A 44,163-nucleotide genomic window follows, 5' to 3' on the forward strand; every position below is an offset into this window, starting at 1 on the left:
GGAGCTCCGTGTGCAGGGCGATCCCACGCAGCTCGCCAAGCTCGAGCCGCAGATCCTCCAGGCCCTGCGCGAGGTCGAGGCCGGCAACGAACGGCTCGGCAAGCTGATGAGCCGGCTGGTCGATGAAGGCGCGGAATTCGAGGGCCTGATGAATTCGGCCCAAGGTCTGATGAGCTCGCTCGGCGAAAGCTCCGCGGCATTGCCCGCGGTTGCCACGCGCCTCGAGACTGCGAGTGCGGGCGCGCAGCGGCCGCGGCTAGAGGCGCAGGACGGAGCGATGCTCGACGATCTCTTCGCGCGCTACACGATGGAGCGTGAGCGGGACGTCCACCGGGAATTCCTGCAAACGCTCGGGCTGGCATCGATCGCCGCCACGCGCCGGGTCGAGGCGGTCGAGAGCGCCGATGACGGCATAGAATTGTTCTGAGGCCGCCGCCGGCTTCACCCCTAGCGCCGGCAGCAATTTGACGGGTTGGCTTTGCAGGGCGTTAACCGTGGCAGAATGCATGCCGCGTCGGTCATTGTCGCGCCCCAGAGTTGGTTGCAAATACGGCTGAAATTCACGACGGATGTTTTCATGCTCAGAGACGGCAAATACGCGGCGTGGTTCAGAACCGCGAATGCGCAAGGCACCGGCGTCGTGCATCTGGCCGGGGGCCGCATCTCCGGCAGCGACAGCTTCTTCACGTATGGCGGTTCCTACCAGTTCGATGACGAGCAGCGCTTCACGGCCGTTCTGACCACGCGGCGACATGCCGAGGGGCCGCAGACCGTGTTCGGACCCGACGAGGTCGAGGTCAAGCTCTCGGGCGTGTGCAGTGGTGCGATGGCGACCTGCTCGGGAACGGCCAGGGAAGCGCCTGACGTCAAGTTCGAGGCGACGCTGATCTACAGCCAGGAAGATGCGCCGGCCGCTGACGCTCGATGTGCCGTCGTCAAGCTCAATGCCGACAAGATGCCCAGGGGCCTCGACAGCCGTTCACGGCCGCGTCAACCGCTGACGCCGCCCAAATCTCCCGCATCCTAGCCCGCCGGTGTCTTAGCTTTGCATTGACGCTGTTGTCGCGAAAACATGATGAGACCGCACTGCGGCAACCCCGCCTTTAGAGGGTGAAATCTAGCTTGAGGCCCATAACAAGGGACGGACAGGGACATGCCTCAGATCTGGATGACATATGACGAACTGGCGACGCTCGGCGGCTGTAGCGCTGCCGAGGCCAGGATACAGGCGCTGCATCTCTCGCTCGATCGCCGCAAGAGCCGCGACGGGAATACCCGCGTGAAGCTGAATGCGATGTTGATGGACCGATTCTTCGACACCATTCGCGAAGCCGAATTCAACCTCGATGCCGCGATCAGTGCGCTGCGCGATACCCATCGTCAGATGGCGGGAGCTCTTGCGAGTGATCAGGCAGGTTCCCAGCGCGGAGTGGCGTAAGCCCGCGACAGTCGACATCTTTTCGAAGCAGCAGCCGGCGCGGCCCGCGCCGGCCCTATGACGGTGGTCTCGGCAGGAAAGCCAAAATCGTCTGGGCCAGAAGGACGCCGACGGAACCGCCGGCCGCCTTTTGCAACACGTCGATCAACCGGGGATCGCGATCCGGCGTCACCGCCTGAAACACCTCAAGCCCGATTGCGACAGCGACCACGAAGGCGCAAGCGAGCTTCAGCCGTCCTGGGAGCAGGAAGGACAGAAGGAAGCCCAAGAGCCCATAGGCGCTGAAGCGCTCGATCACCACGACCCAGTAGGCTTCCGCATGGCCCATGAGCGCCGGCCTGCCCGCGAGCTTGGCAAGCGTGGCGTAGATGATCAGCGCAAGGCAGATTGCCGCGGCTGCAAAGAGATGGTTGCGACGCATGGCGCCAGCATAGCCGCTCGCAGGTCTCGCTGCTTTCGAAAGCCGAGAACATCGTTAAAGCCCTCGCACCTTTCGAGGGACGCACGTCAGAAATGCCAGGATGACATTTGGAGCCGGTCCCTGCGGTCGCATGAACCGAGGTTCACGGGCTGCCTCGGCGCGGACCGATCTCTTCCCGCGCGCCTTGTCCGGATAATGTCAAACCTGGCCGTGCAGCCGCGATTTCGCGCTGACAGTGCAGAGTTTGTGGAGGCGGATACCCCTCTGCCAATTCTTCGGCCTGGTGACCCACAACCTCAACACCACGAATAGAATGTTGATGCCGAACCAGATTGACATCACGATAAGGAAAGAGTTTGCCATGACGGCTCCGCCTCCCGCATTTCGTGGGGACAATGCCGAGCGCGGCCGAGAGTTCCGCTTTCAGGGAAGCAGGCCGACGATCGCCGCCGCCCATATTCTCGTCACCGACGAACTGATAAACGAGGCAGGCACGGAGCCGCGCGCCTGACGGCATGACCAAGCGTTCGCTGGGTTCGACGTTCAACGCCGATTGTAGGATCTTGATGGGGGCAGTCGCATACGTCCATGAACTGTCGCGCAGGGCGGCGCGCAAGACGCAAGTTCGCGCGCTAGCTTTTCTTGGAGCCCTTCGATTTCAACGACAGGCCAAGGCGCAAGGCCATGCGCTTGACCGCATCGGGCGAGCGCCCGAGAAGTTTCGCTGCCTCTTCCAGTGAAGTCGAAGACTTGGCCAACTCCATCAGCCGGCGGTCTTCCTTGAACGACCAGGGCCTGCGCGCCATAACCGAAATCATCCTCTCGTCGACAGAAAGACAAAGCCGCCAAGCGGACCCATGTTCGCTCGACGGCTTCGCTTGGGTGGGGCCGGGCCTGGGGAAGCCCGGTACGAAGATGGATATGCGATCCTTCGGCATTCGCAACAAACAACGCGGATTAAGCTAACCTCTCAACCTTACCGCGATGAAATCGATGCGTGTTGCTCCGTATAACCACGGACATTCTCATCGGCCGAGATCGATCCGCGCGCATCAGCGATCTCGGTCGAGGATATTCTGCCAACACATCCGGCCTGGAAGGCCGGCCGGAACGCTCGTTGAACCGCGCCGGCCATGTGCCGTCGTGCAGAGTGGGTCCGTTCGGGAATCCGCGGAGATGCTTCGGTGCGCCCGCACGCCAGCAGCGATGGCGGCAAGGATGGATCGCGCCTCATCACCTCTGTCGCCGGCTCCTGTGCGAGAATTGGATTTGTTGCCGCGCATCCCGAGTGGCAAACCCATGACCGTCAACTCGAGCGAATTACGATCGAGCCCACGTGCGTTATCATCTTGACAGCGCGAATCGAAATGTGTCGAGCGCGGCGCGAGCATACAGCGCCGATCTCGACGAGCAGCATTGCGCTGCTCTCAGGCGAGCCGTCACGAGATCGTCCAATTCAACCGGCTATGATCGCGCCAACAGCAACGAACCGTTCAGAAGATCGAGATGCTTCAGAAAGCGCGGGCGGCGTTCCCTTTCACCAAGCTCAGAGAACGGGCATTTGAAGGTGCGTTTTTCAGCGTAGCGCTGATCGCGATGGCAGGCTGGGTCTATTTCATCACGTTATTGCTGGTGAGACTGTTTCTCTGGTCCTTCGGCTGACGCAGACGAAACGATCAGTTGGCGTGCATCGTGCTGCCAAAAAAACATCCCGGTCTGACGATAAAATCAGCGACGCTCATCATGATGTCGACACAACTCGAAGCTGAGAGTGCTGCATCACGAAGACGACATGCGGCAACCGGAAGAATTCAGAATGACTGTAGTTGCGATCCTGCTCTCGATTCTCGCCGGCTTTGGTGGAGGCTATGCGACGCGTGCGTGGCGATCGCGCAGGCGCAGGGTGCGTCATCCGCTCTATCAGCCTTACGATCCGGCCTTATCGCCACAGAGTGCGTCTCCGGCCAGAGGGTGGCGTGCATTCTGAACAAGTGCAACCGTGGGATCTGAGACGCCGACGCCGATCGTGGAGCAATATTTGCTTGGGGACCGGTCAAAGCAGAAGGATCCGATACTGCAGAATTGCGCCCGGATCCTGCAGTGAGCATTCTCGCTCGGGCCATTATGGGTTTCGCCGTAACATTTGATTGAGGACATGATCGATGGTGTGGCTGGTTGCCCTGATCATTCCGCGTGTGAGTATGCAGAACTCTGGCAGCTGCCGCGACCAGGGGAGGCATGATTGGAGGCTGCCATGACTAGGCCGACAAACAACGCTCACCGGCGATATTTTGTCGATGCTGCGGGCCGACGTGTTCTGATCGGTCTGACGTGCGAGGAAACGTTCGAATTCGAGCGGCTTGATAGCAAGCTGGTGCTCGGTCCGGTGGATGGCAAGGCCGAGCCCGACGGCCGCGAAATCTGGCCCGCGGCCGGCGAGCAGCGCTGGCTGGAACTCTACGAGAAGCATGAGGGCGCGTGGAAAACATGGATGGTGCAACACGCACCGCGAACAATCCATAATCCGGTCACACGGAGTCGTGCGGTGCTTGATCCCTAGGCGCTCTCGCAGATCGAGATTGGGATCCGGCAGTCCTATCAAACCGGGAAATCAGGTGCAGTCGTCCGGACCGGGTGGCGCCGGGAAAATATTCGCAAGATAATCCACGCCCATTCCGCGTTCCTTCGCATCGAGAACGCGCCGCGCGATGACGTGTCGAAATTTCCACCCAGGTCCCTCAAATTGATCCGCGGCCCAAATCTGCGGCCTCGGACGCCCGTCGAGGCCGCGGATCCACACGAAGTAGTATTCGTTCATTGTCTCGTGGGCTTTCCCATCCAAGGCGGACAATCAGCCAATGTCCTGCACGTCGGCATGAGCCTCCGCAAAGGGACGTCAATGCGGTCAGCCCAGACCGATTCGCTTCTGCTGATAGCCGCGACCGAGAATGTTCTCCCACCACATTCGGTTGTCGACGAACCACTGGACGGTCTTGGCCAGCCCGCTCTCGAAATTCTCGTCCGCGCGCCATCCAAGCTGGTTTTCGAGCTTCGAGGCATCGATCGCGTAACGGCGATCGTGCCCTGGACGATCGGGGACGAACGAAATCAGGCCTCGACGGGAACCTGCCCCGGACGGCGAAATTTCATCCAGCAGATCGCAAATGCCTTCCACGACGTGCAGGTTGCTGCGTTCGTTTCGTCCACCGACATTGTACGTTCCACCGACCACGCCCCGCTCGAGCACCAGCGCAAGCGCCTTGGCATGATCCTCGACGTAGAGCCAGTCCCGAATATTCTGCCCGTCGCCATAAACCGGCAACGCCTCTTCGGCGAGCCCCTTGATGATCATGTGGGGAATGAGCTTTTCGGGGAAGTGATACGGCCCGTAATTGTTCGAGCAGTTCGTTATCATCGTCGGTAGTTCGTAGGTCTCGCGCCAGGCGCGGACCAGATGGTCGGACGAGGCTTTGCTCGCCGAGTAGGGCGAGTTCGGTGCGTAGGCGGTTGTCTCCGTGAAGTAACCGTCCTTGCCCAGCGAACCGAACACCTCGTCGGTTGAGATGTGCAGAAAGCGGAACCGCGAACGGCGATCCGGAGACAGGCCCTTCCAGTACCGCAAGGCTTCTTGCAGTAGCGTGAACGTGCCCACGATGTTGGTCTGAATGAATTCTCCGGGCCCATCGATCGAGCGATCGACGTGGCTTTCGGCTGCCAAATTCATGACCGCGACGGGCTGGTACCGTTCGAACAGCTTCCTCAGCGATGGCGCTTCGCAAATGCACTGCTTCTCGAACGCATAGCGCGGATTGCCCGCGGCGTTGGGGATCGACTCGAGATTTGCCGCGTAAGTTAGCTTGTCGATGTTGACGACGCGCGCGTGCGTATCGCGAAGAAGATGACGGACGACTGCCGAGCCGATGAACCCTGCACCGCCGGTGACGAAAATCGTGGAGCCTTCAAAACGCATGAGTCGTCTTGCCTCAATTCAGACCGTGAGCGGCGAAGGAACGCGCCACCGATTGCAGATACTGGCCATAGCTGCTCTTGGCGGTCTTCTCGGCAACCTTCGTGAAGGATTCCAGGGAAATGTAGCCGCGCCGCAGAGCGATTTCTTCCGGGCAGGCGATGCGCAATCCCTGTCGCTGTTCCAGGATCTGCACGAAGTGACTGGCTTCGACCAGGGAGGCGTGCGTTCCGGTGTCGAGCCAGGCAAACCCGCGCCCAAGCACCTCGACGAACAGGTCGCCGCTGTCGAGATATGCGTTGTTCACGTCGGTGATCTCGATCTCTCCGCGCGCTGAAGGCTTGATCTTCGCGGCGATGTCGAGCACGCGATTGTCATAGAAATAAAGACCGGTCACGGCCACATTCGACTTCGGCCGCGCGGGCTTCTCTTCGATCGAGCGTGCGCGCCCATCGGCGCCGAATTCGACCACGCCATATTGCTCGGGCGTGTTGACGACGTAGCCAAAGATCGTGGCGCCGCCCGTGCGTGCCGCGGCCTTGGCGAGCAGTTCGGGAAGCCCGTGTCCGTAGAAGATATTGTCTCCAAGAACAAGAGCGACTGAGTCCTGTCCTACAAACTCGCGGCCTACGATGAAAGCGTCGGCGAGCCCGCGCGGGGTTTCCTGCGAGGCATACGAAAACTTGACGCCGATTTCTGTTCCGTCGCCAAGCAGCCGCTGAAACAGCGGCATATCCTGCGGCGTAGAGATGATGAGAATGTCGCGGATTCCAGCGAGCATCAGGGCCGACAGCGGGTAGTAGATCATCGGTTTGTCAAAAACCGGAAGCAGTTGTTTCGACACCACGGTCGTGACGGGATAAAGGCGCGAACCTGTTCCGCCAGCGAGTATTATTCCCTTCATCGGACCTCTCTGGTTTGCTAGCGAGAAAATATCAGATAGAGTGCGCTGCACAAGATTATTGTCGATGTCGAAGCTGAAGTCCTGCGAATGCACGTTCTCACAACAAATCTACCCGAAGTTCTGATCGTCGAGCCGAAGCTGTTCGGCGATCAACGCGGCTTCTTCCTGGAGTCCTATCAATTCGAGCGATACGTGCAGAACGGCATTACGCGGCCGTTCGTCCAGGACAATCTTTCGCGCTCGCGTTTCGGTGTGCTGCGTGGCTTGCATCTGCAAAATCCCGGTGCGCAGGGCAAGCTGGTCACGGTGCTTCGAGGTCGAGTTCTCGATGTTGCAGTCGATGTCCGCATAGGCAGCCCAAACTTTGGGCGGCATGTTGCCGTTGAACTGAACGAAGACAATCGCAGGCAATTGTGGGTTCCTCGTGGCTTCGCCCACGGTTTTGCCGTTCTCTCCGAGACGGCCGATTTCTTCTACAAATGCGACGAGTTCTACAGTCCGAAGGATGAAATCTCCGTGCGCTGGAACGATCCGGCCATCGGCATCGATTGGGGTGTCGCAGATCCGTCACTTTCGCCCAAGGATGCCGAGGCGCCGCTGTTGGCGGATGTGAAGGGGCTCCCCCGCTACGGCGAGGTCTGACATGAAGATTCTTCTGACTGGCGCCGGAGGGCAGGTTGGTGGCGCGCTGCTGCGATTGCTTCAGGACCGCGCGAACATCGTTGCGCCGACGCGCGAGGCGTTCGACCTGTCGCAACCGGCGGGCCTCGCTGAAAAGCTGGACTCGATTGCGCCGGATCTGATCATCAATCCAGCGGCTTACACGGCGGTCGATCGCGCAGAAGACGAGCGCGAGGCGGCATTTCGGGTCAACGCTGAATCGCCTGGGGTCATCGCCCAATGGGCTGCGCGCCGCCGCGTCCCTCTGGTGCACTTCTCGACCGACTACGTCTTCGACGGCTCCGGCGACCGTCCGTGGCGCGAGGACAGCGCTCCGCGTCCTCTCTCGGTGTATGGCGAAAGCAAACTCGCTGGCGATCAGGCAATTGCCGGGGCGGGCGGACCTCATCTGATCGCGCGCACATCGTGGGTCTATGCCGCGACGGGAGCGAATTTTCTCAAGACGATCGTGCGGCTGGCAGGAGAGCGGGAAGAACTGCGGATTGTCGCCGATCAGATTGGTGCGCCCACAACTGCGGATGCGATCGCGCGCGCGATGATTGCGATGCTGCAACCAGCAGGCGAGGATGTTGCCGCAATGTTCGGCAGGCGGGGTGGGCTCGTCAATCTGGTTTGCGCCGGCGAGACCAGTTGGCACGGTTTTGCGACCGCGATCGTTTCCGGGCTGAAGTCTCGCGGGTCCGCATTCGCCGTGAAGCAGATCGTTCCGATCGCTTCGAGTGAATTTCCCGTCAAGGCGAAGCGCCCCTCCAATTCGCGTCTGGACCTGTCGCGTCTGCGGGAACGGTTCGACATTGTGATGCCGACCTGGCAGGAGGCGCTCGATCGCGAACTGGACGCTCTCAAGGCAAAAATGTGATTGCTTTGTCTCCGCCGCCTTCCCGCGACGGGGGCGGAACGATCCGGGACTTTAATGTTTGTTAACCATCCCGGAGCCATTTTCTGGTTTGGCGCTTTCAAACCGGAAATGCACGCATGTTCCAGCTCTTCCTGCGGGCCCGCACCCATAACTTCCTGAAAGACCGTTTCGGGGGAGAGCAGACCTTCCGGGCGCGCTCGCCCGAGCGGGACGCCGAAACCGATCGCACGCGCATCGAAGCCATCATGAGCGCGATCGAGGATGCGCTCCACGCGGCGGAGCGGGAACAGTCGGGCTTGAACCGCCGGGTGGAAGACGTGCTGGCCCGTGCGGCGGTGACCATCGGCAACGGCGACGACGAATATCTCGAGCGCGAGGCGCTCGACAACCATCACCAGGATCTTTTCGACAAGGAAATCCTGAACGGCCAGCGCCGGCTCAAGGAGCTTGGCGCTTCGATCGCTCATTTCAAGTTCCTGAAGGCGGCGATGCTGAGCCGCTTTCCGGAATACAAGCCTCCGGCAAGCTCCACCAATTAGAGTCTCGGGCGTAGGCCGCTAGATCGCGAGCATGCTGTTGCCCTGGATGGACAGCAGCGTCAGATTTCCGGTGGCATACGCGCCGGTATCGATGTTGGCGCGGTTCTCCAGCAGCTCGGCCTGTCGCACCGGCGTGTGACCGTGCACGACGTACTTGCCGAACCGTCTCTTGCTCTGGAGGAATTCGTCCCTGATCCACAGCAGATCCGACTCGCGCTGCTCAGAGAGCGGAATGCCCGGGCGCACCCCGGCATGGACGAAGAAGAAATCGCCGCATGTGAATGTCGGCCGCAGCTGGCGCAGGAATGCGATATGCTCCGGCGGCATCGCGGATGTGAGCTCGCGCACGAGATCGGACTGTTCGTCCTTGCTGAGGCCGGGCGCCGCCGACACGCCGTACGACATCATGGTCTGGAGCCCGCCGAACTGAAGCCATTCGGTGGTGCGTGAGGGGTCCTCCAGCACCGAGGTGAAATAGGCCTCGTGATTGCCCTTGAGAAACACCGTGTTGCGGCGGCGGCTGCGCCTGATCAGGAGGTCGAGGGTGTGGCGCGAATCCGGCCCGCGGTCGATGTAGTCGCCCAGGAAGACCTCGATGGCGCGATAGGGCCGGCTGTTCGCCATGTCCGCGTCGATGACGGCAAACATCTGTTCGAGCAGATGCGCGCAGCCGTGGATGTCGCTCATCGCATAGATGCGCACGCCGTTCGGTAGCTTCGGCCGGGGCGAATTTCGGGGCGCGGTCGTGGGCATGGGGTCCCACTCTTTCAGAGAGCTTCGCCAGAGATGTCAATACGCTATCGACGAAATCGGGGCGCCACGAATGGCTTTTTTCTCTACCCAGCCGGTGAAGGCTCATGGTGCGCCGGCCGATCATCCGCGTGCTTCGCGAATCATCGGCCCTGCAGCCGGCTAACCGAAGCCGCGGCTGTCGAACGACGGAGCAGCCTTGCGGCGATAGACCGCCGCTCGCGCGCGGACCAGAGCCGCGCCGCAGAAATAGCCAAGCTGGAGCACCGCCGCAAAGACGAGAACCGCGACGACGATGTGCGCTGAATCATGTCCTTGCCAGGCCAAGCCCGCACCGAGGATGGCCGCACCGAGAACGATGGCGGGCGGCAAGATGAAGATTCGGAATCGGCCTCCCAGCAGCGATCCGATCAACAGGCTGAAAACGGCTACGGTACTCACGACACAACTCCCAGAATTGGTCACGAGTGTTAATGGCCGCGGCCTAATAACGGCTTAAGCGGTATGGTTGAACAGCGGTTCAAATGCGCGCGAGAACCTGCGCGAATATGACGCGATTTGATAACAAACGTGGCGCAATGCCCGCATATTTGTCACGTGTGTGACAGTAGTTTGAGCATCCTCTTGCAGCGACGCTGCGTTGCAGAAAAATCGGTTTGATTTTTTCGGTGCACTGCCGCAATGTCGCTTTGTTTAGTTAAGATATACTTCGGCGCACGTCGAAAAATTTGGATCGAATTGCTCGCAATCTCGATTGCGAGTGCGTGACGAGGCAGCGAGGTTCGGATGGCTGTAGCAACTTACGGTTCGGAAAACTATTATTCGGTCTTATCGAATCGACGCGGTGCCCTTCAAAGACCTCTCCAGATCGCCCTGATCGCGGGCGACTTCGCAGCAGTCCTGCTCAGTTACTTTGTGGCAAGCGGACTTTATCGCGTGCTCGTGTCGGAGCAGGATTCGTCCGTCGGCGCCGGTCTCGTCGTCGGGGCGGTGTTCGTGACCATCGCTTATTTCCAAGGCGTCTACGATCACCACCGCTTGCTCAGCACCGTCTGGCAGCTGCGCAAGGCGCTGGCGGTCTGGCTGATCTCGCTGACCATTCTGGCGGTAGAGGCGTTTCTGCTCAAATCCTCTGCGGAGCTGTCGCGCGGGACCACGCTGTTGTTCGCCGCAACCGGCGGTGTTGCCCTGGGCGGGCTTCGCGTGTTGTGGCGCGTGGCGCTGACGTCGAGCTATGCCAGGGGCCGCCTGGTCGACCGCAAGGTTGTGCTGCTCAGCCTGAAGCCGCTCGACTTCACCTCGACCCGCTTCAAGGATCTGCGCAAGCACGGCTTCAACGTGGTGCGGCATTTCGTGCTCGAGCCCTCCGAAGAGGGCGCAGGCTGGGATCACGAGATTCGCGATATCGTCCGTCAGGCGCGGACGGCTGACGTAGAAGAATATCTCCTGGTCGTCGACTGGGACGAGATGCCGCTTCTGCGGAAGCTGAGCCAGCATCTGCGCGTCGTTCCGCAACCGATCCGCCTTCTGCCGGATTTCCCGATCGCCGATCTGGTCTCGCGTCCGTTCCAGCCGGTCAGCGGCACGGTCGCGATCGAGATCCAGCGTGCGCCGCTCAGTGTGTTCGAGCAGGCGCAGAAGCGCTGCCTCGACATCGGCATTGCCTCGTTCGCCCTGCTGTTGCTGGCGCCGATACTGGTGACGGCCGCGGTCATGATCAAGCTCGATTCCAAGGGCAAGGTGATCTTCAAGCAGTTCCGGCGCGGCTTCAATGGCAAGCAGTTCGAGATCTGGAAGTTCCGCTCGATGACGGTGGCGGAGAACGGCCATGTCGTCACGCAGGCGACGAAAAGAGACGCGCGGGTGACCCGTGTCGGCCGCGTGCTGCGGCGCACCAGCATCGACGAGCTGCCGCAACTCTGGAACGTTCTTCGCGGCGAGATGTCCCTGGTCGGGCCGCGGCCGCATGCGCTCGCGCATGACAATTATTACGATCCGATGATCAGCAACTACGTCTACCGCCACCATATGAAGCCGGGCCTGACGGGTTGGGCCCAGGTCAACGGATTCCGCGGTGAAACGCCGACGATCGATCTGATGGAAAAGCGCGTTGAATACGATGTCTGGTACGTCAGCAACTGGAGCATCTGGCTCGACATCAAGATCATCTTCAAGACGGCGCTGGCCTTGATCCATCAGGAAGCGTATTGACGGCACGCTGTATGTCGCCGGGCCGGTGAAGGGCAACCGCTGCCCGCGACAAGTGGGATCGTGCCGCCGATGGCATTCATGCCGTCGCAATCAGCTGGCTTCGCCTCCGACGTAGCTTGCCGTGGGGCCTGCATCTCGCTTCGTTATCTTCGTGTAGAACCATTTTCTCCCCGGCGTGCCGCGGTTGCGCGGCACGACAGGGGTGGTGGGGAATCTGCCGACCGGGATCAGCGATCCAATGTGGCCTTGAGCTCGAATGGGGCTTTCGTCGGCAAATTGATGACGACGGGGGTGGGGCCCAGCCGTATCGTATTCGACTTTGCTCCTTGTTGGCACAATGGCGCGAATTCCGCTTCTGTGCCGCCAGGAAGTTCGAACGTCGCCGAGGAGTTGTCTTGCGAGGTCCAGGCGATCAGCTGTTTTCCTGCCGACGTCGTTGTCTCGATCACGAATAGCCCGGGGAAGGGTTGCTCAAGCCTCATCGGGCCCGCGCTCTTGATGACGCGAATGGCCTCGCGGGTCGCGCATGCAGCAGGTTTTGGCGCAAACGCGTAGTCGTACAGGCCGAAATTGTCTTCGAGCGCCGCGGGATCCTGACCTTGATCCTTCATTTCGTAGATCCAGGCCCCCTTTATCCACGGCGTCGCCGCCGTCCAAAGCAGGAATTGCGCGATGTTGTTCGCGGCCGTTTGCGTGGAAATGGGGCACATCTTCGACGTCGTCGGCCATCCGACCTCCGTGACGAAGATGGGGAGGTTCGATCCGGCCGCGTCCAGCAATTTCCGCAGGGTGCTGACTTGACGTATCGCAGCCTCGGCAGTCCGGTTGGACACCTCGCGCTCGCAATGATTGTAGAGGTGAACGGACAAGCCGCTGGCACCTTCCAGTGCTCCGGACCGAACGAGCGCCATGGTCCATTGCCAGTCCGGGTCCATTCCGACCGCCCCGACCAGCACCTGCGCCTGAGGCGCCACGCTGCGTATTTTGGCGACCGCTTCCTTCGCGAGGACGGAGTAATTGGCCGCCGCGCGCGGATCGCTCGGATCGCCTTCACCGACCAGGAAAGGGCGCCCCAGCACGGCGTTCATATTCCATTCGTTCCAGATCTCGTAAATCGGGTTGCGCTTGGCGGTCGCCAGAACGGCTTTCGCCGCAAAGTCGCCGAAGCTCTTTCGGCCCACGTCGGTCAGCGGAGGCTGGCCGTCAGGAACGAGCGGATTTGGGTGACCCAGGATGAGCAATGGCCTTGCCTGGGTCTGGTCGAGAAAATCAAACAGCTTGGCTGGCTCTCGGGCAACTTGCGTTGTGGCACCGCCGGCCGCCGGCGCGGCCCGAAACAGGCTCCAGGCAAGATCGTCCCGGACCGAATCGAAGGCATCGGAACGCAACACCTGCGCAGACTTTTGAGGAGAATAGCCATATTCTCCCCCTATCCCGAAGTGCACGCCAAGACCGATGATCGGCCGCTCGGCCCGTTCGGGCAACGGTTGCTTGCCAACCCAGAAGGATGTCGTTTGATTGGCAGCATAGATTTTGCTGAAGAGCAGACCTGCTGCGATGAATGCAACCGCCAACCCAATTTTCGCAGCTCGGACCATCTTCGCCTCTATTGTGTCAGGTAACGAACGTACATGCGGATTCTCTTCGTCTCAGCCTTCTTTCCGCCCTTTGTCCAAGGCGGAGCCGAAATCTCCGCGCGCAATCTGGCGACGTGGCTCCATGCGAACGGCCATGAGGTTGCCGTTCTGACCACAGCACCGACGCCCGCGGACGAGGTGAGGGGGGCGATCGTTGACGGTCTCAAAGTCTGGCGCTTTCATATGCCTCGGCCGTACACCGTGTTTGAAGCGGCTCAGAAATCCGGTTTACAGAAGTCGGTCTGGCACCTTCAAGACCATTTTGATCCTCGTAACGAACGGATCATGCGTCAGGTGCTCGATGAGTTTAGTCCCGATCTGGTCAATATCCACGTTCTGCAAGGCGTCGGTTGGAATGCCCTTCGTGCGATCGGTGCGAGGAACATCCCCGTCGTCGTCACGCTGCACGATCTCAGCCTCGCTTGTGTGAGGATGGCGATGTTCAAGACGGGCCGGGAATGCGAACGTCTATGCGCACCTTGCGCGTTTTCGTCCAGAGCGAAACTCGCGTTTCTCCGCTCCGTTCCACGATTGGGATTCGTGTCGCCTTCGCTCGCCATTCTTCGCCGTTTGTCGGCGCTGCAGCCGCTCCAGGGCTGGGCCCAGGCCCATATCCTCAATCCCAACAAACCGCCGAGCCCGACGGTCGAGAGAAGCGCGTCCAGGACCGTCCGCTTCCTGTATGTCGGGCGCCTGCATGAATCGAAGGGGCTGTATGTTCTGCTCCAGGCCATCGAGCCGCTGGCGGCGCGCCATGAGTTCAAGCTGACCCTGGTGGGGACCGGTCCCAGCGAAGACGATCTCAAGCGGCGCTTTGGCCATCATCGCTGGGTCGAATTCACCGGGCATGTCTCGGTGCAGGAAGTCACCAACCGGATGACGCAAAGCGACCTCCTTCTCGTGCCGTCCGTATGGTTCGAAAACTCGCCCGGCGTGATCATCGAGGCTCTCGGGCGCGGCCTTCCCGTCATGGGAAGCAATGCGGGCGGAATACCGGAGCTCGTGACACACGAGAAAAACGGTGTCCTTGTGGAGGCCGGCGATGTAAGAGCCTGGAACGCGGCGATAGAGGAAATACTTGATCATCCGGAGCGTCTCGACGCGTACAAGGACAGCGCCGACGCAGCCATGCAAGAATTCAATCAGGACACTTTGGGGCGGCGAGTTGTTGCCTTCTACGAAAAAGTGAGGACGCAACCGGCATGAATTCCACCTCGACTGAGCAGCCGGTGGCCGGCGCAACAAGCAGGTACAGGCAGGACGACTACGCGGTCGACAATCCAGCATGGCACGAGGAAGACGCGCCGTGGAAGGCTGCGCATATCCGGACGATCCTGGAGCGTAACCACATCCAGTGGAGGACGCTTGCCGACATAGGCTGCGGGACGGGTGCGATTGTTGGGGTTCTCTCCAAGCACTACCCGCAATCGAGAATGGAAGGATTTGAGGTCTCGCCCTATGCTCACGACCTGTCGCGCAAACGGGCGTCGGAAAACCTGAGCTTCAGCATGGAGAATGCTTTCCAATGTGGGAAGCAGTTCGACGTGACCATGGCGATTGACGTGGTGGAGCACGTGGAAAATCCCTTTGAATTCCTCAGGGCGATGCGGACGATGTCGCGTTGGCAGGTCATCCATATCCCGCTCGACATGAATGCTCTTGCGGTCGGGCGCGGCTGGGTGTTGCCCGAAGCCCGCCGCACGCTGGGGCATATCCATTATTTCTCCCGGGACAGCGCGTTGTCGATGATCGCGGAATCCGGCCTGGAGACAATCGACAGCTTCTATACGGCCTGGGCCATCGACCAATCGTACAAGACCTGGAAGAAGCGGTTGGCCGCGTGGCCACGGCGATTGGCGTTTCGTGCCGCTCCCGACGCCACGGTTCGACTTGTGGGCGGATGGTCCCTCATGGTTCTCAGCCGTTCGCCCCTGGCGTAAGCCCGTGAAGTCATTGAAACATGGCTAATGTCTTCCTGAACGGACGGTTCCTCTCACAATCGCTGAGTGGTGTTCAGCGATTTGCCGCGGAAATCGTCAGGGCAATCGATCAATTGATCGATCGGCAGCAACTGCCTGCTCGGCTGGGCGATGCAAGCTGGACCCTCCTGGTGCCTTCGAATGCCGAGGAACGTCTGGCGCTGAAGCACATCCGCATCGAAAGGGTCGGAACGCGAACCGGACATGCCTGGGACCAGATCGATCTCGCAATGGCGGCGCGTAACGGTACGCTCATCAGCCTCGCCAATTCCGGGCCCGTGCTCCATCGTCGGCATCATATCGTGGTTCACGATGCGCAGGTCTTTCGCCATCCCGAGTTTTTCAGCCGCAGCTATGCGTCCTTCCATCGCGGCCTTGGACGGCTCTACGCGAGGACCGCGAACCTCGTCACCGTATCAAGGTTCTCCCGGAGCGAGCTCTCGGCTGTCCTCGGTATCCCGTCCGATGCCATCACGGTCTGCTCGAACAGTGCGGAACATCTGGCCGGGGTCAAACCGGACCCTTCGATACTCGAGCGTTTCGGGCTCGGGCCGGGCAAGTATTTCCTGGCGATCGGGTCGACGAAAAAGAACAAAAATATCCGGCTCGCAACCGACGCGATCAAGTCGATCCCGGTATCCCATCGGCTCGTGATCGTCGGTGCGGAGGATGAGCGCGTATTCCGGCACTCCGACCAGATCGCCGATGAACGAATGGTGCGTGTCGGGCACGTCTCCGATGAGGCGATCGCCGCACTGTATCAGCACGCGGCGGCATTGATCTTTCCGAGCTTCTATGAAGGCTTCGGCGTGCCCCCGCTCGAGGCGATGCTATTCGGCTGCCCGGTGATCGCTTCGGACATCGCCGTGCTACGAGAAATCTGCGGTGACGCGGCCGAATATTGCAGCCCGACCGATGCAGGCCAGTTGTCGCGTCTGATGCTCGAGCGGATCGAGAAGGGACCGCTGTCTGGGGTCGAGCGACAACGTCAGGCCGGCCGGTTGGCACAATATACCTGGACCACCTCGGCTCTTGCGTTGCTGAATTCGATATAATCGCGTTTCATGCCACGGGCGCGGGGCGAACAGCCTGACGCAGCAATCGCGATCTGAGCTGCGCCAAGGTAAATGGCAGCGACGACTAGTCAGAAGACGGTGCCGGAGCTCGTCCCTGGTAGTTCGAGGCGACCGTCGCGGTCCTGGTGGGGGCAAACAGGTTCTGCATCGAGCGGGCATTCAGCAGGGGCGCTTCGATCAGGCGATGGAACGCAAAGGCCGCCAGCTGGCAGATGACCAGGATCGCCACAAAATACACGGCGTGCGGTATCGCGATCGTTTGGTCGATTTTGACCGCGATCTTCACGAGCAGCGAGATCAGTGGATAATGGATGAGATAGAGCGCATATGACGCCGCTCCTGCCTCCTCCAGCGGGGCAATTCGCCGGTTCAGGTATGGCATCGAGCACACGCCGTAGATGATTCCCGCCGCGCCAAGCCCGAACAGCAGAAGCTCGGCCTTTGCGGGAATCTGTTTCGAGATCCCGAAGTAGAACGTGACGGTGAAGACGATCAGGCCGGCGAAGAGGAAATACGGGCCGCCAGCGGAATGCCCGCGAACATAGAGCCACGCAATGCCGACCCCTGCCAGGAAGAGCAGGTGGTTGTTGTTGAAGATGAAATCGATCAACCAGCCTTTTCCGTCGATCAGGGCGAGCGGCAGGCCGGCAAGGCCCCAGGCGATCAGAAGGGCGAATCCGATTTTTCGGTTCCATAGGAAGACGGCGAACATAGCGTAGAAGAGAATTTCGTGGCGAAGTGTCCACTCCGTAGCCAGGATGACCTCTTCCTTCACGGGCAGGATCAGCAGCGACAGGATGACGTCGCTGCCGCTCGGCAGTTTCGTGGAAAAGCCGAGGAATGACAGGATGATCAGGGGAACGAGCACGATCCAAAGCGACGGATAGAGGCGGCGAAAGCGCTTTGCCGCGAACCGGGCGATGGCGCTGCCGTTACCCTCGAGATCGCGACGATGCGCCAGGTAAATGACGAATCCGCTCAGGACGAAAAACAGCTGAACGCCCGAATGGCCCGCCTTGAACAATGGAAACGTGCCGACGCCGAAATACTTCGGCATCAGCATCGTCACCTCGCAGTGATAGGCCACGACGAGCAGTGCCGCGATGCCACGGATCCAGTTCAACTGCAGCAGTTGTCCTTGCCGTGGCACCTTAGTTTCTCTCGGAAGTTCGGGCTTCATGAAAGATGACTTCCCTCGTCAAGTCGCAGCGTGAGGATGCCGATGCCTGAAGCTCAGCCCGTGCGCTTGGTGATCCTGTCCACGCCAGGGGGCCGGAACAGCGGCACGGCAAAGCGCGACTTGAACAGAAGGAGGCTGCGAATGTGCGTCCTTCCTGCGAATGTGAGAGGACCGGCGGCGCTCGACCGCTGATGGTCGTGAACGAGCTTCGCTCCGGGGATGCCTTTGATCGTGTGTCCCGCCCGCCAGAGACGAGCGCAGAGATCGACGTCCTCCATGTACAGGAAATAGCTCTCGTCCATTCCCTGGATCTGCTCATATGCGGTACGCCGGACGACAAAGCCCGTCCCCATCACCCATTCCGCATCGAACGGCTTTCCGGTCTCCCAGGCGTCCTTCATCATGTGCTTTTCGGTGCGCCCGGGCACCATGGCTCCGATCCAGTCCACGCGCCGGGCAAGAACGTCGAACACCGAGTAGAAGCGCCGGGCCGAGTATTGCCGGCTACCGTCGGGATTGACGAGGTCGAGCCCGACCAGGGCTGTTTCGGGATTCTGCTCCATGAAGTCAACAACGGGAGCGACGCTGTTGAACTCGAAATAGGTGTCGGGATTCAGGATGAGAAGATAATCGGCGGTGGTTTTCGCAACGCCCAGATTCACGCCGGCTCCAAAACCGCCGTTGTGGTCGGCGACGACCGTTCGAATGTCGGGCAGGGCCTTGCGGACTTCGTCGATCGAGTTGTCGCCCGAACAGTTGTCCACGACCAGCACGCCGTCCGAATCCACCACGCCATGCTCCAGCATCGACTTTACGCAGCGAATGGTCAGTCGAGCGGTTCTGAAGTTGACGATGACCGCCTGGAGTTTTCCAGAACTGCTCATCGGGCGAGATTCCTGCAGAAATGAAGGCTTAGTCATGCAAAAACGTGCTCGCTATGACAAGCCGCGTCCATAGCGGGATTCCCGCCTCCGTGTGACGCCACAACTGCTGCTGATCCTATGCATGGGCTCCGATTTTCCTGGATGTGCTCGGCGGCTCTTGTCGGTCTTGATGCGGTCATATCATAACTTTCCGAATGCCCCCCGTCGCAAACTCAGCCGGAGAGCCTCTATTTTCAGCGAGAAGCTGCACGAGTAACGTGCACTAACCCAGATTTTGGAGAAGCGACTGCGCAACTCTGTGAGGTGCGAACGCCTCTCGGACTTCGGCGACGGTCTCCGTGGACAGACGTTCGCCGAAATTCAAACATGCGGTCATCTGTTCCGCCCATGCGTCGACATTCGTCGGATCGGCGACGTATTCCGCCTTGCCCAGGGTTGCTTCGGGAAGCGATGTCACGCCGCTGACGAGCGTCGGGACCCCGAAGCCCATCGCCTCCGCCGCCGGCATGCCGAAGCCCTCGTAGAGGGAGGGCAAGACGAAGAGCCTTGCGTTTCGGTAGAGTTCGCCGAGATCCGCATCCGACAATATACCCGTCATCACGATGCGAGCCGCGGTCTTCTCACTCGCATTCTCGCGTATCAGACGCATCTTCTCGTCCGAGGCCTTGCCGGCGAGATACAGCTCGATCTCGGGATTCGATTGAGCCACCCGATCGAAAGCCTTGATGAGGACTCCCAGGTTCTTGTGCGGGAAGGGGTGGCTGACGGTGAGGATGTAGGGCCGGCTCGCAAGCTTGCGGGTTGCCTCGCCGACTTCGCCCTGTTCGAGCCTGGCCCACTCGATGGCGTTGTAGATGACCTTGCATTTGTCGGCCGCCGCGTCTCCGAAATGGCGTCGAACGTACTCCTTCTCGGAATTGGAGATCAGGAATACGAGGTCCGCCGTCTGGAACATGCGGGGAAGATAGAAGTCGAGCCAGGCCTTCCTCTTGCTGGAATGGTACTGCGGCAGCACCTTGTACTGAATGTCGTGGAGGATCACGGCCGACCTCGCCCGGCTGCCGGGGCGCCGCGGCGGAAGGAAATAGTTCGGATAGACCGCCCAGCCGTTCCCGGACCTTCGCCATTCGAACAGAAGTTCCTCGGCGAAGCGGCTGTTCTTGCCGGGAAGCGGGTATTGCCGCTGCTGCGCGATCCCTGGGGTTTTCGCCATCCATCGCAGGAATTCGGGCGACAGGCGGCCCGGATCGGAAAACGCGAGCGTCAATGCGGCCTTCGCCTTGTCGAGCCCGTGAATGAGGTTGTAGATCGCCGATTCAGTGCCGCCGATCTTGTGGTGATGTATTGCGAACAGGGGAATGATGAGTTCACTGGGCATTGCTTCGCTTGACTTTGATCGTGCCAAGAATGAGCTGAGGTCGCTTTCGGGAGCGGTTTCGCGGCAACATCAGTTGAGCACCCGAATGGTGACCGGTGCGGACGCATCGACGTCGTAGACGATCGGATTCGGCTCCACGTCGCCTTGAGCGCCCGCGGCCGGCGCGGCTTCGTCGCACATCCGCCGCCCCGATGCGTCGGGCAAGTTCAGCGCGTACCGCCCTCTGACGGTCGAGCCCGAGGACCAGAGAACGATGCTTTGCCGCGCACCGCGTCGAGCCCTGAAAACGAAGATGTCCGGGAGCGGTTCCTGGATGTCGACGTGATCGGCCGAGCGAACGAGATCCGTTGCTTCGCGCACAAAGCAGGCGGCCGGCTTCGGCTCATCGTTGAAGGTGAATAGCCCGAAGTTGTTTTCTCTGTCCGTCGGACTGGGACCGATGTTCTTCAATTCATGCACCCAAATGCCCTTGATCCAGGGTATGGCGGCGCTCTGCATGATGAATTGAGCGAAATTGTTGCCGGCAACCAGTGGCATGACCCCACACGGTTCATTGGATGTCGGCCAGCTGAATTCGGTCACGTAGATCGGCGTGACGACTCCGCCACGGTCCTGCATCAGTTCCTGTTGCAAACGCTTGACCCGGCCGATCAGTTCGGTGGCGGTTCTGTTTTGCGGCTTCAGGCAATGATTGTAGAGATGAACGGATAAGCCATCGGCGCCGTTCAGAACGCCGTCGCGGACGATCGCCCTGGTCCATTTCCAGTCGATATCGTCCCCCACCGCTCCGACGATCACATGAGCATGCGCATTTGCGCTCTTGATGGCTCGAACTCCGGAATTCGCAACGCGCACATAGTTGACAGCCGATCGGGGGTCACCGGTCGGTCCTTCGCCGACCAGTCTCGGCAGACGCGTCCCTGTGCCGATGTCGATGTTCCATTCGTTCCAGATCTCATAGATCGGATCGTATGGCCGTGTCAGCTCGACGACTTTCTTGAGGTAAGCATCGAATATGCCGAGCGCATCATCGGAGATCGGCGGGACACCTCCCGGCACGGACGAGTTTGCGGCCCCGACATTCAGGACGGGCTTCAATTTCGATTGGGGCAGGAAATTCATCAGCCGCTGCGACTTGACGAGCGCCGGCCCTTGCGGCGGAAAGCTGAAGGACTGCCAGGGCAGGTAGTCGCGATACGACGCAGCCCCGATCTGCGCCAGCTCGTGCAGCGCCGTGGTTGCGGACTCGTATCCGAGCGTGCGTACGAGGCCGAAATGGATGTTTGATCCTATCAGCAACGGGGTTGCCGCATTGGTACGAGCGACCGGCGGCAGAGTGACGATTTTCTCCGCGGCCGCGGCGGGATCGGCGCCGAAGATCGTGATGCCGCACAGCAGGCACCATGGAATGGCACGACGCAACACCGCAGAGACCGGCGCGCCGGTGCGCGTCGGACGCGATGCTGCAGGCTTAAGGCCAGGCTTGCCGGTCAAGGATCTCGTCAAGGATCTCGTCAAAGGTCTCTTGGGCCTCATTGGCTCGCATGCCCGCGGAAGTTGCGAATCTCGTCGATGAACTTGAGGTATTTCGCGCCCAGAAAGTCCTGATCGAACTCGCGGGCGCGGCCCATCGCATTGGCCTGGTAGCGGTGAAGCGTATCGCGATCAGACAAGACCTTTTCGAGGCCGGCGCGCCACGCCTGGACGTCTCCCGGGGGCAGAAGGAGTCCCGTTTCATCGTGCTCGACCAGTTCGGGGATTCCACCGAAGTTGCTGCCGATCACCGGAACGCCCACGCCGAGGGCCTGAATGACGACGCCCGGCGAATTCTCCAGCCAAATCGACGGGATGCAAAGCACGTCACTCGTTGCGATATGATTGATGGCCTCCTGCAGCGGAACGTGGCCCGTGAAACGGATCCACGAATGATGACCAAACCGCTTTCGCAAGGCTGGCTCATGTCCGCCGCCACCGACGATCGTGAAGGTGAACGGCCATCGATCAACGAGCCCCTCGGCGGCCTCCAGTAGAACATCGATGCCTTTGGCCTCATGCAGCCGCCCGGCGTAGACGAAGCGGACTGCGGTCGACTCGGCACGCTGGACCGTCGGCGACGGGTACTTGTTCGCGTTGAGAATGTGCGCGGTCGGAAATCGCTTCAGCGGCTGAAACTCGGCATTCCGCTCGAGATTGGCGCGGGACGGCGAGCAGAAGCCGATTCTGCGCATCGACAGAATTCCGCGCCGCTTGACGCCCGCCGACAGCTTGCACACGCCGCACTGCGTTTCGCAGGTCTTTCCGTCGACGAACATCGTCAGCCGCAGGCAGGACAGCGCCAGGTCCGGCATCACGTACATCATCGGGAGATCGCGCTTGGCGAACTCCTGCAAGACGTTGTGTCCGATGCCAGTCAGATAATGCACATTGCAGAAGTCGGGTTTGAAATCGTCGAGCACGCGGCCGACGATGCGCGAATTTCTCGGGTCCAGGTGATCTTGCAGATGCCACAACGGTTTCAGGTAGGTCTCGTCGACGCGCCCCTGTTTGTAGATCGGGTATGGGCGCGGCATATAGATGCTCCAGATTCTCATGCCATCGACCAGCTCGCCGAACTTCTCCTCTTCGCGAGACTTTGCAGCCGTGAGTACGCCGATTTCATGTCCCTGCTTCAGGAGCCAGGAAGAGAGGTTGAAAGCAGAGATTTCAGCACCACCGAGCACATTCGGGGGAAACATGGCCGAGACGACCAGAATGCGCATACGTTCAAGCTCCAAAAGATCAGCGGATCCGGGTTCGTTTAGCTGCAGACCCAGCGCCTTTTTATGACGTGCTCGGGCCATCCTGCAGTATCCAGGCCAAATGCGGGTTCACCGCTCACTCACGATGAAATGAGGCAGCAGGACCGCGCACAACCAGGAGTACTGGAAGCAAACGCGGCGCTGCATGATTGCAGCGCCGCGTTCCCGTGATCACCAGTTTGTGTCTGTTATCTCGTCAGCGTTTGAATGTTAACGGCCGTGTCCGTTCCGGCGAGCATGAGCGAGAAGAACTTGATCAGCTCTGTGCTCGGCGATTCAGACACCACGATTGCGTCGTGATCTCGGATCTGGAAGGAGTCGGCGAAGAACAACCCGTCCGGCTTGCTCCAGTCGAAGTTGTAGACTGTCGGAACCAGCTCGCCGGGGAAGCGCTCGACGTCGATCCCGGCCGACTTGAGCAGATTGCGCGGCTCAAGACGAAGGACATAGACCGCAGGTGAATTGGCGCGCGCGCCGTCCAGGCCGCCGGCCTTCGCGATCGCTTCAGCCAGCGTCATCCGGTCGTTTTCGAACGTGAACCTGCGATTGTTGGTGCCGCCGATCGAGCCAGGCGAGGGCGTCGATCCGAAGACCATGAACACCCGCGGTTCCCGTGACAGATAGACGACATCGCCCGGCGCGAGGAACGCATCCTCGTCGGGATGGCGCACGATCGAGCTCATCGTCTCGGTATACGTCTTGCTGCCCCGCTTGATCTTGACCTTGGTTTCCCACGACGGATTCTTCGGACCGCCCGCGCGCGCGATCGCGCCCATCACGCGAATTCCGCCCGGATCGACCGGGAATCGGAGCGGCGCATTGACCTCACCGAGCACGCTGATCTGATTGCCGCGCTGTTCGACGACGGAAACGACGGCCTGCGGATCGATCGCGCGGTTCTTGATCCGCTCGCGAACGATGTCGGCCACCGCACGGGCGGTCAGCCCGGCGGCCTTGATGGTGCCGGCATAAGGCACGGTGATGTTGCCGGATTGGTCGACCTGCTGGCGAGGTATGTCAACGAAGTTGCCCGGTCGGACGCTGGCCTCTCGCGGAATGAAGAGGCCGCCGGACTGGGCTTCGAACACGGTTACGGTGACGATATCGCCGACGCCGATGGTGATATCCTTGTAGTTTCCGCCAGGCAGATTGCGGAAATTGCCGCTGACATGGTCGCTGATCGAATTTGCCGACTTCAGAATATTCGGATCCACCGCGAGAAGCGCGTAAGGCACCGGCGGGCTGGGCGCGACCGTCAGCGCCGCATTTGAGACGACCGAAGCTCCGTTCGGGGCATCTTGCGGCGTAAACCCAGCGCAGCCGGCCAGGCAAATGGCAGAGACGGCAAGCGCAGGAGAAATTTTGAAAATCGATGCCAACAAAACGCGCTTCCTATCTCACTCTTACGATGCTTGAAGTTCTTAGCAGCCGCACCATGTGAGACCAAGTCTGGATGAGGTTGCAGCGGACCATTGAAAGTCACTGTTGCATTCGAGCCACGTCGTTGCGCTAGAAGGCAAATTTCGAGAGATGCTTGGGCGACGTCGTGATCACCGCTGCGTAAACTTTGAGCAGCTCTTGGTGTGTCCCGTCGATGCTGAACACTGACACGAACCGCTCGTAGCCAGCCTCTCCCAGAGCTCGCAAATCAAAACGTGATGCTCGCCTTAGTCCCGCCACAAGTGCCTTCGTTCCGGCGGGATCGCAGATCAAGCCGGTCACTCCGTCCTCGATGATTTCTGGCAGTGCGCCTGCGCGAAATGCCAGGATCGGCTTGTGCGCGCGCATTGCCTCCAGCGCGACGAAGCCGAAGGCCTCCCACCGCGATGGGATCACGCAGAGATCTGCCTGGTCGAGCTGGGCCTCGATGTCCGTTCGCGCGAGCCAGCCCAGAAGGGTGACATTCGAAGGCATGGTGTGGTCGCCTTCTTCGCTGACGATCGCGGAGCCGATCATTCGGACGTCAATAGACGCCTCGAGCTGTCTCGCAGCCTCGATCAGGAAGTCGTATCCCTTTTGACGATCGAGGCGCCCGATGAACAGGACCTTCAGCTTCGACGTGCTCCAACTGGCGTCATCGTGGCGGATATTTGGGCGCTCGTTCCGCATGCCGCTCAAGACGAGGCTGAGCTGCTTTTCCGGGATGCCGGCGTCCCGCGCGGCGGAGTACTCGTTTTGCGAGATACAGATGATTCTGTCGGTGACCTTGGCGAGCAGCCGCTCCGCGATTTTGGCGACGGCGTTGCTGAAGCGCGACGTCTCGCGGGAGAAGGCCCAGCCATGCGCGCAGTAAACGATGGCAGGTCGTTTGCGCATGAAAACGAACGCCGTGCGCACGATCAGGCCGGCGAGGGTGGAGTGAACGTGCACGATGTCCGGCTTGGCAATCTGCACTTGCCGCATCGTCTCGAGCGCCAGTCTCAGCAGGCTGGGCAAGTTCCGGCCTGAGCGGTCAAAGGCGACGATATTGGAATCTGCAATCCCGATCAGGTCGGCCCGGTGCTCCGACGGAACGATGTAGCACAGGTTTTCCTTGCCAAAAGTCTGGCACTGAAGCGCGTGCAATTCGGTAAAATAGGTCGCGATCCCACCGCGAATAGTCTCGGCAACGTGGATGATCTTCAGCCGAGGGGAATCAGACGTCATTCGGAAATTGACTTGATGGAGACATATGCAACCCACACAACAAACACCCAGTCTTCAACGGTATTCCTGCTTCCGCCCTGGGCAGGCCCGGTGCGGGCCGAGCATCTTCGCCGACGGACTTAACCAAAACGAGCTTTGTGGCAATTCAGCGCCCCCGCTGAATTTTGCGGGATGCGGCTTCCTGGTCCACCCTCAGCTGATCTCTGGATTGTATACGTAGACACCGACTTGGCCTCGAATGGCCACGCCATCCGATCTGCCGTTCACCGCCAATGTCTATATTTCCGCTCGCATGATTGCAACGCGAATATAACGGCTCCCCCGCGCGCCTGCTGGCGCGCGAAGTGACGAAAGAACGACAAGTGCCGGATCGCGAGGCAGTCTACGCGATCCGTGCAGCCTACACGAGCAGGAAATTTTGCTGCGTAAGATCGGTCGAACTGACATGCGCGAGTAGAATCGAGTTGCCCTCGTCGAGATGAACGATGGCGTCCGCTCCCGCCTGGGCGATGTTCAAGTGAGCGAAGTCTGGTGCGAACGATTTTGATATCTGAATGACGTCGTGGTTCGCAGCTGCGCCCGCGTGGAAACCGGAGATCTGATCGTTGCCGCCCTTGAAGGCAAAGGTCGTCGAAGTGGCCGCCGTGAACAGGTCGTTTCCGTTGCCGCCCGTCAGCGTTACGCCGGCTGCGTTCGCCGTCTCGACATGCGTGCCATCGGCCTTGAGCAGATCCGTCTTCTGCAGGACGCCGGAGGCATTGTAGGTCTTGTCCTGCACGCCGGACGGCAGGAAGGTATAGACGTCCTTCGCGCCACTGCTCTGGGTTACGACTTTGGACGCCAGCAAGCTCTTCTCGTCGTAGTAGGTCGCGGTCGAGCTGCCGTCCGCGCCGGCCTTGAAAGTATAGTCGAGGGTGCCGTCGGCATGGGTGCGCGTCGCCGACGTCAGCTTGCCGGCGTCGTCGACATGCTGAACGATGTTGACGTAGGACTGACCGACGACGCCGTAGGCATAATTGTCCTGGCTGTGGTCCGCGTGCAGTACGTACATCCTGGTCTTCACACTGTCCGTGAAGAGAGACGTCAAGGTGGATCCGTCCGCGTTCGTGAGGCTCTCCTGGGTGATCGATCCCGTGGCATTGAACAGGTCGTGGAGCGACGATCCATCCGTATGGTGCACCGTCTGGGCCAGCTTGGTGCCGTGACCGTCGTATTGCGTGCCGGTCTTCGTGCCCTGTGGGTCGATGACCTCGGTGTATTCCAGGGTGCCATCGCCGTGCGTGCGGACGATCGATGTCAATTGTCCTGATGCGCTGATGTGCTGGACGATGTTCTCGTAAGGCTGGCCTTTGATGTCGAACGCGTAATTGTCCTGACTGTGATCGGCGTTCGTGACGTACATTTTCGTCTTGATGCCGCCGCTGAAGAGTGAGAGTGAAGTCGTGCTGGTGCCGCTCGCGGCGGCCACAACTTCGCTCGAGAGCGCGCCGGCCGGGTCGAAATTGTGGGTGGTCGTGATGTCGCCTGTAATCGTGACCTTCTGTGCGTAGCTGCCATCTGCATGCAGGCGCTCGAACAGCACAAGGCGACCCGCCGCGTCGAACCCGCTGTGCTCCGTCACATAGGCCTTCTGCTTGATGTTCAGCGCATAGATGTCCTTCGTCCCGTCGAGATGCGTGATCGCCTGAGCGATCTTTCCGCCCTTGGCGTCGAAGCTGGTCGACGTCGTCGTCCCGTCGGAGTTGCGCGCCTCGGTGTAGTCCAGGGTTCCGTCCGCGTGCGTTCTGACGACCGATGTGACAACGCCACTGGCGTTAACGTGTTGGACCTCCGCGACATAGCTCTTCCCGGTGATGTGGTAGAGGAAATTGTCGTTCGAATGGTCGGTATTGGTGACGAACATTGCCGTCTTGACGCCCGAAGTGAAGAGCGTGCTGCTCGATGAGCCGTCAGCGTTCGTCTTGACTTCCGACACGAGCGAGCCTGACGAGTCGTAATAATCGTCGGTCGAGCTTCCGTCCGCGCCGATATAGGTCTTTCCGGTGACGGCGCCCGAGGCGGATTTGTGCGTCACCTCGGTGACATACGACTTGTCCGTGATTCCATAGACGAATATGTCCTTCGACTTGTCGCTATGGGTGACCGTCATCGTCGTCTTGACCCCATTTGCATAGGAGGAGGCGGCGGTCGATCCGTCGGCGTAGGTCACCAGCTGGTAAACCGGGAGGCCGGATTGATAGGCCGTCTCCTCGGTCGACGTGAGCGCGCCGGTCGAATCGTAATTCTCGGTGAGGCTCCACGTTGATGCCGTGGTGGTTACCGCGAACGAATAGCCGCCCTTGATCGTCGAAAGCACGCTGCCATAGTGCGAGATCATGTAGTCCATCGTCGCTTTCGTCGACACGGCAAGGACATGGGTGTCGGTCAGCGTGATGGATTGGACGGTGCCGGCGGCATTGAGGTCGGACAAGTCGGCCACGATTTCGGCTGCGGTGCCAGTGATTTCGGTCACGGGAGGCGGCGGCGCCGGGGTCGCGGGGGCGTCGATCTCGATGATGAGCGGATGGTCGCTCACCGGGACGGTGAAATCCTGGACGTTGGTGTAGGTCGCGATCGGCTTCGCGGTGTTCAGTGGGTCATAGACCGTGACGGTTTTGTGGACGCTGTTCAGGTGAACCTGAGCCTGCTTCGTCGGGTTCGCGATCTCGACGTCCTTGGCGTCATTCCAGAGCTGCGGCTCGGCCCAAACCACCAGCTCGTAGGCTCCATTGCTCTTGCCGAGGACCATGCTGGTGCCTGTCGCGGGCAGGTTATCGATCGTATAGCCGAGCGCAGTGGTGGGCGTGCGGCCGCCCTCACCATCGTCGGCAAGGAGCGTCGTCAGATTGTGGATCGCAGTCGCGGCCAGCTTCGGCGTGCCATCCGCATTGAAAAGGCCGAACTTGCCTTCAGGGTCGGAGCTGCTGCCGTGGTCGAGCAGCTGGTACAGATAGGTCGTGGTGACGCCATTCTTGAAGGCATCGACGAGCGAATTCAGAATGGACTTTGCCTGCACCAGCTGGTCGACGCCGAGGCCCGTATAGCTCGCCAGCGTGGTGTAGCCCGTCTCGGTGATGACGGAAGGGTTGTTCGGTGAGCTGGTGGCAGCGAGGTCGCCGGCGTACTTGATGCCGTAGTTCTCCGGCGTCGTCGTCGCGACGTAGGCATGGGAGGTGGAAAAGTCGGAATATTTCGAGAGATCACCGAGCTTGGCGTAGCCGCTCGCGTCGTTCAGTCCCAGTGTCAGATTATAGACCGCGACGTCGCTGAGATGTGCGTCGGCCCTGATGGCCGTGTAAAGGTCCTTCTGAAATTGCGCGGCAGCCTGGATGGAGGAACTGCCGTGGTAGGTGAATGCCTGGATGTTGGCCTCGTTGAGACCTTCGATTGCGATGACGCTGTTCGGATAGGCTGCGATGAAGCCGTCGAGGGAAGCGAGGAACTGGGCAATTCCTGCCGCACCCGAGGCCGGCAGATTGGATGCCACGACGAAGTCGAACGTCACGCCGGACGCTGCAAGCGCGTCGATCACCGGGATTGACGACGGGTCCACCGAGAGGGAATCCCGGATCGTCGTGACGCCGAGATAGCGCAGGTCGTCGATGATCAGACTCGAGTTGGCGTAAGTTCCCCAGGAGGAGGCGGCTGAATAGGCTGCATGCGTGTTGACCGCGATTGAATCGACGAACGCATGCGCGGAGAGGACAGCGGATGAAGTGCTGGTCGTCGTCATGAGGCGACTCCAAGTTTTGAAGACTTTCGCTCATCTCTTCCACGCAACTTGGAGCTTTTCATGTTTGAAGAAGACAAAGTCATCTTCGTTGTGCTGTTTAAATGAGCTCGACGATCGCGCGCCGCAGCAGCAAATGTGTGCGCGATGGTTCCGCAAGGCGCGTGCTCACGGTTCCGCAATGCGTGTCTGATCGTTCTCGATGACGCCGATGCGGAACCCGAGATCCTTTCGGTGTTCTCACGGACAACAGCGATGTCGGTTGCGATGAAAAGGTTGGCAGATGCTTCGTTCGTGGTCAGCTGCGCTGCATCTGCTTGCGTGAATCGAGCGCACGATCCAGGCCGCGACTTCAATTGTTGGCCGGATGTCTATTGCGCGTTTCGTGTGGCCGTTGCCGTGAAGCGCAAGATTGATCAGTTTGCGGGTGGATTTGCCTGGCGCATTTGAAGTTCCAATACGGGCTGGCTCTGATTTGCTCGGCGGCGCGCCGGGCGGTTCGGGGCGCGATACGATGCTTGCGGCGTCGGACTTCAATGGCCGGGCGCAGCTGCACGCGAACTCGGCGTCGGACAATGGGTGCTTGGAAAGCGTGTGGAACTTGGTACATCATCGTCGCAGGCCGGTCGCTAGATCGGCGGGAATCGTCCAGCAGAGTGATGAAAGAGCATGTGGAGACAGGATCTCGAGCGAAACGCCGGACGCAGCGGTCTGACCGGCGCTTTGATCGCCTACGTCACGTCGCCAGGCTTCGCCCTCGTGTCACGGGCAAGGCTCGCGTCCTGGCTGAACGTCCGGGGCAAAGCGGGCAGGTTGCTGTCGCGGCTGGTCTGGCGATCGACCGTCAGGAACTACGGATGCTATGTGGCCCCTGCCGCACGACTCGGAGCCGGTCTAAGCCTGCCGCATCCGGTCGGCATCGTGATCGGCGAAGGTAGCGTGATCGGAAAAGATGTGACGATCTACCAAGGCGTCACGCTCGGCCGGGCTTCGCATGACGTCGACGCCTACCCGTCGATCGATGATGGTGCGGTGATCTACGCTGGCGCAACGTTGCTGGGCCCGATCAGGATCGGGCGCAATGCGATCGTTGCGGCACATTCGGTGGTGCTATCCGACGTGCCGGACTCTGCCACGGTCGTGGGTGCGCCTGCGCGCATCGTAGGCACGGCCAGAACGGAAGACCGGTTGCAGGCCGCGGACGTCAACCGGTCGGCGTCACGCTAGGCGACTTCCGACGCCAGACCTTGCAGCTCGTCCTGCGACGTCGGTGAAATGTCGGAGCGCGGCAGGATCTTGGCAGGGGCGCCCACCGCAATGGAATTGGGTGGCACGTCCTTGAGCACGACCGCGTTTGCACCGATCATTGAATTGCTGCCCACGGTGATGCTGCCGAGGACGACGCATCCGGCCATCAGGGAAGCTCCATCCTCGATCCGCGGCCTGCCCCGATCGGAGTGGTCCTTCCGACCGATCGTAATGTGCTGCAGGAGTGTCACGCGTTTTCCGATATCGCTGGCACCGACGACGATTCCGTACGGATGCGGGATATAAAGACCGCCATCGACGCTCGCTGCCAGGGCGATTTCCGAGCCAAACAGCAGACAGGAGAACCACCAGACGATGCGGCGAAGAATCCTGCCGACGAGCGGTACCCGGAAGAGCGCCTCCTGGATGCGCCAGGCGAACACGAACTGGAATCCCGGCGTCAACAACAGCATGCGCGCAACAAATGCAAAGCTGACCGGGGTGTGCTCGCGCGAGGCGTAGTGGGCAAGATCCTCTTTGATCTTGTCGACGATCTTCGTCTTCTGGGTCATGAACGTGAGCTCCGCAACGCCGGCTGGGCGCTGGCTAGATCCAAATGGCCTCGGCCGGTCGGCAAGGCGGTCTTCGTTTCCACTCATCCGCCGTCGTGGGGGGAGGGCGATGCACCGGTCGAGCGAAACACCCCTGCCAGGAACCAGGCGCGCATGAGCAACAGGATAACCGCGGTCAGGAAAATTGCAATTCCCGCACCCGAGAGGCCGAAAGTTACGATGCCGACGCAGGTCATCGCAGTCGAAAGACAGACCCCGATGGTGTTGATGGCGGCGTAGGACGCGTCTTTTTTCGTGCTCAGAAGGCCAACATTGCCCAGATCCGAGCACGAGCGCAGCACGGCCGCCGCAAGCAGCAGCAGGAACAGGCCCCGATGCTCGCTCAGTCCTTTCATGGCCATGTAGCGCAGTGCCACTTCGCTTGCCGCGAAAATGGCCACGGCCGCTCCCGTGGAAATCGAGATGACCTTGTAGAATTCCACGCGAAGAGCCTCGCGCCATGCCTCGCGATTGCCGCTCGCATAGGTCGAGACGAGAATGGGCAGGGCAGCTTGAACGACGGCAGTCGATACCAGCGTCTGCAGCGAATTGGCGAGCGACCAGAAGAACGTATAGATCCCCGTTGCCGACAGTCCGAGGAAGAAGCTCACGATGTACCGGTCGAGATACATGAGCCCGACAAGGCTGACGTCGCTCACATAGATGTGCCAGGATCTCTTGAGGCGGTTGCTGATCCAGTCGAAATCGACCTCCCGCGAGAGCACGCCGCTGAGCTTCCACTTCCTCGCCATGACGCTGAGCACGACAAGAGCAAAAACGTTCGAGATGATCCAGGCGCACAGCACCGTTTCGATCGAGCGGAATTGCGGAAACAACAGGCCGAGGCCGATGACAAAGGGAATCCACACGGCGGAACGCAGCAGAACGAGCACATTGGCTTCGAGCGCCTTGTTGAGGCCGATCAGCGGCAGATGCAGATCGAGCCCGATGGTTTCGAGCCACACCAGCACGGCGATCAGCGCGTAAAGCAGGGTGATCGTCCGGTGCAGGTAGAACGACAGCAACACCGCCAGGACCGTAGCGAGACTCAGCGAAACGATTGTGACGAACAGGCGATTCCGGACTCGAATTGCCGCCTCAGCCGGCGACAATCCGACGACCTCGCGCGCCACGAAATAGTTCAGGCCCCATCCGATCACCGCCGGCGCGAGGCCGGTCACGCCGACCGTCAGCCCATAAACACCGGCCGCGTCGTAGCCCAGATATTTGATGACGTAGAAGGACAGCAGGAATCGAAGCCCGAGCGTCGCCAATCGAATGAGCACATTCGCGAAGGCAACCAGCTTCTGGGGGACTTGCATTGTCAGGGCACCGATGATCCGTGATAGCGCAGGGCAAGCACATCATCCGACCGGTGTCAAAGGCGAAGCGTCATCGCGCGGAATGACGTTCACTCGTTATGCGCGAAAACATTCGACGACCGCTGGTTCGCCGAAGTTTTAGCCGCCGTGCCTCATCACAGGCAGGGATGTTGTCAGAACCGAGTGCGCAAGACAGCTTTCAGGTCACGTCGCAGCACGTGGTTGCGAGGATTGAGGCGCGCGCGGCGATCCAGAACGATCGGAAGGTTAATATCGAGAGCGGCCGCAATGCAGGGAGGCATCCCGAGCCGACGTGCATATCCCGCTTGTCATTTGCCTGTGCATCGAGGCGATCGGTCAGCCGGCTCCCATCGCGACTGCCCTCGCGAAGGCGCAGCCCGGGAGTTGGCGAGGCTGGCGGTGGGAGCCCGCGTGCCGTCCGTCGAAAGTCTAGCTGAACGGCCAAGTTTCGATCTGTACGGTTCCCGCTCGAGCATCGGGCGCCAGGCTGGTCGTCGCAGGCGATGGCCGGTTGCGGTGTTCATTCGATCTTAGCCTTCGCGGCCCGATTGCCGGATTCCGGGCATATTGGTCAACGCACCTTTTACCGTTCCGGGCCTAGGCTAATCGAAAGGCGAGAATAAAGAAGGTATGGGTTAACCAAGGGGAGGGTGGAATGAAGGCGAAACTCACGCGCGATAGCGCGAGGGCGCTTGTCGACGCAGGCTACATGCCTCTGGCTCATTATATAGAGATGTTCGGTGAAGACGCTCCGCCAGAGACGATCTCACCCAGCATCGTGCCGAAAAAGCGGCGTAGCGCACCGGTCAAGAAGCTGCCGGCCGAGGCCGTTCAGGTGAAGCTCGACCGTCACTCACGCCGGCGCCCCTGATGATCGAACCTGGCGTGGTCGCGTAGATCGTCTCGCAAGAGCGGGCTGGCGACCGCGCTCTGGACTTCGACCGAGGTCTTCCGCTCGTGAGTGCCAAGGAGGGCCGCGATGACGTTCCGCAGCCGGACCTCGATCAGCTCATATGTGATCGTCGAGGCAACGAACGAAGACAGCAGCCCGAGAACGACGAACATGGGCCAAACCACCCAGGGTGAGTAGCCTTGGGAGACCAGTCGTGCCCCGATCACCTGCAACGGGTAGAGCGCGAACGGGTGAACGAGATACAGGCTGTAGCTGATCTTGCCCACGAATTGCGGTGAGGCCTTCGACAACTGCTGCGCAATGGTCGAAGCCGGGTTCAGGACCGTCGAAAACAGGATGAGGCCCGGAAGAAGCCCCACGAACGGATGTACATATTCCAGCAGCATGTACATCAGTGCCAGGCACGCGACGCTGAGCAGCAGCCCCGATATGCCTCGCGCTCCGATGCGCAGTTCGACCGCCCTCAGCGCGAATCCGACCGCGAAATAGGCCGAAATCGGAAAGTAGAGAACGGCGATGACGCCCGCCAGAACGAGCAGGGCGGTCACCGGTCGCGAGCGCGTAGCGAAATAGAAGGCCGCTGCGAACCACAAATAGAACACCCACTCGTAGGTCAGCGTCCATGCGTTCTGCTGCCCAAGCGGCAGGTTCAGGATGTCGGGGAGAAAGAACAGGTTCGCGAGGAATATCTTCACGTAGTCCAGCGCGTCGATGCCCTTGAAGAATTTGTATCCGACCAGCGGCCCGATGACGAAGAGGGCGAGATGAAGGATGACAAATACAGGAAGGATGCGCAGACAGCGGTCGATGAAGAATTTCGAAACCACCTGATGCCGGACGAGGCTGGCCGGGATCAGGTACCCGCTTATCATGAAGAACACTTCGACGCCGCGGCCGAAGGTTCCGATGATTGCATCGAACCACGACGGCATCGGCGGCAGAAAGCCGGCCGTGAGCGGCATGTCATAGAGATGAACGAGCAAGACGCTTAGCGCAGCAAGGCCGCGCAGCCCCTGGATCGACGGCTCAAAGAGCCGGGCTTGGGCCGCGGAGCCGTGCCGCCCAAAGATATTGTGCCTGCTGTCGGATACTCTCTTGGCGAAATCCTTCGCCCTCTCCGCGCCCGATGGTCGTTCGAGAAGAGCCATCACCCGCTTGCAACCTTCAGGAGCTGCGGCGGCTGCCCCATAGCATTGCGGTTCACGCGCGGAAGCGGCGACGGCTTTCCGAAAACTTCACTGAACGCCATGGTGATCACCAACAGACCGCTCGCAGGGCCGTAACCGAGAACGGTTATGGTGTAGAAGTTCATCACAAAGATGGCAGTGAGCTTGTAGATATCGCGGGTTCTGGCCACGGCCATGATCACGAAGATCACGAAGATCACGAAGATCGGACCAAACATCAGGTAGGTTCCGATGTAGAAATTATCCACGGGCACGTAATAGGCGACTTTGTTCGAGAACAGCTGCTGCGGATAGTTGAAGCAGCCCAGTCCGCAACCGGTGAAATATCCCAGCGGCATCAGATCGTTCATGTAGACGAACGGCAGCTGCCAGCTGTTGTTGATGCGATCCTGCAGGCTGTACAGGCTCTTCGCGATTCTGCCCAAATTGGTCCCGCTGAACGCCAGCATCAAAGCCGGCGGGACGAGGAGGCAGGCGAAGGACCAGAGCGCGAGTGAACGAAGCGCAGCGAAACGATGACGTTCGTCGAACGCGCGCACCAGCAGCAGGCCGCCCAGGTAGATCACCAGGACGCCCAGCGCAGTCTTGTTGGTCGAAACCTGAATCGCATAGAGGGCCGGCCCCGCCCAAATCAGGCACCAGAGCACGCTCTTGCGAATGGAGGTGAAGACATAGGTTATCAACACGAAATATGCAGCCATGGTGCTGTCGGCGGCGAACCCGGAGATGCGGCTCTCGCCGCCCGTCCACCAGAGTCGTGCCGCGGTTCGCGTCGCGCCGAAAGATTCGTATGAGAAGGCGACCCACGGCAGCCGCGAATGCGCGGACCAGAAGATCCCGATCATCGAGGCGAAGAAGAGAAAATAGATGACGTTCAGCAGGAGTTTCTGGTCCTTGAACTCGCGGCCGCAAAAGCAAAATCCGACAAAGGCGGGGGCGATCATCTTTATCGAAGAGGCCAGCCCCTTCGTCTCTCCCAGGAATACGTAGCCGAGAAAGAGCGCGAAGACCGTATAGAGAACGAGCAGGATGGCGATGATGCTGCCTTGCTTGAACGCATATCTGTACGTGAACGCCGCCACGCATGCGAATGCAAACAGGTCGGGAACGAACCAGAGGGCGTCCAGATGTGTGAGGCTCGCATAATAGCGGAAGACGCCGGCGAAGGCGTCGCGGCTGAAATAGAGCAGCACCGCGCAGCCTTCGAGCGTGGGCAGGGCCCAGGCCGAAAGTGGGGCAGCCTCGCGATTTTCGGCGAGCGGCGTTGTCGGTTGATCCATCATAGGGCCTTCGGTTAGATCGCGCGTGCTGTCAGAGACCGATAGGCCGGATCGTTAGCGTAGCAAATTGTCTCGATTTTGGTCATTCTACACGTCTGGCTCAATGAAGTGATCGCCGATTCCGCAGCTTGCCGATTGAAATTTAAGTGCATCGTATATCCCGGTTCATCGCGATTGTAGTCTTCGTATTGGCTCCCTTGCCCTTCGGCTCGGTCGATCTGATCTGGATCTGGATCTGGACGACACTCCTGGCCGCGAGCTTGTTGACCGCCAACCTCTCGCGTGTTTGCAGCTCGGACTTCTGGGTTATCGGACCGATGGGGATGGTCCTGCTGCTATTATGTGCACTCTCGGTTTTTCAAATCTCGCCCGGGGTGGGGGATGCGCTTGCCGATCCTTCATGGCGGGCTGCCAGGGATGTCGCGGGGGTGACGGAGCCGAACCGCATCTCCGCTACGGCATCGGTGCCCTGGATCGCGTTCGGGTCTTGCTTGCTCTTTGTCCTCGCGTTGTTGCGGGCCTATCTGCTCGCCACCGACGGGGTGGCGGCGCGGCAGATGTTGAAAGCGATCGCATATGCAGGATTCGCGTATGCGCTATACGGCATCCTCGCGCATCTCCTGGCGCCGACCATGTTGCTCTGGAGGAGCAAGGAATATTATCTTCCCTTTGCGACGGGAACGTTCGTGAACCGCAACACTGCTGCCGTTTTTTGGGGCAGTTGCTCGGTCTTGTTCCTGGGCCGTTTGGCTCCGATCGTGTCGGACGCTCTGATGGCCACGCCGACGCGGCGGCATTATGACTATTCATTCACAGACCATCCCGCCACTCTTGCTGTCGGCTTTCTGACATGTCTTGTCGCAACAGGCATGACAGGCTCTCGCGCCGGAGTTCTGCTGACTCTCTTGAGCCTTGCCTGCCTCGCCAATCTCCATCTCATGCAACTTCGGTTCCAATCGAGGCACTATTGGCTGGGAGCGGGAGCGGTCGCGGCCGCCACCATCGTGGGCTTTCTTGTGATCGGCGGAAGCGTGATCGGCCGGGTCGGTCTGTTCGGCTTAGCAGACGGTCAGCGTGCGGAAGTCTATCGGACCGCACTCGAAATGCTGCGTGGACACGAATTGTTCGGCATCGGCATCGGAAACTTCGAGACTGCATTTCCGCCCTACCGACCGGGAAATCTTGGTAGTCAAGGCATCTGGGACAAGGTGCACAGCACGCCCTTGGAAATGATGATTTCGGTCGGGCTTCCTCTGGGAGCGACAATTTGCGCCATCGCTGCATTCTTTTGGGGGCGGATGCTTTGGGGAGCGTTCTCCCGACTTCGTGATCGCGACATTCCAGCAACGGCCGCTTCGGTGTTTCTGCTCGGAGTGTTGCATTCGTGTATCGACTTCTCGCTACAAATTGCTGGATTTGCGGTTGTGTTCGCGGCAATTTCAGGCTGCGGCCTGGCTCAGTCGATCTCGACGACGCGACGCAAAGAACTTAGGCAGTTTACCATCGGTTAAATATAGTCGAGTGCTTCCTCGAAAATCCTGTATGTCAGACAAATGTCTATTCGTGGAAAGAATTGGGGTTCCCAGATGCGCATGATACCCGGGTTGGTGATTGCATTGCTGCTGGCACCATCGACATCCAACGCTGCAACGGCCGTGGACGTTGCTTGCGTGCCTGCTGCTGCAGACGTGACCGCTGAAAAGGCAACCCAGTTTCTCGACAATCCGGCTGGTCTGTTGAATGGAATCCCCGCGGGTGAGGAAGGCAGGCTTTCCGCGGCGATTCGAGATTTCGCCTCGATGCGTCCTGAGACGGTGGAGGGCATTGGGTCGCTCTCGAGCGCCAGTTCCCCGGCGCAGAACCGGGCGATTGGCGCCGGACTCGGCACTGCTGCATCGACCTGCGTGCTGAATCGTCCGGCGACCGCCATGGCGATCCAGGAAGCTGTGCTGAAGACCGAGAACAGCGACCTGATTCAATCTTTCGTAAGCATCACTGGCGATGTTCCGACGACCGCCGTTCCCGGCTCTGATCCGAACGGCGAATCCATTGCGGGAGGCGGGCGCGCAAGCGCTGCGGCGCAGTCCTCGGGCTCGGTAAGTAGTTCAACGAGCACCACTTTTACCGCGGCCTCGGCTCCCTCGACGACCACGTTCTTCTCGGCAGCCTCGGTCACGTCGATCAATCCGCTCGCTCAGACCAGCCCGACAAACTGAGCGAGGCTACGCCAATTACGCGCAATTTTACGAAATTGCGCAATCGGGTTGAGAACTTTCGAGGCTACCGTCGAGCGATCAAGAGTATCGCGGGAGGCGGTGATGAAGCGTCTGGTTGCAGCCCTGTTCGTTCTGAGTTCTTCGTTGCCGTGCCTTGCGGCTGAACAAGTAATGAGCAAGGGCGTCTTTCTGAAGGAGGCCCAGAACGTTCTGGCTCCATTGCAGTTCGTGAAGTTCTGCATGAACTATTCGCGCGAGTGCGAGAAAAGCTCGCCTGAGGCGCAATTGCCGGCACGGGATGCCGCTTTTTCGACGCTCGAAGAGGTCAATGCCAGCGTGAATCAGGCGATCTCGCCTGTGATGAAATCAACTGATCCGCTGCTGGCGCGCTGGACGCTCTCGCCGTCGTCGGGCGATTGCAACGACTATGCGATCACCAAACGTCATCTGCTTCTCGCCAAGGGCTGGCCTGCGAGCGCCTTGCGTCTTGCGGTCGTCTATGCTCCCGCCGGAGGGCATCTCGTGTTGATCGCGCGGTTGCAGGACGGTGACTATGTTCTGGACAACCTCGTGCCGGACGTTCGCGATTTCCGCGGAGCCAGCTATCAGTGGGTGTCGATGGAATCCGGCGCGGATCCTCGCGTCTGGGTTTCGATCGCCAAGCAGGATCATCGCGATTTTGCCGAACTTGGGAGCAGGTGAGGGCGTCGCGAGGAGTCCCGATCGGTTTTCTTTTGCAATGCACAAAGACTTGCCGTATTTATCCGCTAACCGCGGCTAATCCATTAACTACGGTGAGACCAAGTGCTTCGTAGAGACCGCAATCGCCTGCTGGGCCTTCATTCGCGTGCTCCGATCCTGGCACGATCGATCCTTGCCGTCGCATCCTTGACGCTGGCCGGTGTGTCGTCTGCGACGGCACACTGCTTGCCGTTGCTGTTGAGGACTCCGCCTGTCGAACTTCGCCTCTTTTCGGCCGATCCGGGGCATGTCCTGAAGTACGCGAAGAACGACAAGACCAAGATCGAAAGCAAGGTTACCGAGTATTTGGCCACTGATCCCGATCTGCTCCCGCAGATCGGGAAATTGGTATCGCTGGCTCCGGAGTCGAATCGGTCGGCAATCGGACGTGGCCTGGCTCGGGCCGCGCAGCATTGTGGCCCGATCGAGCCCAAAGTCGTGCAGAGCATTATCGATTTTGTCCGAAGATTGCAGGATTCGTCGGTGAGCGCCGGATATGCGTCGATCGAGAGCGACGCGCCTGTCCAGATTTCGACACAGAGCAAGCCCGCCGCCCAATCCAACTCTTTATTTGAAGGAGAATGGAACATGGATGTCGGCAATCCGTTCGCCCCCGTCCCGCTTCCTCTCGAATTGCCGCGATAGTGACGCATGTATCAGCCGCGAAATACCTTCGACGCCGGACAGTCTTCGTCGTTACCGCTCAATACCGCCGTTTTGACCTTCGAGCGGACGCTCGACATTGTGCGCCGGCAGTGGCCGTTGATCGCTTCTGTCGTCGGTGTCTGTCTGGCCGTGGTGGTGGCGTATGCGCTGACGGCCACTCCTTATTACACGAGCTCGGTCAGCATCCTCGTCGATACCCGTCAGGCGGTTCTGAACAAGTCCACCGACGCGGCGAACAGCACGCTGATCGATCCCGGCTTCGTCGAGAGCCAGGTCGAAATTCTCACGTCCGACGACCTCGTGCGCTCGGTCGTTGATTCGCTGAACCTCACCAGCGATCCCGAATATACGCAAGCCGACATGATCTCCTCGGTCGTCGGCACGATCATCAATCTACTGGGTCTCGCCGAGCCGGAATCCAAGGATTTCGTGAAGCGGATGGTGGTCGCCAGCCTCAAGAAGAATCTGAAGGTGGAGCGGGTCGGCGTCACCTACGTGCTGACGATGTCGTTCCGGTCGACGGTGCCCGAGAAGGCGGCGAAGGTCGCCAACGCCTTGGCGGACGCGTACATGACCAGCGTGCTCGAAGCCAAGTACCAGTCCACCAAACGGGCAAGCGAGTGGCTGCAAAGGCGCAGCGCCGAGCTGCAGCAGCAGGCGATGGAGGCCGACCGGGCCGTCCAGACGTTCAAGGCTGAAAATAACATCGTCGGGACGAGCAAGGGCTTGATGAACGAGCAGCAGCTCTCCGACGTCAACACGCAACTGATCCAGGCTCGCGCCAGCACCGCGGAAGCCAAGGCCAGGCTCGACCGAATCAACGCGATCACGGACCAGGATCTTGCTCAGCCGACCGTGACTGACGCGCTCAGCAACACCGTGATCACGCGACTGCGCGCGCAATATCTCGATCTCGCCGCCCAGTACGCGGATTGGTCGAACAAGTACGGGAAGGACCACCAGGCGTCGGTCAACCTGGCGTCCCGCATGCAGGAACTGCGGCGGGCGATCAAGGACGAGGTCAAGCGTATCGCCGACGCCTACAAGAGCGACTACGAGATCGCGCGCAGCCGTGAAAGTTCGCTGGAAGCGGACCTCAACAAGCTCGTGAGCCAAAACGGCAGCGCGAGTCAGGCCCAAGTGAAGCTGCGCAATCTGGAGAGCGCTGCCGACACCTATCGGACCCTGTACAACAACTTCCTCCAGCAATTGCAGGAAGCGACGCAGAACCAGAGCTTCCCGATCAGCGAAGCCAGAATCATCAGCACCGCGCAGAAGGCGGACAAGAAGAGCTGGCCGAAGACGGGCCTGCTGCTCCTCGGCGGACTGATCGGCGGCCTGTGCTTCGGCCTCGGTGGCGCCGTCGGCAAGGAAATGCTGACCGAAGTCCTGCGCACGCCGTCGGAGGTCGAGGCCGAGACGGCGCTGCAATGCCTCGGCACCCTGCCGGAGCTTCGTCCCGAGGCCGCGGACGGTTCGTCGTCGGACGCACGCGGAGCGATATTGACGCGATACGCTCTCGAACATCCGTTCTCGCGGTTCGCCGAAACGCTGCGCAATATCAAGACCGCCGTCGACCTGTCCCGCCTGACCAGGGAAACGAACGTCATTGCCGTCGTCTCTTCGCTCCCGAAGGAGGGTAAGACGACCGTTGCCGCGAACCTCGCGCATCTGGCGGCCCTCGCCGGGCATCGCACGTTGCTGATCGACGGCGATCTGCACACCCAGTCCCTGACGCGCAAGGTCGCCCCCGGCTCCAAGACCGGTCTCGTCGAGGCCCTCGCCGATCCGTCGCAGTTCGAGCACCACATCCAGGTCGACCGGCAATCCAATCTCAATTTCCTGCCGTCGGTCGTGCGGGCGCGGCTGGTCAATTCGGCCGATTTGCTGTCGTCCCAGTCGATGTCGGATTTTCTCAAGGTGGCGAGAAAGAAATACGACTATATCTTCGTCGACCTCGCCCCCGTGCTTCCGGTGACGGACGCCAAGGCCGTCGGACATCTGGTCGACGCCATCGTTTACGTGGTTGAATGGGGCAAGACCCGCCGTGCGGCGGTGAACGAGGCCATCGTCGACCTCGAGGTGTTCAGAGGCAAGATCGTCGGCATCGTGCTGAATCGTGCCAATCCGAAAACGCTGAAGCGTATCGAGTCGTACAAGGGGCGGCACTATTCCGACTATTACGTCGAGCAGGCCTGAGAACGAGCACGGGTCCCGCCGCCCGTCTGCGGCATATGCGGCCATTGTCAACGTTGTTGTCGCTGCGACGGCGCTGGCTTGGCTGCTGTCGGCCGCGAGCTATACGTTTCGCCCCACGCTGCAGGATCTCGCCGCGCGTCTGAGCCGCGGCGAGAATTACGACAATGAGGTTCTCGAACGCATCGCGTCCCGCTACGAGGATGCCTCGGGCGTATTTTGCGACGCCAGGCAGCGTCGCAACCTGCTTCTGATCAACCTGCGGCTCCTGAGCAATCACCTCGAATCCGGCGGCATCGGTTCGCTCGATGCGAGCCTGCAGAACGTGACGCGCTCTGCGAAACAACTGATCGCGTGTTCGCCCTCGGAATCGATCGCCTGGCTGGCGCTGTACTGGGTTGAGATTCGAGCAGCAGGCTTTGGCCCGACCGCGATTTCCTACCTCACCCAGTCCTATCATTTCGGACCGCACGAGATCTGGGTGCAACTTTTCCGCGCGCCGCTGGCAATGCGTGCCTACGGCTTCTTGCCGGACGACCTCAAGCGACAGACTCGCGCCGATTTCGACGACATCGTTGGCGCTCGTCTCTTTCCGACGGCCGTCCTGATGTATCAAGCCGCATCGCAAGCGACCCAGGCGGTGCTGCTGGAAGGCATGTGCGACGCCCCGATCGAAGTGAGGCTGATCTTCCGTCGCTTTGCCGAAAGTCGCGGGCTGCGCATTGCGCATGCGTGCTTTGCCGAACCCGACAATCCCGTCCGTGGATAGCGTCTCGTCAGCCGGTGGCGGGTCTCCGGTCGCGTATGAAGTGTCGGCGCTTCGATGGTGTCGTGCATGAAACTGCCGCAAATGCGAGCCTTGCTTCGGACGTATCAGTCTGGCATTGCAGTGCGGTAAGGGCGAAGCGACGAGTTGATCATGGCTCCTGTGATTGTTACCGGCGCTGCCGGCTTTATCGGCATGCATGTGTGTGAGCGCCTGCTTGCGCGCGGAGAACAAGTTGTCGGTATCGATGCGTTCACGCCGTACTACGATCCGGCGCTGAAGCGTGCGCGTCTTGCAACGCTCGAGCACCGTCCCGGGTTCAAATTCTACGAGATCGACCTTGCTGATTTCGCCGCGGTGAGCCGCGTTTTCGACGAGGTCTCGCCCGACCGCGTCGTGCATCTGGCGGCGCAGCCCGGCGTGCGCGCGTCGATCGACGATCCCATCACCAGCATCCGCGCCAATTGCGACGGTTTCGTCACCGTGCTCGAAGCCGGGCGGCGCCATGGCGTGGCGCATCTCGTCTACGCCTCGTCGAGCTCCGTCTACGGCGCCAACCGCACCTTGCCGTATTCGACCGAGCATTCGGTGAACCATCCGGTCAGCCTTTATGCGGCGAGCAAGAAGGCTAACGAGCTGATGGCGCACACGTTCGCGCATGTTCACAAGCTGCCGGTGACCGGTCTTCGCTTCTTCACCGTCTACGGTCCATGGGGCCGGCCCGACATGGCCGCCTGGCTGTTCACGCGCGCGATCTTTGCGAATGAGCCGATCAAGATTTTCAATAATGGCGACATGTGGCGCGACTTCACCTATGTCGACGACATCGTCGAAGGCGTGATCCGCACGCTCGACCGGCCGGCGGCGCCGAATCCGGCGTGGAACGCGGAGGCGCCGGAAAATTCGTCGAGCTATGCGCCGTATCGCGTCTACAACATCGGCAACAACCGCTCGGTCAATTTGATCGAGTTCGTCGATACGCTGGAGAAGATCATCGGCAAGCCCGCGATTCGCCAGTTGCTGCCGATGCAGGCCGGTGACGTCCTGGAGACGCGCGCCGATATTTCCGCGCTCCAGCGCGATGTCGGTTTCTCACCTTCGACGTCGATCGCGGACGGTCTCGGCCGCTTCGTCGAATGGTATCGAAAGTACCACGGCATGTGATCCTGCGATCGTTGTCGACGTCCTGTTCCGCGCCGGAGCGCTGATGGTTCCGTGCGGGGCGGCTGTCGCATATGTCGGCTGCGTGGAGTGCATACGGCGCGTTCAGGGAAATGTCCGTCACGGCCTCGGCGCTAGGCGGTGAAGGTTTGTTCGGCGGGTGACACACGCTGCCCTAATGTTGGGCGTGCGATCGGCTACAGAAATGGTCTAGGGTGTTCAGTGGAACATCCGTCTTCAACGGAAAGAGTTTTTTCATGCGAATCGCGATGATCGGCACGGGCTATGTGGGACTGGTGTCCGGAGCCTGCTTTGCGGATTTCGGTCACGACGTCATCTGCGTCGACAAGGACGAGAAGAAGATCGCGGCGCTCCATCGCGGCGAGATCCCGATCTACGAGCCCGGCCTCGATGAACTCGTCGCGGCGAATGTGAAAGCCAAGCGGCTGGAGTTCACCACCGATCTGTCGAAGCCGGTTGCCGATGCCGACGCCGTCTTCATCGCGGTTGGCACGCCGTCGCGCCGCGGCGACGGCCATGCCGATCTCTCCTATGTCTACGCCGCGGCCAAAGAGATCGCGCAGTCGCTCACCGGCTTCACCGTGGTGGTGACCAAGTCGACCGTGCCGGTCGGCACCGGCGACGAGGTCGAGCGCATCATCCGCGAGACCAATCCCAAGGCCGACGTCGTCGTCGCCTCCAACCCCGAGTTCCTGCG

General features: G+C 60.4%; 43 protein-coding genes (1 of these 43 cut by a window edge). 24 read left to right on the forward strand and 19 right to left on the reverse strand.

The features are described 5' to 3' along the window. The 3 genes from RAD15_RS34485 to RAD15_RS34495 form a co-directional block, all read left to right on the forward strand. On the forward strand, nucleotides 1-427 hold the end of the coding sequence (locus tag RAD15_RS34485; protein WP_458183109.1) for a chemotaxis protein. It extends 1,301 nt beyond the left edge of the window; only the last 427 of its 1,728 coding nucleotides appear in the window; its start codon lies off the left edge, out of view; the stop codon is at nucleotides 425-427. 150 nt (nucleotides 428-577) lie between these two features. Beyond that, entirely contained in the window at nucleotides 578-1,027 is a 450-nt protein-coding gene (locus tag RAD15_RS34490) for a hypothetical protein (protein WP_458183110.1), read from the forward strand. 126 nt (nucleotides 1,028-1,153) lie between these two features. Next, nucleotides 1,154-1,438 carry a hypothetical protein gene (locus RAD15_RS34495; RefSeq protein WP_458183111.1) on the forward strand — a complete coding sequence of 95 codons (285 nt, stop codon included), beginning with the start codon at nucleotides 1,154-1,156 and terminating at the stop codon, nucleotides 1,436-1,438. A 55-nt stretch (nucleotides 1,439-1,493) separates the two neighbouring features. Here the strand turns inward: RAD15_RS34495 and RAD15_RS34500 are convergent, their stop codons facing one another. After that, nucleotides 1,494-1,859, reverse strand: a complete 366-nt coding sequence (locus tag RAD15_RS34500; RefSeq protein WP_458183113.1) for a VanZ family protein — start codon at nucleotides 1,857-1,859, stop codon at nucleotides 1,494-1,496. A 319-nt stretch (nucleotides 1,860-2,178) separates the two neighbouring features. Between RAD15_RS34500 and RAD15_RS34505 the strand changes: the two genes are divergently transcribed. After that, the gene (locus RAD15_RS34505; protein ID WP_458183114.1) at nucleotides 2,179-2,370 is read left to right on the forward strand and encodes a hypothetical protein; all 192 of its coding nucleotides are present in this window, start codon (nucleotides 2,179-2,181) and stop codon (nucleotides 2,368-2,370) included. Between the two features lie 121 nt (nucleotides 2,371-2,491). On the opposite strand, the gene RAD15_RS34510 is transcribed toward RAD15_RS34505, so the two are convergent. Further along, nucleotides 2,492-2,665 carry a hypothetical protein gene (locus RAD15_RS34510; RefSeq protein ID WP_458183115.1) on the reverse strand — a complete coding sequence of 58 codons (174 nt, stop codon included), beginning with the start codon at nucleotides 2,663-2,665 and terminating at the stop codon, nucleotides 2,492-2,494. 700 nt (nucleotides 2,666-3,365) lie between these two features. On the opposite strand from RAD15_RS34510, the gene RAD15_RS34515 reads away from it, so the two are divergent. Both RAD15_RS34515 and RAD15_RS34520 read left to right on the forward strand, forming a co-directional pair. Continuing rightward, nucleotides 3,366-3,521 carry a hypothetical protein gene (locus RAD15_RS34515; protein WP_458183117.1) on the forward strand — a complete coding sequence of 52 codons (156 nt, stop codon included), beginning with the start codon at nucleotides 3,366-3,368 and terminating at the stop codon, nucleotides 3,519-3,521. 592 nt (nucleotides 3,522-4,113) lie between these two features. Then, complete coding sequence (locus tag RAD15_RS34520) at nucleotides 4,114-4,419, forward strand: hypothetical protein (RefSeq protein ID WP_458183120.1); 306 nt, start codon at nucleotides 4,114-4,116, stop codon at nucleotides 4,417-4,419. Between the two features lie 345 nt (nucleotides 4,420-4,764). Here RAD15_RS34520 and rfbB read toward each other — a convergent pair whose 3' ends face one another. Continuing rightward, nucleotides 4,765-5,829, reverse strand: coding sequence for a dTDP-glucose 4,6-dehydratase (gene rfbB / locus RAD15_RS34525; RefSeq protein WP_458183121.1), 1,065 nt, complete (start codon nucleotides 5,827-5,829; stop codon nucleotides 4,765-4,767). Nucleotides 5,830-5,842: 13 nt separating this feature from the next. Further along, nucleotides 5,843-6,730 carry a glucose-1-phosphate thymidylyltransferase RfbA gene (rfbA, locus tag RAD15_RS34530; RefSeq protein ID WP_458183188.1) on the reverse strand — a complete coding sequence of 296 codons (888 nt, stop codon included), beginning with the start codon at nucleotides 6,728-6,730 and terminating at the stop codon, nucleotides 5,843-5,845. 87 nt (nucleotides 6,731-6,817) lie between these two features. Here rfbA and rfbC point away from each other — a divergent pair, with 87 nt between their 5' ends. The 3 genes from rfbC (at nucleotide 6,818) to RAD15_RS34545 (ending at nucleotide 8,809) form a co-directional block, all read left to right on the forward strand. After that, complete coding sequence (gene rfbC / locus RAD15_RS34535) at nucleotides 6,818-7,372, forward strand: dTDP-4-dehydrorhamnose 3,5-epimerase (RefSeq protein ID WP_458183124.1); 555 nt, start codon at nucleotides 6,818-6,820, stop codon at nucleotides 7,370-7,372. Nucleotide 7,373: 1 nt separating this feature from the next. Next, nucleotides 7,374-8,270, forward strand: a complete 897-nt coding sequence (rfbD, locus tag RAD15_RS34540; protein ID WP_458183126.1) for a dTDP-4-dehydrorhamnose reductase — start codon at nucleotides 7,374-7,376, stop codon at nucleotides 8,268-8,270. 116 nt (nucleotides 8,271-8,386) lie between these two features. Beyond that, the gene (locus RAD15_RS34545) at nucleotides 8,387-8,809 is read left to right on the forward strand and encodes a hypothetical protein (protein WP_018644040.1); all 423 of its coding nucleotides are present in this window, start codon (nucleotides 8,387-8,389) and stop codon (nucleotides 8,807-8,809) included. 18 nt (nucleotides 8,810-8,827) lie between these two features. Here the strand turns inward: RAD15_RS34545 and RAD15_RS34550 are convergent, their stop codons facing one another. Next, nucleotides 8,828-9,562, reverse strand: coding sequence for a metallophosphoesterase family protein (locus tag RAD15_RS34550; protein WP_458183129.1), 735 nt, complete (start codon nucleotides 9,560-9,562; stop codon nucleotides 8,828-8,830). Nucleotides 9,563-9,721: 159 nt separating this feature from the next. Then, nucleotides 9,722-10,000 (reverse strand): hypothetical protein, encoded by a 279-nt coding sequence (locus RAD15_RS34555; protein ID WP_458183130.1) that lies wholly within the window; start codon nucleotides 9,998-10,000, stop codon nucleotides 9,722-9,724. A 345-nt stretch (nucleotides 10,001-10,345) separates the two neighbouring features. Between RAD15_RS34555 and RAD15_RS34560 the strand changes: the two genes are divergently transcribed. After that, nucleotides 10,346-11,770, forward strand: a complete 1,425-nt coding sequence (locus RAD15_RS34560) for an undecaprenyl-phosphate glucose phosphotransferase (RefSeq protein ID WP_458183131.1) — start codon at nucleotides 10,346-10,348, stop codon at nucleotides 11,768-11,770. A gap of 227 nt (nucleotides 11,771-11,997) precedes the next feature. Here the strand turns inward: RAD15_RS34560 and RAD15_RS34565 are convergent, their stop codons facing one another. Further along, complete coding sequence (locus RAD15_RS34565) at nucleotides 11,998-13,344, reverse strand: cellulase family glycosylhydrolase (RefSeq protein ID WP_458183133.1); 1,347 nt, start codon at nucleotides 13,342-13,344, stop codon at nucleotides 11,998-12,000. A 57-nt stretch (nucleotides 13,345-13,401) separates the two neighbouring features. Between RAD15_RS34565 and RAD15_RS34570 the strand changes: the two genes are divergently transcribed. The 3 genes from RAD15_RS34570 to RAD15_RS34580 are packed head-to-tail and all read left to right on the forward strand — an operon-like array spanning nucleotide 13,402 to nucleotide 16,441. Beyond that, nucleotides 13,402-14,613 (forward strand): glycosyltransferase family 4 protein, encoded by a 1,212-nt coding sequence (locus RAD15_RS34570; protein ID WP_458183134.1) that lies wholly within the window; start codon nucleotides 13,402-13,404, stop codon nucleotides 14,611-14,613. Continuing rightward, nucleotides 14,610-15,347 carry a class I SAM-dependent methyltransferase gene (locus RAD15_RS34575; protein WP_458183136.1) on the forward strand — a complete coding sequence of 246 codons (738 nt, stop codon included), beginning with the start codon at nucleotides 14,610-14,612 and terminating at the stop codon, nucleotides 15,345-15,347. The genes RAD15_RS34570 and RAD15_RS34575 overlap by 4 nt, the downstream gene beginning before the upstream one ends. Nucleotides 15,348-15,367: 20 nt before the next feature. Then, entirely contained in the window at nucleotides 15,368-16,441 is a 1,074-nt protein-coding gene (locus RAD15_RS34580) for a glycosyltransferase family 4 protein (protein WP_458183139.1), read from the forward strand. An 85-nt stretch (nucleotides 16,442-16,526) separates the two neighbouring features. Here the strand turns inward: RAD15_RS34580 and RAD15_RS34585 are convergent, their stop codons facing one another. From RAD15_RS34585 to RAD15_RS34620, 8 genes are all read right to left on the reverse strand, one after another. Further along, nucleotides 16,527-17,585, reverse strand: a complete 1,059-nt coding sequence (locus RAD15_RS34585) for an acyltransferase family protein (RefSeq protein ID WP_458183141.1) — start codon at nucleotides 17,583-17,585, stop codon at nucleotides 16,527-16,529. Between the two features lie 110 nt (nucleotides 17,586-17,695). After that, a complete protein-coding gene (locus RAD15_RS34590; RefSeq protein WP_458183143.1) occupies nucleotides 17,696-18,562 on the reverse strand; it encodes a glycosyltransferase family 2 protein in 867 nt (288 codons plus the stop codon). A gap of 226 nt (nucleotides 18,563-18,788) precedes the next feature. After that, complete coding sequence (locus RAD15_RS34595) at nucleotides 18,789-19,904, reverse strand: glycosyltransferase family 4 protein (protein ID WP_458183145.1); 1,116 nt, start codon at nucleotides 19,902-19,904, stop codon at nucleotides 18,789-18,791. Nucleotides 19,905-19,973: 69 nt separating this feature from the next. Then, entirely contained in the window at nucleotides 19,974-21,398 is a 1,425-nt protein-coding gene (locus tag RAD15_RS34600; protein WP_458183147.1) for a hypothetical protein, read from the reverse strand. Between the two features lie 38 nt (nucleotides 21,399-21,436). Beyond that, complete coding sequence (locus RAD15_RS34605; protein WP_458183149.1) at nucleotides 21,437-22,744, reverse strand: glycosyltransferase; 1,308 nt, start codon at nucleotides 22,742-22,744, stop codon at nucleotides 21,437-21,439. A gap of 146 nt (nucleotides 22,745-22,890) precedes the next feature. Then, nucleotides 22,891-23,916, reverse strand: a complete 1,026-nt coding sequence (locus RAD15_RS34610; RefSeq protein ID WP_458183150.1) for a polysaccharide biosynthesis/export family protein — start codon at nucleotides 23,914-23,916, stop codon at nucleotides 22,891-22,893. A gap of 295 nt (nucleotides 23,917-24,211) precedes the next feature. Then, entirely contained in the window at nucleotides 24,212-25,348 is a 1,137-nt protein-coding gene (locus RAD15_RS34615; RefSeq protein ID WP_458183151.1) for a glycosyltransferase, read from the reverse strand. A 400-nt stretch (nucleotides 25,349-25,748) separates the two neighbouring features. Further along, on the reverse strand, nucleotides 25,749-29,120 hold the full coding sequence (locus RAD15_RS34620) for an RHS repeat protein (RefSeq protein WP_458183153.1): 3,372 nt from the start codon (nucleotides 29,118-29,120) through the stop codon (nucleotides 25,749-25,751). A gap of 144 nt (nucleotides 29,121-29,264) precedes the next feature. On the opposite strand from RAD15_RS34620, the gene RAD15_RS34625 reads away from it, so the two are divergent. Continuing rightward, nucleotides 29,265-29,567: a hypothetical protein gene (locus tag RAD15_RS34625; RefSeq protein ID WP_458183155.1), complete on the forward strand. Its 303-nt coding sequence runs from the start codon at nucleotides 29,265-29,267 to the stop codon at nucleotides 29,565-29,567. Nucleotides 29,568-29,786: 219 nt separating this feature from the next. Next, nucleotides 29,787-30,344 carry a serine O-acetyltransferase gene (locus tag RAD15_RS34630; protein WP_458183157.1) on the forward strand — a complete coding sequence of 186 codons (558 nt, stop codon included), beginning with the start codon at nucleotides 29,787-29,789 and terminating at the stop codon, nucleotides 30,342-30,344. On the opposite strand, the gene epsC is transcribed toward RAD15_RS34630, so the two are convergent. Then, a complete protein-coding gene (gene epsC, locus RAD15_RS34635; RefSeq protein WP_458183158.1) occupies nucleotides 30,341-30,937 on the reverse strand; it encodes a serine O-acetyltransferase EpsC in 597 nt (198 codons plus the stop codon). The genes RAD15_RS34630 and epsC overlap by 4 nt on opposite strands. Before the next feature lie 83 nt (nucleotides 30,938-31,020). Then, nucleotides 31,021-32,298 carry a lipopolysaccharide biosynthesis protein gene (locus RAD15_RS34640; RefSeq protein ID WP_458183159.1) on the reverse strand — a complete coding sequence of 426 codons (1,278 nt, stop codon included), beginning with the start codon at nucleotides 32,296-32,298 and terminating at the stop codon, nucleotides 31,021-31,023. Between the two features lie 676 nt (nucleotides 32,299-32,974). Here RAD15_RS34640 and RAD15_RS34645 point away from each other — a divergent pair. Beyond that, nucleotides 32,975-33,190 carry a hypothetical protein gene (locus RAD15_RS34645; protein ID WP_247498470.1) on the forward strand — a complete coding sequence of 72 codons (216 nt, stop codon included), beginning with the start codon at nucleotides 32,975-32,977 and terminating at the stop codon, nucleotides 33,188-33,190. On the opposite strand, the gene RAD15_RS34650 is transcribed toward RAD15_RS34645, so the two are convergent. Further along, complete coding sequence (locus RAD15_RS34650; RefSeq protein WP_458183160.1) at nucleotides 33,169-34,380, reverse strand: acyltransferase family protein; 1,212 nt, start codon at nucleotides 34,378-34,380, stop codon at nucleotides 33,169-33,171. The genes RAD15_RS34645 and RAD15_RS34650 overlap by 22 nt on opposite strands. Beyond that, on the reverse strand, nucleotides 34,380-35,699 hold the full coding sequence (locus RAD15_RS34655; protein ID WP_458183162.1) for a hypothetical protein: 1,320 nt from the start codon (nucleotides 35,697-35,699) through the stop codon (nucleotides 34,380-34,382). Before RAD15_RS34655 ends, RAD15_RS34650 begins: the two co-directional genes overlap by 1 nt. Before the next feature lie 146 nt (nucleotides 35,700-35,845). Between RAD15_RS34655 and RAD15_RS34660 the strand changes: the two genes are divergently transcribed. From RAD15_RS34660 to RAD15_RS34695, 8 genes are all read left to right on the forward strand, one after another. Next, nucleotides 35,846-37,210: an O-antigen ligase family protein gene (locus RAD15_RS34660; RefSeq protein ID WP_458183164.1), complete on the forward strand. Its 1,365-nt coding sequence runs from the start codon at nucleotides 35,846-35,848 to the stop codon at nucleotides 37,208-37,210. Nucleotides 37,211-37,285: 75 nt separating this feature from the next. Beyond that, nucleotides 37,286-37,915 carry a hypothetical protein gene (locus RAD15_RS34665; RefSeq protein WP_458183166.1) on the forward strand — a complete coding sequence of 210 codons (630 nt, stop codon included), beginning with the start codon at nucleotides 37,286-37,288 and terminating at the stop codon, nucleotides 37,913-37,915. Nucleotides 37,916-38,017: 102 nt separating this feature from the next. Beyond that, nucleotides 38,018-38,617: a transglutaminase-like cysteine peptidase gene (locus RAD15_RS34670; protein WP_458183167.1), complete on the forward strand. Its 600-nt coding sequence runs from the start codon at nucleotides 38,018-38,020 to the stop codon at nucleotides 38,615-38,617. A gap of 102 nt (nucleotides 38,618-38,719) precedes the next feature. Further along, complete coding sequence (locus RAD15_RS34675; RefSeq protein WP_458183169.1) at nucleotides 38,720-39,301, forward strand: hypothetical protein; 582 nt, start codon at nucleotides 38,720-38,722, stop codon at nucleotides 39,299-39,301. A 6-nt stretch (nucleotides 39,302-39,307) separates the two neighbouring features. Then, entirely contained in the window at nucleotides 39,308-41,521 is a 2,214-nt protein-coding gene (locus RAD15_RS34680) for a polysaccharide biosynthesis tyrosine autokinase (protein ID WP_458183170.1), read from the forward strand. Between the two features lie 322 nt (nucleotides 41,522-41,843). Continuing rightward, the gene (locus tag RAD15_RS34685; RefSeq protein ID WP_458183171.1) at nucleotides 41,844-42,287 is read left to right on the forward strand and encodes a hypothetical protein; all 444 of its coding nucleotides are present in this window, start codon (nucleotides 41,844-41,846) and stop codon (nucleotides 42,285-42,287) included. 150 nt (nucleotides 42,288-42,437) lie between these two features. Next, on the forward strand, nucleotides 42,438-43,448 hold the full coding sequence (locus tag RAD15_RS34690) for an NAD-dependent epimerase (RefSeq protein WP_458183172.1): 1,011 nt from the start codon (nucleotides 42,438-42,440) through the stop codon (nucleotides 43,446-43,448). Between the two features lie 254 nt (nucleotides 43,449-43,702). Then, nucleotides 43,703-44,163, forward strand: a 461-nt coding sequence (locus RAD15_RS34695; RefSeq protein WP_458183174.1) for a 2-dehydropantoate 2-reductase N-terminal domain-containing protein, incomplete at its 3' end; no start/stop codon positions are given.

The organism is Bradyrhizobium sp. 14AA (assembly GCF_054185205.1).

What these genes read in the sequence shown, in the direction of transcription:
- rfbA (WP_458183188.1), bottom strand. Translation starts at nt 6,730, where the DNA reads ATGAAGGGAATAATACTCGCTGGCGGAACAGGTTCGCGCCTTTATCCC.
- RAD15_RS34590 (WP_458183143.1), bottom strand. Translation starts at nt 18,562, where the DNA reads ATGACTAAGCCTTCATTTCTGCAGGAATCTCGCCCGATGAGCAGTTCT.
- RAD15_RS34580 (WP_458183139.1), top strand. Translation starts at nt 15,368, where the DNA reads ATGGCTAATGTCTTCCTGAACGGACGGTTCCTCTCACAATCGCTGAGT.
- RAD15_RS34500 (WP_458183113.1), bottom strand. Translation starts at nt 1,859, where the DNA reads ATGCGTCGCAACCATCTCTTTGCAGCCGCGGCAATCTGCCTTGCGCTG.
- RAD15_RS34550 (WP_458183129.1), bottom strand. Translation starts at nt 9,562, where the DNA reads ATGCCCACGACCGCGCCCCGAAATTCGCCCCGGCCGAAGCTACCGAAC.
- RAD15_RS34640 (WP_458183159.1), bottom strand. Translation starts at nt 32,298, where the DNA reads ATGCAAGTCCCCCAGAAGCTGGTTGCCTTCGCGAATGTGCTCATTCGA.
- RAD15_RS34575 (WP_458183136.1), top strand. Translation starts at nt 14,610, where the DNA reads ATGAATTCCACCTCGACTGAGCAGCCGGTGGCCGGCGCAACAAGCAGG.
- RAD15_RS34690 (WP_458183172.1), top strand. Translation starts at nt 42,438, where the DNA reads ATGGCTCCTGTGATTGTTACCGGCGCTGCCGGCTTTATCGGCATGCAT.
- RAD15_RS34510 (WP_458183115.1), bottom strand. Translation starts at nt 2,665, where the DNA reads ATGGCGCGCAGGCCCTGGTCGTTCAAGGAAGACCGCCGGCTGATGGAG.
- RAD15_RS34570 (WP_458183134.1), top strand. Translation starts at nt 13,402, where the DNA reads ATGCGGATTCTCTTCGTCTCAGCCTTCTTTCCGCCCTTTGTCCAAGGC.
- RAD15_RS34665 (WP_458183166.1), top strand. Translation starts at nt 37,286, where the DNA reads ATGCGCATGATACCCGGGTTGGTGATTGCATTGCTGCTGGCACCATCG.
- RAD15_RS34655 (WP_458183162.1), bottom strand. Translation starts at nt 35,699, where the DNA reads ATGGATCAACCGACAACGCCGCTCGCCGAAAATCGCGAGGCTGCCCCA.
- RAD15_RS34650 (WP_458183160.1), bottom strand. Translation starts at nt 34,380, where the DNA reads ATGGCTCTTCTCGAACGACCATCGGGCGCGGAGAGGGCGAAGGATTTC.
- RAD15_RS34645 (WP_247498470.1), top strand. Translation starts at nt 32,975, where the DNA reads ATGAAGGCGAAACTCACGCGCGATAGCGCGAGGGCGCTTGTCGACGCA.
- RAD15_RS34670 (WP_458183167.1), top strand. Translation starts at nt 38,018, where the DNA reads ATGAAGCGTCTGGTTGCAGCCCTGTTCGTTCTGAGTTCTTCGTTGCCG.
- RAD15_RS34680 (WP_458183170.1), top strand. Translation starts at nt 39,308, where the DNA reads ATGTATCAGCCGCGAAATACCTTCGACGCCGGACAGTCTTCGTCGTTA.
- RAD15_RS34490 (WP_458183110.1), top strand. Translation starts at nt 578, where the DNA reads ATGCTCAGAGACGGCAAATACGCGGCGTGGTTCAGAACCGCGAATGCG.
- RAD15_RS34515 (WP_458183117.1), top strand. Translation starts at nt 3,366, where the DNA reads ATGCTTCAGAAAGCGCGGGCGGCGTTCCCTTTCACCAAGCTCAGAGAA.
- rfbB (WP_458183121.1), bottom strand. Translation starts at nt 5,829, where the DNA reads ATGCGTTTTGAAGGCTCCACGATTTTCGTCACCGGCGGTGCAGGGTTC.
- RAD15_RS34560 (WP_458183131.1), top strand. Translation starts at nt 10,346, where the DNA reads ATGGCTGTAGCAACTTACGGTTCGGAAAACTATTATTCGGTCTTATCG.
- RAD15_RS34625 (WP_458183155.1), top strand. Translation starts at nt 29,265, where the DNA reads ATGGTTCCGCAAGGCGCGTGCTCACGGTTCCGCAATGCGTGTCTGATC.
- RAD15_RS34620 (WP_458183153.1), bottom strand. Translation starts at nt 29,120, where the DNA reads ATGACGACGACCAGCACTTCATCCGCTGTCCTCTCCGCGCATGCGTTC.
- RAD15_RS34630 (WP_458183157.1), top strand. Translation starts at nt 29,787, where the DNA reads ATGTGGAGACAGGATCTCGAGCGAAACGCCGGACGCAGCGGTCTGACC.
- RAD15_RS34605 (WP_458183149.1), bottom strand. Translation starts at nt 22,744, where the DNA reads ATGGCCCGAGCACGTCATAAAAAGGCGCTGGGTCTGCAGCTAAACGAA.
- RAD15_RS34595 (WP_458183145.1), bottom strand. Translation starts at nt 19,904, where the DNA reads ATGCCCAGTGAACTCATCATTCCCCTGTTCGCAATACATCACCACAAG.
- RAD15_RS34495 (WP_458183111.1), top strand. Translation starts at nt 1,154, where the DNA reads ATGCCTCAGATCTGGATGACATATGACGAACTGGCGACGCTCGGCGGC.
- rfbD (WP_458183126.1), top strand. Translation starts at nt 7,374, where the DNA reads ATGAAGATTCTTCTGACTGGCGCCGGAGGGCAGGTTGGTGGCGCGCTG.
- RAD15_RS34615 (WP_458183151.1), bottom strand. Translation starts at nt 25,348, where the DNA reads ATGACGTCTGATTCCCCTCGGCTGAAGATCATCCACGTTGCCGAGACT.
- RAD15_RS34505 (WP_458183114.1), top strand. Translation starts at nt 2,179, where the DNA reads ATGCCGAACCAGATTGACATCACGATAAGGAAAGAGTTTGCCATGACG.
- RAD15_RS34545 (WP_018644040.1), top strand. Translation starts at nt 8,387, where the DNA reads ATGTTCCAGCTCTTCCTGCGGGCCCGCACCCATAACTTCCTGAAAGAC.
- rfbC (WP_458183124.1), top strand. Translation starts at nt 6,818, where the DNA reads ATGCACGTTCTCACAACAAATCTACCCGAAGTTCTGATCGTCGAGCCG.
- RAD15_RS34520 (WP_458183120.1), top strand. Translation starts at nt 4,114, where the DNA reads ATGACTAGGCCGACAAACAACGCTCACCGGCGATATTTTGTCGATGCT.
- epsC (WP_458183158.1), bottom strand. Translation starts at nt 30,937, where the DNA reads ATGACCCAGAAGACGAAGATCGTCGACAAGATCAAAGAGGATCTTGCC.